The 57,671-nt window shown below is 55.8% G+C and carries 45 protein-coding genes and 1 pseudogene (2 of these 46 only partly in view); 5 read left to right on the top strand and 41 right to left on the bottom strand.

Annotated elements, in window-relative coordinates; translation table 11 throughout:
- The 6 genes from H7U36_RS05515 to H7U36_RS05490 all read right to left on the bottom strand — a co-directional run.
- Positions 1-567, bottom strand: the 5' portion of a protein-coding gene (locus H7U36_RS05515; protein ID WP_205147454.1) for a tRNA dihydrouridine synthase. 396 nt of this gene lie to the left of the window's left edge; 567 of the gene's 963 nt are visible here — the first part of the coding sequence; it begins with the start codon at positions 565-567; its stop codon lies beyond the left edge, outside the window.
- 89 nt (positions 568-656) lie between these two features.
- A complete protein-coding gene (locus H7U36_RS05510) occupies positions 657-2,807 on the bottom strand; it encodes a sensor histidine kinase (protein WP_408610350.1) in 2,151 nt (716 codons plus the stop codon).
- Complete coding sequence (locus H7U36_RS05505) at positions 2,776-3,474, bottom strand: response regulator transcription factor (RefSeq protein WP_138303452.1); 699 nt, start codon at positions 3,472-3,474, stop codon at positions 2,776-2,778. The genes H7U36_RS05510 and H7U36_RS05505 overlap by 32 nt, the downstream gene beginning before the upstream one ends.
- A complete protein-coding gene (locus tag H7U36_RS05500) occupies positions 3,440-4,072 on the bottom strand; it encodes a DUF374 domain-containing protein (protein WP_243426701.1) in 633 nt (210 codons plus the stop codon). The genes H7U36_RS05505 and H7U36_RS05500 overlap by 35 nt, the downstream gene beginning before the upstream one ends.
- Before the next feature lie 13 nt (positions 4,073-4,085).
- Positions 4,086-5,399 (bottom strand): glycosyltransferase, encoded by a 1,314-nt coding sequence (locus H7U36_RS05495; RefSeq protein WP_138303454.1) that lies wholly within the window; start codon positions 5,397-5,399, stop codon positions 4,086-4,088.
- 15 nt (positions 5,400-5,414) lie between these two features.
- Entirely contained in the window at positions 5,415-5,924 is a 510-nt protein-coding gene (locus tag H7U36_RS05490; protein ID WP_138303456.1) for a DedA family protein, read from the bottom strand.
- 260 nt (positions 5,925-6,184) lie between these two features.
- Between H7U36_RS05490 and H7U36_RS05485 the strand changes: the two genes are divergently transcribed.
- Together H7U36_RS05485 and H7U36_RS05480 are read left to right on the top strand one after the other, a co-directional pair.
- Complete coding sequence (locus H7U36_RS05485; protein ID WP_138303458.1) at positions 6,185-6,571, top strand: Hsp20 family protein; 387 nt, start codon at positions 6,185-6,187, stop codon at positions 6,569-6,571.
- A gap of 174 nt (positions 6,572-6,745) precedes the next feature.
- Positions 6,746-8,080 carry an MATE family efflux transporter gene (locus H7U36_RS05480; RefSeq protein WP_138303460.1) on the top strand — a complete coding sequence of 445 codons (1,335 nt, stop codon included), beginning with the start codon at positions 6,746-6,748 and terminating at the stop codon, positions 8,078-8,080.
- A gap of 63 nt (positions 8,081-8,143) precedes the next feature.
- Here H7U36_RS05480 and H7U36_RS15135 read toward each other — a convergent pair.
- The 10 genes and pseudogenes from H7U36_RS15135 to H7U36_RS05435 all read right to left on the bottom strand — a co-directional run.
- A pseudogene (locus tag H7U36_RS15135) lies at positions 8,144-8,608 on the bottom strand (type III toxin-antitoxin system ToxN/AbiQ family toxin); the annotation flags it as partial.
- Between the two features lie 240 nt (positions 8,609-8,848).
- Positions 8,849-10,528, bottom strand: a complete 1,680-nt coding sequence (locus H7U36_RS05475; protein WP_191493547.1) for a glycoside hydrolase family 13 protein — start codon at positions 10,526-10,528, stop codon at positions 8,849-8,851.
- Between the two features lie 6 nt (positions 10,529-10,534).
- The gene (locus H7U36_RS05470; protein WP_205155783.1) at positions 10,535-12,322 is read right to left on the bottom strand and encodes a glycoside hydrolase family 13 protein; all 1,788 of its coding nucleotides are present in this window, start codon (positions 12,320-12,322) and stop codon (positions 10,535-10,537) included.
- 3 nt (positions 12,323-12,325) lie between these two features.
- Entirely contained in the window at positions 12,326-13,801 is a 1,476-nt protein-coding gene (gene malQ / locus H7U36_RS05465) for a 4-alpha-glucanotransferase (protein ID WP_138303468.1), read from the bottom strand.
- Positions 13,802-13,823: 22 nt separating this feature from the next.
- On the bottom strand, positions 13,824-16,085 hold the full coding sequence (locus tag H7U36_RS05460; protein ID WP_205155782.1) for a glycogen/starch/alpha-glucan phosphorylase: 2,262 nt from the start codon (positions 16,083-16,085) through the stop codon (positions 13,824-13,826).
- 167 nt (positions 16,086-16,252) lie between these two features.
- The gene (locus H7U36_RS05455; protein WP_205155781.1) at positions 16,253-18,190 is read right to left on the bottom strand and encodes an amylo-alpha-1,6-glucosidase; all 1,938 of its coding nucleotides are present in this window, start codon (positions 18,188-18,190) and stop codon (positions 16,253-16,255) included.
- A 3-nt stretch (positions 18,191-18,193) separates the two neighbouring features.
- Positions 18,194-20,149, bottom strand: coding sequence for a type I pullulanase (pulA, locus tag H7U36_RS05450; protein ID WP_191493972.1), 1,956 nt, complete (start codon positions 20,147-20,149; stop codon positions 18,194-18,196).
- A 54-nt stretch (positions 20,150-20,203) separates the two neighbouring features.
- Positions 20,204-21,076, bottom strand: coding sequence for a sugar ABC transporter permease (locus tag H7U36_RS05445; RefSeq protein WP_191493971.1), 873 nt, complete (start codon positions 21,074-21,076; stop codon positions 20,204-20,206).
- 3 nt (positions 21,077-21,079) lie between these two features.
- The gene (locus tag H7U36_RS05440; protein ID WP_191493970.1) at positions 21,080-22,459 is read right to left on the bottom strand and encodes a carbohydrate ABC transporter permease; all 1,380 of its coding nucleotides are present in this window, start codon (positions 22,457-22,459) and stop codon (positions 21,080-21,082) included.
- A gap of 23 nt (positions 22,460-22,482) precedes the next feature.
- Positions 22,483-23,715, bottom strand: a complete 1,233-nt coding sequence (locus H7U36_RS05435) for an extracellular solute-binding protein (protein WP_408610351.1) — start codon at positions 23,713-23,715, stop codon at positions 22,483-22,485.
- 286 nt (positions 23,716-24,001) lie between these two features.
- On the opposite strand from H7U36_RS05435, the gene H7U36_RS05430 reads away from it, so the two are divergent.
- A complete protein-coding gene (locus H7U36_RS05430; protein ID WP_191428098.1) occupies positions 24,002-25,012 on the top strand; it encodes a LacI family DNA-binding transcriptional regulator in 1,011 nt (336 codons plus the stop codon).
- A 64-nt stretch (positions 25,013-25,076) separates the two neighbouring features.
- Here the strand turns inward: H7U36_RS05430 and H7U36_RS05425 are convergent, their stop codons facing one another.
- Genes H7U36_RS05425 through H7U36_RS05410 form a run of 4 tightly spaced genes read right to left on the bottom strand, consistent with a single transcriptional unit; the run spans position 25,077 to position 29,649 of the window.
- Positions 25,077-26,204 (bottom strand): toxic anion resistance protein, encoded by a 1,128-nt coding sequence (locus H7U36_RS05425; protein WP_205155780.1) that lies wholly within the window; start codon positions 26,202-26,204, stop codon positions 25,077-25,079.
- A gap of 36 nt (positions 26,205-26,240) precedes the next feature.
- On the bottom strand, positions 26,241-27,329 hold the full coding sequence (locus H7U36_RS05420) for a substrate-binding domain-containing protein (RefSeq protein WP_205155779.1): 1,089 nt from the start codon (positions 27,327-27,329) through the stop codon (positions 26,241-26,243).
- A 3-nt stretch (positions 27,330-27,332) separates the two neighbouring features.
- On the bottom strand, positions 27,333-28,019 hold the full coding sequence (locus H7U36_RS05415; protein ID WP_033124441.1) for a 5-bromo-4-chloroindolyl phosphate hydrolysis family protein: 687 nt from the start codon (positions 28,017-28,019) through the stop codon (positions 27,333-27,335).
- A gap of 4 nt (positions 28,020-28,023) precedes the next feature.
- Positions 28,024-29,649 carry a VWA domain-containing protein gene (locus H7U36_RS05410; protein WP_205155778.1) on the bottom strand — a complete coding sequence of 542 codons (1,626 nt, stop codon included), beginning with the start codon at positions 29,647-29,649 and terminating at the stop codon, positions 28,024-28,026.
- A 274-nt stretch (positions 29,650-29,923) separates the two neighbouring features.
- On the opposite strand from H7U36_RS05410, the gene H7U36_RS05405 reads away from it, so the two are divergent.
- On the top strand, positions 29,924-33,649 hold the full coding sequence (locus H7U36_RS05405; RefSeq protein WP_243426700.1) for a choice-of-anchor I family protein: 3,726 nt from the start codon (positions 29,924-29,926) through the stop codon (positions 33,647-33,649).
- Between the two features lie 89 nt (positions 33,650-33,738).
- Here H7U36_RS05405 and H7U36_RS05400 read toward each other — a convergent pair whose 3' ends face one another.
- From H7U36_RS05400 to H7U36_RS05340, 13 genes are all read right to left on the bottom strand, one after another.
- Positions 33,739-34,749 carry an asparaginase gene (locus tag H7U36_RS05400; RefSeq protein ID WP_191428103.1) on the bottom strand — a complete coding sequence of 337 codons (1,011 nt, stop codon included), beginning with the start codon at positions 34,747-34,749 and terminating at the stop codon, positions 33,739-33,741.
- Between the two features lie 18 nt (positions 34,750-34,767).
- Positions 34,768-35,628 carry a YitT family protein gene (locus H7U36_RS05395; RefSeq protein ID WP_087172784.1) on the bottom strand — a complete coding sequence of 287 codons (861 nt, stop codon included), beginning with the start codon at positions 35,626-35,628 and terminating at the stop codon, positions 34,768-34,770.
- A 28-nt stretch (positions 35,629-35,656) separates the two neighbouring features.
- A complete protein-coding gene (locus tag H7U36_RS05390; RefSeq protein ID WP_191428104.1) occupies positions 35,657-36,970 on the bottom strand; it encodes a M18 family aminopeptidase in 1,314 nt (437 codons plus the stop codon).
- A gap of 2 nt (positions 36,971-36,972) precedes the next feature.
- On the bottom strand, positions 36,973-38,199 hold the full coding sequence (pepT, locus tag H7U36_RS05385; protein ID WP_191428117.1) for a peptidase T: 1,227 nt from the start codon (positions 38,197-38,199) through the stop codon (positions 36,973-36,975).
- Between the two features lie 74 nt (positions 38,200-38,273).
- Positions 38,274-39,668, bottom strand: a complete 1,395-nt coding sequence (locus H7U36_RS05380) for a peptide MFS transporter (RefSeq protein ID WP_205155777.1) — start codon at positions 39,666-39,668, stop codon at positions 38,274-38,276.
- Between the two features lie 155 nt (positions 39,669-39,823).
- Positions 39,824-40,693, bottom strand: coding sequence for a YitT family protein (locus H7U36_RS05375; protein WP_191428106.1), 870 nt, complete (start codon positions 40,691-40,693; stop codon positions 39,824-39,826).
- A 165-nt stretch (positions 40,694-40,858) separates the two neighbouring features.
- Entirely contained in the window at positions 40,859-41,731 is an 873-nt protein-coding gene (locus H7U36_RS05370) for a LysR family transcriptional regulator (RefSeq protein WP_087172779.1), read from the bottom strand.
- 32 nt (positions 41,732-41,763) lie between these two features.
- Positions 41,764-42,405 carry a hypothetical protein gene (locus H7U36_RS05365; protein WP_191428107.1) on the bottom strand — a complete coding sequence of 214 codons (642 nt, stop codon included), beginning with the start codon at positions 42,403-42,405 and terminating at the stop codon, positions 41,764-41,766.
- Positions 42,406-42,507: 102 nt separating this feature from the next.
- The gene (locus H7U36_RS05360; protein ID WP_205155776.1) at positions 42,508-45,114 is read right to left on the bottom strand and encodes an FtsX-like permease family protein; all 2,607 of its coding nucleotides are present in this window, start codon (positions 45,112-45,114) and stop codon (positions 42,508-42,510) included.
- Positions 45,107-45,862: an ABC transporter ATP-binding protein gene (locus H7U36_RS05355; RefSeq protein WP_191428108.1), complete on the bottom strand. Its 756-nt coding sequence runs from the start codon at positions 45,860-45,862 to the stop codon at positions 45,107-45,109. Before H7U36_RS05355 ends, H7U36_RS05360 begins: the two co-directional genes overlap by 8 nt.
- A 173-nt stretch (positions 45,863-46,035) precedes the next feature.
- Complete coding sequence (locus tag H7U36_RS05350) at positions 46,036-46,890, bottom strand: sensor histidine kinase (RefSeq protein ID WP_191428109.1); 855 nt, start codon at positions 46,888-46,890, stop codon at positions 46,036-46,038.
- Positions 46,887-47,573, bottom strand: coding sequence for a response regulator transcription factor (locus tag H7U36_RS05345; protein WP_191428110.1), 687 nt, complete (start codon positions 47,571-47,573; stop codon positions 46,887-46,889). The genes H7U36_RS05350 and H7U36_RS05345 overlap by 4 nt, the downstream gene beginning before the upstream one ends.
- 30 nt (positions 47,574-47,603) lie before the next feature.
- Positions 47,604-50,354: a DEAD/DEAH box helicase family protein gene (locus H7U36_RS05340; RefSeq protein WP_191428111.1), complete on the bottom strand. Its 2,751-nt coding sequence runs from the start codon at positions 50,352-50,354 to the stop codon at positions 47,604-47,606.
- 195 nt (positions 50,355-50,549) lie between these two features.
- Between H7U36_RS05340 and H7U36_RS05335 the strand changes: the two genes are divergently transcribed.
- On the top strand, positions 50,550-51,146 hold the full coding sequence (locus H7U36_RS05335) for a P-loop nucleotide/nucleoside kinase family protein (protein ID WP_033124449.1): 597 nt from the start codon (positions 50,550-50,552) through the stop codon (positions 51,144-51,146).
- A 265-nt stretch (positions 51,147-51,411) separates the two neighbouring features.
- Here H7U36_RS05335 and H7U36_RS05330 read toward each other — a convergent pair whose 3' ends face one another.
- From H7U36_RS05330 to H7U36_RS05295, 8 genes are all read right to left on the bottom strand, one after another.
- On the bottom strand, positions 51,412-51,750 hold the full coding sequence (locus H7U36_RS05330) for a nucleotidyltransferase domain-containing protein (RefSeq protein ID WP_191428112.1): 339 nt from the start codon (positions 51,748-51,750) through the stop codon (positions 51,412-51,414).
- Between the two features lie 166 nt (positions 51,751-51,916).
- The gene (gene tsf / locus H7U36_RS05325; RefSeq protein ID WP_033124451.1) at positions 51,917-52,837 is read right to left on the bottom strand and encodes a translation elongation factor Ts; all 921 of its coding nucleotides are present in this window, start codon (positions 52,835-52,837) and stop codon (positions 51,917-51,919) included.
- A gap of 62 nt (positions 52,838-52,899) precedes the next feature.
- A complete protein-coding gene (gene rpsB / locus H7U36_RS05320) occupies positions 52,900-53,661 on the bottom strand; it encodes a 30S ribosomal protein S2 (RefSeq protein WP_033124471.1) in 762 nt (253 codons plus the stop codon).
- 228 nt (positions 53,662-53,889) lie between these two features.
- Positions 53,890-54,609, bottom strand: coding sequence for an ABC transporter permease (locus H7U36_RS05315; protein WP_191493482.1), 720 nt, complete (start codon positions 54,607-54,609; stop codon positions 53,890-53,892).
- A gap of 2 nt (positions 54,610-54,611) precedes the next feature.
- Positions 54,612-55,445, bottom strand: coding sequence for an ABC transporter ATP-binding protein (locus H7U36_RS05310; RefSeq protein ID WP_033124453.1), 834 nt, complete (start codon positions 55,443-55,445; stop codon positions 54,612-54,614).
- A gap of 149 nt (positions 55,446-55,594) precedes the next feature.
- On the bottom strand, positions 55,595-56,320 hold the full coding sequence (locus tag H7U36_RS05305; protein WP_033124454.1) for a hypothetical protein: 726 nt from the start codon (positions 56,318-56,320) through the stop codon (positions 55,595-55,597).
- 27 nt (positions 56,321-56,347) lie between these two features.
- Entirely contained in the window at positions 56,348-57,223 is an 876-nt protein-coding gene (locus H7U36_RS05300; protein WP_191493483.1) for a LytTR family transcriptional regulator DNA-binding domain-containing protein, read from the bottom strand.
- A gap of 184 nt (positions 57,224-57,407) precedes the next feature.
- A protein-coding gene (locus tag H7U36_RS05295; RefSeq protein WP_052083767.1) for a C40 family peptidase crosses the window boundary here: on the bottom strand, positions 57,408-57,671 show its 3' end. It continues 861 nt past the right edge of the window; only the last 264 of its 1,125 coding nucleotides appear in the window; its start codon lies off the right edge, out of view — the gene reads right to left on this strand; the stop codon is at positions 57,408-57,410.

The following is a 57,671-nucleotide window of genomic DNA, read 5'->3' as shown; positions in this document are numbered from 1 at the left end:
GGCAAAAAAATCCATGTGGACGGAGCCGCTGTAGAAATCCCGCTGGGTTCTGGGGTGGATGATGAGCTCCTTCAGGGGATACCGGTTGTAGATGTCAAGGAGCCGGAAGAACTCCTCCGGCTCCTCCACCCCCAGCCTTGTCTTCACCGAGATTTCCATATCCCCCAGAGGTCCCTCTCCCCCTCTTTTGCAGGCAGAGAAGACCTCCTCGAAAAACCGGTCCAGCTCCCTTGGTTTCGCCAGAAAGCCGGAGCCCCTGTACTTGGTCACGACAGTCCTGGAGGGGCATCCCAGGTTCAGATTGATTTCCCTGTAGCCCAGCTCCCCCAGCTTCGCCGCTGTGGTGATGAAATCCCGCGGATTGTTTGTGAGAAGCTGAGGCACCGTGCAAATGCCCTGGTTATGGGCAGGGAGTATGTCATTTTTCTCTCTGGCGCTGAACTTTCCCTTCTGTCCCGGTGCGATGAATGCTGTAAAATATTTGGATATGCCGGGAAACAGGCTGTGGTGCACGTTCCTGTGTATGTAGCCGGTAATTCCCTCCATGGGTGCAAAATAGTATTCCATCTTCTGTCCTCTTTCACGTCACTTTGTCCTACTACTCTAGCACGGTTTTGGGAAAAAGTCTACGCCGGCTTTGGCTATGACGGCTTTGACTACGGCTTTGGAAAGCGGATTTCCACCCGGAAGAGATCCGCCTCTGTAGACACCTGGAGGGTGCCGTGCATCAGCTCCGTAAAGCTCCTGGCTATGGCAAGGCCCAGGCCGGATCCCTCTGTATTTCTGGAGGCGTCTCCTCTCACAAAGCGATCCGTGATCTCCTCGGTGTCAAATGTAAGCTCCGCCGCCGACACATTTTTCATGCGGACCACCGCCTCCCTGTCCGTCTCCTCCACATCAATGAAGACTCTCGTGTGGGGGAGGGCGTATTTTGTGATGTTGACGATCAGGTTTTCAAAGACACGGTAGGCCTTCTGGCTGTCCAATCTTAGGACCACCTTCTCTCCCGGCAGGCTCCAGCGGATATCCAGGCCCGCGGCTTTGATGTCCCTGTCGTACTCCAGCTCCACCTGCTTTAAAAGCCCGATGATGTCCAGATCCATAAAGTGTAAAGTGACATTTTTGCTGGTGGCCTTGCTGATCTCAAAGAGGTCCTCGATCAGCACCTTCAGTCTCTGGGACTTCCGCTCCAGTATGCCGATGTACTCCCGCCTCTTCTCTTCGTCCTCCTCGTTCTTCAGGAGGTCCACATAGGTGATGATGGCGGTCAGGGGCGTCTTCAGGTCGTGGGACACGTTGGTGATCAGGTCTGTCTTCATCCGCTCGCTCTTCACTTCCCTCTCCACCGCCTTCCGGAAGCCGGCCTGTATCTTCACCAGCTCCTCCTGCACCGGCGTGAAAATGCCCGCGTCCCCCTCAATGGGGACGTCCAGCCTTCCCTCCGCCAGGGTGCTGGTGATCTTTAAGATCTGCCTGTACTGCCTCTGCACCCGGTTCAGATACCTGCGCAGGAACAGGAACAGGACTATGGAGTAGATGACCAGCGCCCACACATCATAGTACCACAGGAAGCTGATGAGCAGGATGGCGATAAAATTCAGGAGCACGATCTTCAGTATGAGCCGGTTCGTCCTGTCCCGGAAATCCAGGTGGAGAAGGGCGTCGTACTGGCTCCTCACCGTCTTTTTCATTGTCCGGCCGGCTCCCCTGGCCCTCTCCCTCACTGTGTCCGTCACGCCCCTGCCGCTGTCAAAGAGCCTGTATACCCCCCGCACCAGGAGACTGCGCTCCCGCAGGCAGGCTGCCGGCGACCGCAGGAAATCCCACAGGCATCCGCCGATCCAGAACAGGATGGAAAAGATCAGGAGCCACACAAGGAAGTTGACCCCAAAGTTCAGAGCCCGGTCCGCATCGGAGGAGCCGGACGCTGCCAGCAGCCTTCCGGTGCATGTCTTCCAGATCATGATAGCCGGCCAGATCATGGCGCAGGCCAGCAGGATGGCCGCCCCGGCCACCAGCTCAAGGGGCGCCCGGAAGATGGCCTCCTCCTTCTCCCTCTCCAATATCCTGTACAGGATGCCCGCCCCGCCGGACAGCACGGTCAGGAACAGCATGACCCATATGAAAGCAGAGCTGTCCAGGATCCAGCAGGCGTACAAATAGGTGCCCCCGTAGGCATCCGCCGCCATGGAGGCGGACAGGCAGGACTTTACATCATCCATGGTCATGCCGTACACTGCCGTCACATCCGCCGGGAGGGACATGGGCCATCTCTCCTGCATCTGCCACTCCCGCTCCAGAGCCTCCCATCCTGAGAGGAGGGACTCCTCTATCTGGTACTGCACGTCCCTGTCCAGATAGCTGCTGCCCACCTGGACATTTCCAAGACCCCCTTCACTGTCAAAGGAAAAGCTGACCCGGATGGCGTATCCGCCGCTCCCGGAGGCGTCCAGCTTTTCGGAAGCCCCCGCGCTGCTCTCAAGGAGAGCCTCACCGCCGTCGTCACAGAGGCAGTAGTCCATGTATTTTTCCAGCCTTCTAAAATCAGACGTGTCCATCTCCTCCCGCAGCTGGGACTCATCCATGTTCTTTGCGATCTCATTGTAGAGCACATAGTTGCCCTGCAAGAGGGGCGACAGCATATCGGAAAGATTAGCCGGTCCCTCGTACAGATCCTCCGTGGCCTTCTGCCCCGCCTCCTCAAAGGCGGGATAGAACAGCAGCATTGCAGCCGCGCACAGGCAGAGCACGGCCCCGGCCAGCGCCCGGAGTATCTTAGTCCTGTTTTTCGATCTTATATCCAACACCCCACACCACCTTTAAATATTTCGGATTTTTCGGGTCCAGCTCAATCTTCTCCCGGATATTACGCACGTGGACCATGACCGTGTCCGTGTTTATGGCCCTCTCCTGCCACACCCTCTCGTAAATTTCGTCCGCCGAGAAGACCCGGCCCGGATTTTTGGCCAGGAGGAGCAGGATTTTATACTCCAGGGGCGTCAGCTTCACGGGACTTTCGTCCACCGACACCTCCACTGTATCCTCGTTGATCTCCAGCCCGCCGATGACGTGGACGTTCCCCTTCACCTCCAGCTTCTCCAGGAACTTCCGGTATCGCCGCAGCTGGGAGTTGACCCTGGCCATCAGCTCCATGGGTGTGAAGGGCTTTGTCACGTAGTCGTCGGCCCCCAGGTTCAGGCCGGTGATCTTGTCCACCTCCTCGGACTTGGCCGAGAGCATGATGACAGGGAAATCATATTTCTCCCGCAGCTTCAGAGTCATCTGGATGCCGTCCATCCTCGGCATCATGATGTCCACAATGGCCAGATGGATCTCCTCCCTGTCCAGGATCTCCAGCCCTTCCACCCCGTCCCGGGCCTGGAATACCTTATATCCCTGACTTTTCAGGTAGATCTCCACCCCCTCACGGATTTCCTTGTCATCTTCCACGATCAAGATATGATTGATTTCCATAATTTCCTCCTGCTGTCTGTATCTTTTGCTTTTCTCCTCCAAGTATACTACTTCCCTCACCGGACAGAAAGTCCGGATTTTTGTCCCGCGGCGCCGCCGGGAGGGCAGGCATGTTCTTTCTTGTGACCCTGCCGTAGCCGTGGGCCCGCACAGTCACCTTTGAGAAGGGCAGAGGGATGGCGTACTTGTCCCATCGCCTCCAGAGCCGGATACAGGCGGAGTAGCGGAGGGTAAAGCCCGTAAACTCCGCCCCCAAAAGCTCCGCGAAGTAAAACGCCAGCCCTTTCGGCTCATGGCGGGGGCCCAGCGGGCCGTCCAGAGCCACGGCCAGGGAGGTGTCCCTCCCCCGAAGCTCCTCCAGTATCTCCTTCAGCTTTCCAAAGGAGGCCCGGCCGTCGGCCACCCGCAGGGCATGGCCGCCGCAGCTCTCCACCATCCTTTCAATGTAGTCTCCTCTCGTGTCCGCTGTGACAATGACGTGGACCGGCTTTGTCCTCCCGGCCACCTGCTCCAGCACCAGGTTCATACAGAAGCTGTCCTCATGCCAGAACCCGAAGATCTGGCGTCCGGGGCCAACCTGGTCCTCCACCCACTCCATCCGCAGGGTTCTCCTAAGTACTCTTAAATAGGTGAGGAAAAGAGACTGGAGAAGACTCCTCCCCATGTTCATACGCATATCTGTCCGCACAGCCTGCCGCCTCCTTTCGCCTCTTCTCCAGGCATCCTTCGTACATCCGCTCCGCCCGCATGGCCAGAAGGACGCTTCTGCAGCCCCGGACGCTGGCCCGGGCCCGGGCGCGCATTTCCTTCACAGCCGGCCCCTCCAGCGCCTTCCACACCTTCAGGCACCAGGCGTCCACATCCTCCGGCGCCAGATAGCCGTTCCTTCCGTCCTCCACCGCGTCCTCCACCCCGGTAGCCCTCACAGCCACCACCGGGCATCCGCAGGCCAAAGCCTCCTGGATGACGATGCCCTGGGTCTCCGACCTGGAGGCAAAGAGGAACAGGTCGCTGGCAGCCAGGTAGTGCTTCAGCTCCTGGTTGGGGATATTTCCGGTAAATGTGACCTCATCCTCCAGCCCCATTTTCCGGGCGAGCTCCTCAAGGGAAGCCCTCTGGGTCCCCTTCCCTATGACCAGGAGACGGAAGGGCTCCATGTCCTCCTCCTTCAGCCTGCGCATCCCCTCCAGGAGAAAGGGAATGTTCTTCTCTCTTTCCAGTCTGGACACGGTACAGAACAGATACCTCCTGCCCTGCAGGTATTTCTCCCTGATCTTCTCTGCCCGCCTTTCGTCTGTCTCAAAAAATTCCTCCCCAAGGCCGGTGGGGAGCACCTCCACAGGGGTTCTCACGCCCGTCTCCAAAATCTGTCTTTTCATCCCTTCGGATGGCGCCAGCACCAGGTCGCATTTCCCCGTGAACCACCGCATGTAGGCCGGCAGGATCAGATCCCTCCCCGCCCGGATCAGAAGCCGCCTTATGGGGCCCGCCTGCTCCTCCCGCCGGAACAGGGGAAAATAGTGGAGGTAATCCTGGTACTTGGTATGCCAGGTGTAGACCACAGGCACCTGGTACCTTCTCTTCAGCCAGAGGGCTGTATTTCCCATGAAAACAGGCTGGTGGACGTGAACACAGTCAAAGGACTCCCTCTCAAAGGCTTCCCTTACCTGGCGGGCCGCCACCTTCGGGTAGACCATGCCGTTTTTCATCCTCCTCTTAAAGCAGCCGCACCGGATCACATGCTCTTCCTGAGCTTCCAGCGCATCCCCCGGATCCTCTGTCTCCCCTTTTTCTTCCCCGTAGTCCGGAGCAAACACAGTCACCTCATGGCCCAGGGCGCGGAGGGCTCCCGCCTGTCTTTCCACGGAGACAGGCACACCTCCCACAAAGGGCCGGTAGTTGTTTGTCAGCATCGCGATCTTCATGTCTCATTTCCTCCTCTAGCTCAGTATGTGGATAGCGGCCTCCCCGAAGAAGTAGCCCGCTCCCACAAAGAGGAGGTTCCACAGAAAGATTCCAAGGACAGAGCTGACCGTGTATTTCACAAAATTCATCTTCACCATTCCTGCCGGGATGGAAATCAGGGTCCGCACCATGGGCAAAAGCTTGCTGACGAAGACGCCCACGCACCCCTTTTCCCGCAGGAACCGCATCTTTTCCTCTATGACAGGCTTCTGCTTTGGAAATTTCCTGAAATACCAGCCCAGCAGCCGGGTTCCACCTGTCCTCCCCAGAAGATAGAGAGCCCAGCTTCCCGCCAGCCCCGCAGCCACGGACAGAACCATCACCATGGGGAAGCTGATCTCCCCCTGGGAGGCCCAGATCCCCGCCAGCGGCATGATCACGCCGGCCGGGAAGCCGGGCAGGTTCAGGTATTCCAGAAAAACGATCAGAAATATGAAAAATGCGCCGTACTCAAGAAAATAGTTTGTAAGCGTCTGGATATCCATAGAACACATCCTCCTTTGTATGTATTTAGGATACCCACAATTTCTTAAGGAGCATGTGCTAAGAAACGAAAGATTTTCTAAAGAATATCCGTATTATAAATTTTCACAATTTGCCGTGCCTGAAAAAAGGAAATTATTGAATAATCACGATTTTGTCCTGGATATATTGACACTTCCACTGAATGGTGATATTTTTAGTTTGTCTAAAAAATAACAATCTAATTCAGGCAGATGTATGCTGCTGAAAGGAGACAACAATTATGAAAATAGTAAACATGGAAACAACAGATACATTTGACAGCAGTATGGGATTTCTTCACGACAGCTATGAGAGCGGTTCGCCTCTTAAATACGGAAAATACGGTATGGACTTGATCATGAAGGGAGATACCCGCGTAACAGACAATTCCCGCGAAATGGACCTGAAAATACCCGGATTTGACAAAGACGAGATTCATACAAGGGTTGAAAACGGCTACGTAACAGTCAGCGCCAAAAAAGAGGACGCAAAGGGCGAGAAATACTCCTGTCCCAAGCACTACGCGGGCTCCGTATCCCGCAGCTTCTATGTAGGAGAGGACGTCACAGAGAAGGACGTCACCTCCACTTTTGTAAACGGTACTTTGACACTGTCTATCGCCTGTTGACACAACCCCTTTCCTGTGCTACAGTTATAAAGCTGATATGCGGCAAATAACATAGCGCTAAAATTCTGATGTGGATTTTTCTGGCTCAGCCACTTTTCGCCACACACCTGCCTCTGGCAGATGTGTGGTTTTTTTGCTGCCGCCGGACCTCCGGGAAAGAAAGGAATAAAAAATATGAACGAGACATTTATGAAAGAGAAACCCATCCTGCCCCTCATCGCGTCCATGGCCCTGCCCATGGTCATCTCCATGCTGGTCAACTCCCTTTACAACATCGTGGACAGCTTTTTCGTGGCCCGCATCAGCGAGGACGCTATGACGGCCCTCTCCCTTGTCTACCCCCTGCAGAACCTGATCAACGCAGTGGCCATCGGCTTTGGCGTGGGCATCAACGCCCAGATCGCCTTCCACCTGGGAGCGGGAAATAAGGACCGGGCCGGCACTGCCGCCACCCACGGCATCCTTCTGTCCGCCATCCACGGCATCATCCTGTCCCTGGCCTGCATCGGGGCTATCCGCTGGTTCCTTGGCATGTTCACCTCTGACCAGCAGGTCATAGACCTGGGCGTGCGCTACAGTGTGATCGCCTTCTCCTTTTCCATCGTCATCTCCGTGGGGCTTGCATTTGAGAAGATATTCCAGGCTGTCGGCCGGATGAAGCTGACCATGCTGAGCATGCTCTCCGGCTGCATCGCCAACATCATCCTGGACCCGGTCCTCATCTTCGGCCTGGGGCCCTTCCCGGAGCTTGGCATAGAGGGGGCCGCCATCGCCACCGGCGCGGGGCAGGTGCTGACGCTGGCTGTCTACCTCATCGTCTACAGCAGATTTCCCCTTCCCCTGAAGATCAGCCGCCGCTATCTGGCCGCTGACAGGCAGATGGACGCAAAGCTCTACTCGGTGGGCATCCCCGCCACTTTAAACCTGGCTCTCCCCTCGGTCATGATATCCGCACTCAACACCATCCTGGCAGCCTGGTCCCAGAGCTATATCGTCATCCTGGGCGTCTACTACAAGCTGCAGACCTTCCTCTATCTCCCCGCCAGCGGCATCGTCCAAGGGATGCGCCCTGTCATCGGCTACAACTACGGCGCCGGGGAGCGGGAGCGGGTGAGAAAGATTTACAGGGTCACCCTGGCCATGTGCGCCGTCATCATGGTGGCGGGCACCCTAGTCTGCCTGACAGTGCCCCACCTCCTGATCGGACTTTTCACGGAAAATCCGGAGACCATCCAGGCGGGAGCTGCTGCCCTCCGCATCATCAGCGCCGGCTTTATCGTGTCCTCTGTGTCTGTTACATCCTCAGGGGCCCTGGAGGGCATTGGCAAGGGCTTCCCCTCCCTCATCATCTCCCTGTGCCGGTACATTGTGGTCATCCTCCCGGCCGCCTTTATCCTGAGCAGGCTCATAGGGCCCTCCGGCGTGTGGCACGCCTTCTGGGCAACGGAGCTGATCACGGCTGTGGTCGCCTTTGCCGTGTACCGGAGGGCGGCCGTCCTTTCGGACTGACGCCGGGCTCACGCTGCCCTGACTGAGTTTCTCTGTGCTGGCGCCGGGCCGGTACCGGCGGCACAGCTCCTCCAGCTTTTGGAAATCGCTGCACCTTGCCGCCACAGCGGACTTCTCTCCTCCCACCTTTTTCCGGTACAGGAGCAGGGCGCTGCGGCGGATCTTTTCCTGTATCTTTTTGATGTATCTGTACTCTGCCCGCAGCAAATCTCTGTACTTTTCATCCTCCACCCGGGCAATATCCACATACTCGTATTGCCCCTCCGGGACAGGAAACATATTGTTCAGGTTGATGACCGCATAGCTTTTCACTTTGATAAAATCCAGACTGTCTCTCATCTGCGCGTGCTTTGCCTTGAAGGATGAGAGGGGCGCAAAATAATCCATGCAGCCTATGCGCAGCACGATGCCGATATATTTGCGCTCCTGCCGTCCTCCCTCCCGCCGATTGCAAAAAAGATGGGGCGCGCAGGGGAGAAGATAGTCCACATAGTCTTCTTTGATGTGGTAAAACTTGATATGACTCATTCCGCCTCCTTGTCAGAACGCACTTCCAGACTTTAGAATTCTCATGACTTTTGGAAACTTTGAAGATCTTCACGAATAAAAAGATAACACCGGAGGCAGCCTGGGCTGCCTCCTCTGTGTCTCATCCGCCAGGAAAGGCGGACACTCTTAATTTTCTCACTTGGGGCTGAGATACACCCTCTTCGAATACATCCAGTATAGCTTAGCCTGCGCAAAAAAGCAAGCGCTTTATGTCTCTTATTAGCCTTTGCCGGACAGCACCATCAGCGCCTCGTAGGGCTGCAGTCTCCCCTGCTTCCAGCCGCTTCGCCCGCCTGCCTCTTTGTCTTCCCCGGCGCAGCTGTGGATCAGCACCTGGCCCTCTGCCCACTCCTTCGGCAGGTCACAGACGGCGTCCTCCCCCGAGAAGTTGGCAAGGACGAGAAGCCGGGTATCTCCGCTTGTCCTTGTGTAGGCAAAGATCTTTTCATCCTCCGGGAAGAGGAGCTCAAATCTTCCGTCCACAAAAACCGGGTACTCCTTTCGCAGAGCAACCAGCTTCTGATAAAACCGGAACACGGAGTCCGGATCCGCCATCTGCGCGGCGGCGTTGATCTCCCGGTAATTCGGGTTCACCTCGATCCAGGGCTCTCCCGCCGTAAAGCCGGCGCACCTGCTGTCGTCCCACTGCATGGGCGTGCGGGCGTTGTCCCGGCTCTTGGCGTAGATGGAGGCCATCACGTCGTCCCTATCGTAGCCTGCTTCCACCCTCTCCTCATAGAGGTGCAGCGTCTCGATATCCCTGTAGTGGCTGATATCCTGGAAGCGGACATTGGTCATGCCCAGCTCCTCCCCCTGGAAAATGTAGGGCGTGCCCTGCATGCCGTGAAGGACACAGGCCAGCATCTTGGCGGATCTTGTCCGGTACTTCCCGTCGTCTCCCCACCTGGAGACGATCCTTGGCAGGTCGTGGTTGTCCCAGAAGAGACTGTTCCAGCCCTTGCCGCCAAGCTCCACCTGCCATTTTGCCAGCGTCTCTTTCAGCTTCACCAGGCTTAAAGGAGCCAGATCCCACTTTGTCTTCCCCTCCTGCTGGTCCAGGCCGATGTGCTCGAACTGGAACACCATGGAGAACTCACTGCCGTCCGGATTGCTGTAGAGCTTCGCTCTCTCCGGGTCTGCTCCCCAGGCCTCCCCCACAGTGATGAGGTCCCCCTTCTGGAAGGTCTCCCGGCTCATCTCCCGGATAAACTCGTGGAGTCTGGGGCCGTTGGCTGTGATCCTCCGGTCCGGCTCCTTGGCGATCTGGTCAATGACATCCAGGCGGAAGCCGCCCACGCCCTTGTCCATCCACCAAAGGATCATGTCGTAGATCTCCCGGCGCACCTTCTCATTTTCCCAGTTAAGATCGGGCTGCTTCACGGAGAACTGGTGGAAATAATACTGCTGGAGCTCCGGAACCCACTCCCAGGCCGGCCCGCCAAAGGCCGCCTCCATGTCATTGGGAAGCTCTCCTTCCACCCCGTCACGCCAGACATAGTAGTCGTGGTACGGGTTGTCCCTGCTCTTTTTCGCCTCCTGGAACCAGCGGTGCTCGTCGGAGGTGTGGTTCAGCACCAGATCCATGATGATGCGGATCCCCCGCTCCTTTGCCTCCGCAATGAGCTCCTCCATGTCGGACAGGCTGCCGAACATGGGGTCAATGTCCTGGTAGTCCGATATGTCGTAGCCGTTGTCGTCCTGGGGAGACCTGTACACAGGCGAGAGCCAGATGGCGTCAATACCAAGCTCTTTTAAATAGTCCAGCCGGCTGATGATGCCCTGGATATCCCCGATACCATCCCCGTTGCTGTCCTGGAAGCTGCGGGGGTAAATCTGATAGACCACCGCCTGCTGCCACCATTTTCTATCCGGTTTTCTCTCTGTCGTTCTGCCACTCATGCGCTTTCATCTCCTTTCCTTCCGCCGGATCAGCGTTCCCTTGCTTTCCAGCACTCCGTCTTCAAATCTTCTGGCGAAGAGGATCTCACCCTCCGGCCTGACCTCCATATCCTCGTCCGAACAGTTCAAGAGCACCTCGATCTCATTTTGCTGGCCGTCCAGCTTGATGTACTCCACGCAGCGGTCATTTTCATATTCGCGGGGAAAGTGAAAATAGAGACTCCGGCAGGCGTCCTCCTGCCTCCTCATGCGAATGAGGGAGCGCATGGCCGCGATCCTCTCCCGGTTCTGTGCTCTGTCCAGCTCATCCCAGGGCATACACCTTCTGCAGTCCGGGTCGTGGCCGCCCTCCATGGCGATCTCTGTCCCATAGTAGATGCAGGGGCTTCCCGGCATAGTAAAGAGGACCGCAAGCTGCTGGTAAAAAATATCCAGGTCATGGAACCGGTTCATAAGCCGCTCCGTGTCGTGGGAGTCCAGAAGGTTGAACATGACGTTGTTGTTCTGCTGCATGTACATGGTGTAGCAGCGGTTGATCATGTACTCGAACTCCTCTTTCTTCATGCTCTTGTCCAGGAAAAAATCATGGATGCCGCTCATAAGGGGGTAGTTCATGACTGAGTCGTACTCATCCCCCATGAGCCACTGGCTGGCGTCATGCCAGATTTCTCCCAGGAGGTAGATATCCTCCCTGCACTTCTTCAGATGCTCCCGCATCTTCTTCAGGAAACGGTGGGACACCTCATTTCCCACGTCAAAGCGGATGCCATCGATATCAAAATCCCGGATCCACCCCTCGCACACGCCGCAGAAGTAATCGATGACCTCATCGTTGTTGGTGTTGATCTTTGGCATCCAGTCCGCAAAGGCAAAGGAGTAGAACCTTCCGTCCCTTGTGTCCTCATGCTTATCCGGCAGGGGCCACTGGTGGACCATGAACCAGTCCGCGTAGGGGGAATCCTGCCCGTTCTTCAGCACATCCTGCCAGGGGGCGAACCTGCGCCCGCAGTGGTTGAACACCGCGTCCACCATGACCCGGATCCCCAGGGCGTGGGCCTCCTTCACCAGTCTGGCAAAGGTCTCCCCGTCCCCGAAATGAGGATCGATCCTCGTGTAATCTGTGGTGTCATACTTGTGGTTGGACTCCGCCTCCATGATAGGGTTGAGGTAGATCCCGGTGATCCCCAGGTCTGCCAGGTAAGGAAGTTTCTGTCGGATCCCCTCCAGGTTTCCCCCGAAGCGCTCCTCGTTGGTGACAGGCCCCTTCCGCCAGGGAACGATATCTCCCTCCGGGGCAGCGCTGTCCCGGGCAGCTCCTTCCGCGCCGGAAACTCCCCGGCAGAAGCGGTCCGGGAAGATCTGGTACCAGACCGTGTCGTTGACCCAGTCGGGGGTCCGGTTTACATCCGCCGGGTTCATCCAGGGCACAGTAAAGCACTGGATCATCCTTCCCTCCATATCCATCTGCTCCTGGGTCAGGAAACCGTCCTCGCAGTAGTACCAGACTTCTCTGTCCGTGTGCAGTTCAAAGTAATATTTACATCTCTTGTAAGGTGGAACCAGAGTGGTGGTCCACCAGATCTGATGGCGGAGCCTCTTTTTGTAGACGATCTCCTCCCTCTTCCCGGTCCACTTCTCTTTCCCGCCAAGGATGCCCGCCTCGAAGGGGTCTCCGTGATGGATGAACACCCGCTTCACGTCGTAGCCGGTCTTTAAGTTGACCACCAGCTCGTCTTCATTTAAAGGATAGCTCATCTGCTCTGAAGTTTTGTGGTAAACGCCTGTAAATTCCATCTTTTATACCTCTTTCCGGGCCTGGATCTGTTTTCTGTATCCTGCAAGTTCCCGTCCGGCTCTGTCAAAGTCCGGCATATGCCACTCCCAGTTGGGGGAGCCCACTGTTCCCGGTGTGTTCATATGGCCCTCCCGGCCAAGTCCCAGAATGTCCTGCATGGGGATGATGGCGTACTGGGCCGGGCTGTGCAGCAGGTAGGTGATCAGCCTGTCCTTCACGGACCCTGCCCTGCACCCTTCCTTTTTAAGGAAGCGGCGCACCTTCCGCCTGGCGGCGGGGCTTAAATTCCCGTACCATTCCATAAGTGTGTCATTGTCATGGGTGCCGGTGTATATGATCATGTTTTCTGTGTCTTCCGAGATATCACGGGCGTACTTTCCGCCTGTCTCAATGGAGAAGACAAGGATCTTCATGCCCTTTAAATGGTAGTGCTCTTTCAGCGTCAGAACCTCCGGACGCAGATCTCCCAGATCTTCCGCCACCAGCTCCACGTCGGGCAGCTTCTCCGTCAGCAGATCCAGCACCTCGTACCCGGGCGCCTCGATCCAGTCTCCCTCCACGGCTGTGGGGCAGGAGGCCGGGATCTTCCAGTAGGTGTCAAAAGCGCGGAAATGGTCGATGCGCACAATGTCAAAAAGCTTTCCGCTGTAGCCGATCCGGTCCAGCCAGAACTGATAGTTCTGCTCCTTCATGTAGTCCCAGTCGTAGATGGGATTGCCCCATCTCTGCCCTGTCTCACTGAAATAGTCCGGCGGAACGCCTGCTATGAAGATGGGACGTCCGTCCGTGTCCAGAAGGAAATTGTCCTTTCCTCCCCACACGTCCACAGAGTCCACGCCCACGTAGAAGGGCACGTCCCCCATGATGCGGATACCGTTTTCGTTGGCCGCTTTTTTCACCTTCATCCACTGGCAGAAGAACATATACTGGAGGAACACCTGGAAATCCGCCTCTTCCTTTTCCGGGGCAGTCAGCTCCCGCCGGGTCTTGGTCCAGTTTTTATCCTCCTCTTTCCACTCGTTCCAGCATGTGCCGCCGTTGCTTATCTTAAGGGCGCGGAACACGCCGTACTCCCAGGCCCACTCCTGCCGGGCGAAGGTCCGGAACTCTTCCTTCTGATCCAGCCCCTGCTCCCGGAATGCCTGCCAGGCCTCCTTAAGATAGGGAAGCTTGAAAGCGCGCACCGCATCGTAATCCACCCGGACTGCCTTTTCCCGGAACACCTCCGGCTGCTCTTTCAGAAGCCCTTCCTGGAAAAGCACATCCAGACTGATATACAGCTCGTCTCCTGCGTAGGATGAGTAGGGCTGATAAGGCGAATTGCCGTAGCCCACAGGGTTCAGGGGAAGGATCTGCCAGATCCCTGCCCCGCTTTCCTTCATCATCTCGATCCATCTGTATGCCGCCGGGCCCAGCTCCCCGATCCCCGTCCGGGAGGGGAGGGAGGACACGGGCATCAGTATGCCTGTCTGTCTCATGGTAATACCTCTCTTATCTATTTTACAGATGCCAAATGTCTCTGTTGTACTCCGCAATGGTGCGGTCTGAGGAGAAGAAGCCTGCCTTTGCAATGTTCACCAGCATCTTCTTCGCCCATGCCTTCTCGTCCTCGTAGTCTGCGAGCATCTGCTCTTTTGTGCGGATGTAGTCCTTCACATCCAGAAGGGTCATGAACCAGTCTTTGCCCACGATCTCCTTGTAGAGTCTTCCTAAGTTCACCGGATCGCCGATCATGATCATCTCCTTGCTGATGATAAAGTCCACCAGCTCCTCGATCTGCGGATCGCTCTCGTAGATGGCTCTGGAATTGTAGGCGCTGTCAGCGTAGAGCTGGATGACCTTCTCGGACTTCTCGCCGAAGATATAGATGTTGTCGTCCCCCACAAGCTGGTGGATCTCCACATTTGCCCCGTCCTCGGTTCCCAGGGTCACGGCTCCGTTCAGCATGAACTTCATATTTCCGGTTCCGGAGGCCTCTTTGGACGCCAGGGAGATCTGCTCGGAAATGTCGCAGGCCGGGATCAGCTTCTCAGCCTTTGTCACATTGTAGTTTTCCACCATGACGATGCGCATGTACTTGTTGACATCCGGATCGTTGTTCACAAGCTGCTGCAGACAGAGGATCAGATGGATGATGTCCTTTGCGATGGTGTAGGCCGGAGCAGCCTTGGCGCCGAAGATCATGGTGATGGGTCTTGCCGGCAGGTTGCCCTTCTTGATCTCCTTGTATTTGTAGATGGCGTAGAGGGCGTTCATCTGCTGTCTCTTGTACTCGTGGAGACGCTTGATCTGGATATCAAATATAGAATTCTCGTCCACGTCTACATCCTGGGTCATCTTCAGATAGTTCTTCAGCTCCACCTTGGCGTCTTTCTTGATCTCTCTGAGACGCTGGAGCACTTTCTCGTCATCCTTGTATGCCAGCAGTTTTTCAAGCTGGGAAGCGTCCTCCACATACTCTTCTCCGATAAGCTCCTTCAGATAATCCGCAAGCTCATGGTTGCAGTGGAGAAGCCAGCGGCGGAAAGTGATGCCGTTTGTCTTGTTGTTGAACTTCTCCGGGTAAATATCATAGAAAGGCTTCAGCTCGGACTCTTTGAGTATCTCTGTGTGGAGGGCAGCCACACCGTTCACCGCATAGCCGTAGTGGATGTCGATGTGGGCCATGTGTACCCGGTCCATCTTGTCGATGATGTACACTCTCTCGTCATGGAAGTCCCTTCTCACCCTTGCGTCCAGCTCGCGGATGATGGGCATAAGCTGGGGAACCACCTTCTCCAGGTAGGCGATGGGCCACTTCTCCAGAGCCTCTGCCAGAATGGTGTGGTTCGTGTAGGCGCATGTCTTTCTCACCACGTCGATGGCTGTGTCCATATTGAAGCCCTTCTGGGTTGTCAGGATACGGATCAGCTCCGGGATCACCATAGTAGGATGGGTGTCGTTGATCTGGATGCACACATGCTCGTGGAGGTGATACAGGTCCACGCCTCTCTCCTGTGCCTCTTTCAGAATGAGCTGGGCCGCGTTGCTGACCATGAAATACTGCTGGTAGATGCGCAGCAGCTGTCCCGCCTCATCGCTGTCGTCAGGGTAGAGGAACAGGGTCAGGTTCTTCTGGATATCGCTCTTATCAAACTGGATGCCGTCGTGGATGATGCTCTCGTCCACAGAGTCCAGGTCAAAGAGGTGGAGCTTGTTGCACCCGCTCTTGTACCCCGGCACATCGATGTCGTACATGGTGGAAGTAAGTGTAAAGTCCTTAAATGGCACTTCAAAATGGCAGTCTGTCTTTGTAAGCCATGTATTGTCTGTGATCCAGGGGTTTTTGTCCTCCCACTGCTTGTTGTCCGCAAACTTCTGGAGGAACAGTCCGTCGTGGTAGTTAAGTCCCACGCCGTCCCCGGCAAGTCCCAGTGTAGCGATGGAGTCAAGGAAGCAGGCCGCCAGACGTCCAAGGCCTCCGTTTCCAAGGGACGGCTCCAGCTCCACCTCCTCGATCTGTGTCAGATCGTGGCCGTATTTTTTCAGCACTTCCCTTGTCTCCTCAAAAACTCCCAGGTTGATCAGATTGTTGGACAGAAGCTTTCCGATGAGAAATTCCGCGGAAATGTAATATAATTTCCTGTCTCCTGTGTTGGCCTTCATGCCCTGCATTTTTTCCTTTGTCACAAAGAGAAGGGCTGTGTAGATCTCCTCCTTTGTGGCGTCTTTGATATCTTTCTGAAATTTCTCCTGCAATACACGCTGTAATGCCTGTTCCATAATGAATACTCTCCTTTTCACATCTGATATTTCATAAACACTACGGTATTATTATACCATGGCCGCACAGCGGCCATGGGCCTCTGGCAGATGCGCGGCGGATTTCTGCGGTTCCGCAGAAACCGCTCTATGCGCAGGTATAATAACCACGCTGTGGTTATTATACCCTATTTTTCCAGTTTTTCATAGACCCGAAGCAGTTCTCCCACACTCCAGGCCTGGGCGAAGCACCCTCTGGAGACCGTGGGGAACGCCCCGTCATAGATCTCCGGAAGCTGTCCTGCGCATCCCTCCCTGAGGGCGCTCTCCAGTCCTTCCATCTGCTCTCTCACCTTTTCTTTCGCAGCCCGGGAATAACCGTGGACTTTCAGATAAGCCAGGTAGTAGGCTCCCAGGGGGAAGGGCCAGACCGTCCCCTGGTGGTAGGCCATGTCCCGCTCCATCATCTCTCCGCCGTAGGAGGGGTGGAACTGGGGATCGTCCCTCTCCAGGGTTCTCAGTCCGCAGGGGGTCCACAGCTTTTCAAAGACGGTCTCCACCACCCTTTTCTCCTTCTCCTCATCCAGCATGGTAAAGGGGAAGGATACGGCCCAGATCTGGTTGCACCGGATCTGAACGTCCGCGCCGGTTCCGGACACCAGGTCCTTAAGGCACCCCTTTTCCTCCATCCAGAACTGCTCTGTGAAGGAACGCTTCACCTGCTCTGCCAGCCTGGCGTATTCCCCCGGCTCTTTTCCCGGCAGGGGGGCCAGCCGCTCCATGATCCGCAGGGCGTTGTACCAGTACGCGTTGATCTCCACCGGTTTCCCGTGGCGGGGCGTGGGAAGGATATCCCCGATGCGCACGTCCATCCACGTCACCTGGTCCAGCCCCCGTCCCGCCATGATAAGGCCGTCCCCGTCCATATGGATGCCGTAGTCCGTGCCTGTCCTGTAGGCCTCGATGATCCGCTCCATGACCGGGTACATCTCCCGGACAAAGTCCCCATCTTCCGTCTTTTCATAATAAAGCCAGACGCAGTTGATAAAGAGAAGGGCCGCGTCCACCGTATTGTATAAGGGCTCATTTTCCCCTTCCGGGAAGAGGTTGGGCATAAGACCATGCTTCTCATAGGCCGCAAATGTGCGGAGAATGTCCTTTGCCGTGTCGTACTGTCCTGTGGACAGGCTGACGCCAGGCAGCGCGATCATGGTGTCCCGCCCCCAGTCCTCAAAGAAGGGGAAGCCGGCCAGGATGGTCTTTCCCCCTGTGGAGGCCCTCTCTGACACAAACTGGGCCGCGCTCTTTACAAGCACATCCGCAATTTCGTCTTGAAAACCAGCCTTCCGGGACAGTTCCTGCCGGAACTGCTTCGCCCGCTCTATGACTTCCCGGGCCCCGGGAAAGACGAAAGTCTCCCCCGGCGCCTCCAGGTGCCAGACCACCTCCAGGACTCTCTCCTCCCCCGGGGGAACCGTCATTCCCATCTGATGGAGAGCCACGGCGGATCCGCACTCTCTTCTGCCGTCGCAGGCGTCATAGCGGTAATAGTATGTCTCTTTTTCCGGCCTTATCTGCCTGTCATGGCCGTTTGTCCGGTAAACCAGCGTCCCTGCCTCCCCGGCAATTTTTCCGTCCACGAAGGCAGGCTCCCTGCCCGGATCCAGATCCTCCCCCTTGGGGGTGAACTGATAGAAGGGAGTAACCAGAAAGGTTCTGGCCTCCCGGCTTCTGTTGGCAATCTCATAGCGCAGGGCAATGGTGTTCTCCCCCTGCTCCATGGCCGCCTCCTTGCGGATCTCCACACCATCCGCCTGGAACTGCCAGACGGGAGTGTCCTCCCATGTAAAGGAGGAAAGATACCGGTATCCCGCCTCCCCCGAGCCGTCTGCCATCTCCTGGGTGGAGAGGACCGTGTCCCCCACCTGCTCCCGGAGACGGTGGATGATGTTGTACCTGCTGTTGGGGGATTTCACACAGGCCATGAAAAACGCGTGATCGTTTCTGGCCGCCGCCCCGGCTGCTGTAAGAGACGAGAAACCTCCCAGGCCGTTTGTCATCAGATAGCAGGTCTCCTCGCTTCTTTCTACTGTCTTAAACTCCTGTCTGCCGTATATCCACTTCATCTCTTACTTCTCCTGTTCCCTTCTTCCAAGTATGACCATGCTCACCGGCTCCACAGCGATCTCTCCCCGGGCCGGCTCCGGCTTCTCCCACCGGAAGCTGTCCTGTCCGTCAGCCAGCACTTCCCAGTCTCCCGCGGGCAGCTGGCAGTCCTCCCGCTCCTTCCGGCTGTTGTAGATCACCTGGACGGTGTCCCAGGCAGCCCTCTGGCGTCCTGAGTCCGGCTGGTTGTCCACGAAAAAGCCTACCACGCCGTCCCTGGTCCACTGGCCGTATATGCGTCTCCAGGCCTCCCGGCTCTTGTCGCACAGTCCGGGCAGCCGTTTCCTAAGGGCGATCAGTCCCCTGTAGTAGTCCACAAGCTCCCGCTCCCGCCAGGCCTTTCTCCAATCCAGACGGTTGATCTCTATGGGGGCGTTGTAGCTGTCCTCCATACCGTCCTTGGACCGGGCAAACTCCTCGCCGGACAGAAGGAAAAGCCTTCCCTGGCAGGTCATGTAGATCCCTGCAGCCAGCCGGTACTCCCGCTTCCTCAGCTCCTCGTCCGTGGTGGTCTCGGAAAGTTTGTCCCAGAGCGTCTGGTTGTCGTGGGAGGACACGTAGGTGATGATCTGGGAGGGCGCCTTGGCGCCGGAGGGTCCGTCCCCGCCGCACCAGGCCCGGACGCTGTTTAAGATGTCCGTCTCCATGCCCGGAGCTCCGTTTACAAACCCGGGTTCTTTCAGCTCCAGAGCCGATCCCTTGATGGCGTCCCTTGTATTGTCGCAGAACATCCCTGTGTTTTTGTCCAGATTGTGAATGTTCTGCTTTAATGCCTGCTCCTTTTCCTGCTCCATGGCTGTGCGGTCCGCCGCCCAGGGCTCCCCGAAGAGGATTTTCTCCCCCTTCCCGTACTTATCATCCAGAGCGGCGCGGATCCGGTTCATAAGATCCACATCCAAAAGCCCCATCAGGTCAAACCGGAACCCGTCCATATGGTACTCCTGCGCCCAGTAGAGGACGGACTCCAGAATATATTTGGCGCACATCTCCCGCTCGCTGGCCACATCGTTGCCGCAGGCGGAGCCGTTGGATGCGGTGCCGTCCTCGTTTACCCGGTAGAAATACCAGGGCACGGTCCGCTGGAACCAGGAGTCCAGAGAGTAGGTGTGGTTGTACACCACATCCATGATGACCCGGAAGCCCTGGGCGTGGAGGGACCGGATCATCTCCTTCAGCTCCCGGATGCGCACTTCCCCCCGGGAGGGGTCTGTGGAGTAAGATCCCTCCGGCACATTGTAGTTCACCGGGTCATAGCCCCAGTTGAAATCCGCCCCCTTGCCGGTCTCATCCACAGAACCGTAATCGTAGACCGGCATCAGCTGGATGTAATTCACCCCCAGCTCCTTCAGATAGGAAATACCGGTGGGATGCACGCCGTCCCCGTCCAGGGTTGTGTCCGTGTGGAGAAACGCCGTGTATTTCCCCCTGGTCTCTTCCGGAAATCCGCCGGATCTGTCCCAGGAAAACTCCTTCACATGGAGCTCGTAGATGACCGTCTCCTGCTCCAGGGCAGGCGGCCGGTCCTCCTGCCAGCCCTCCGGGTCCGTCTTCTCAAGGTCCACAACCATGCTGCGCTGCCCGTTGACCCCGCAGGCCCTTGCATAGGGATCAGCAGAAAAAACCGTACGCCCCTCCATCTGCAGAGTAAAATCATAATAAATCCCGTGTAGATTTCGCTTCGTACGGTATTCCCACACTCCCTTTTCGCACTTTTCCATAGAGTGTCTCTCAAAAGCCTCTGTCCCGCTCCCTTCCCGGTACAGGTTCAGGATTACCTGATCCGCAAAAGGGCTCCACAGGCGGAAGGCTGTTCCTTCTCTTGTGATGAGTGCGCCCAGAGACGCGCCCTCACACACATATTTTTCTTTAAATTCCTGTGTTGAATAAATGTCTTTCCACTGCCTTGCTGTCTTTCTCATCCTGCCACACCTCATACTGTAGTTTATATTTATCCTTTATGCCACACAGCTCTCTTAGCCTTTCACCGCTCCGGAAAGTCCGTCCACGTAGTATCTCTGCATGAACAGGAAGAGAGCGGCGATCGGTATGGAGATCAGCACCGCGCCTGCGGCAAAGCTTGTATACCAGCTGTCGATGTACTCCTTCTGCAGCATCTGCCACAGTCCGATGGCGATGGTGTACTGGTCCGAGTTGGCCCGGCAGATGACTTTCGCAAAAATGAAGTCCAGCCAGGGGGCCATGAAGGATGTCAGTACTGTGTAGATGATGATGGGCTTGCTCAGGGGCAGCGTGATCTTTGTGAAGATCTGCCATCTCGTACATCCGTCCAGAAGCGCCGCCTCATCCACCGCAATGGGGATGGTGTCGAAAAATCCTTTGGCAATCTGGAAGGAAAGGCCGGCTCCTCCGGAGTACACAAGGATCAGCGCAACCCGGATCAGATTGCCCTCCGTCATTCCCATGGCCTTCAGTATAAAGTACACGGCGATCATGGACATGAAGCCAGGGAACAGTCCCAGGATCATGGCCATATTCATGTACGGCTTTCTCAGCTTAAATTTCAGCCTGGACAGGCAGTAGGAAACCGCCAGCACATAGAAAGTCGAAAGGATACAGGAAAAGATGGCGATGATCAGCGTATTCATGAACATCTGCGGGAAGTTCAGAATGGATGTATCCGTAAAAAGCTTCACATAGTTATCCAGCGTAAAGGACTGGGGGAAGAAGGTGGACACGTAGGACCCCTTCTCTGCCCGGAAGCTGGTGAGGATGACCCAGATAATAGGGAACACCCAGATGACAGCCAGCACACCCAGCACCACATGGACGATGGAGTTGTTGATAAAACGTCTTCTCTTTGCAGAATGCATTTTCTGTCCTGCCATTTTCTAGAACCCTCCTTCTTCTTTGTATGATCTGCTGTTCCGGTATGTGAGCAGAGCTCCCACAGCCAGGATGATGAACGTCAGGATACCGATGACAGCGCCGATATTGTAGTACTGCTTGTCAATGGTCAGCTTGTACAGCCAGGTTACAAGCAGGTCCGTGCTTCCTGCCGTGGACGCCAGATCCGTCACCGGGTCTCCTCCCGACAGCAGGTAGATGACATTAAAGTTGTTGACGTTTCCTGTAAATGTAACGATAAGGTACGGTGTCGTCACGTACAGCATGTAGGGCAGCGTGATCTTTGTGAAAGTCTGGAACGCGTTGGCTCCGTCCACCTTTGCCGCCTCGTAGAGCTCCGCCGGAATATTCTGGAGCACACCGGTAAGCTGCAGCAGGGTGTAGGGAACACCTACCCAGATATTGACCACGATGACCGTCACACGAGCCCATGTTGGATCCGTGAAGAATGGAAGGCTGGCATCCTGGGCAATGAGGCCCAGATTTCTCAGCAGCACGTTGATGGCTCCCTCGGGCTGCAGCATAGTCCGCATGATCAGAAGGGATACGAACATAGGCACCGCACAGGAGAGCACAAAGCAGAACCTCCAGAAGCCTTTGGCCCTTGTCCCCTTCCGGTTGATCAGAAGAGACACGATCATACCGAAGATATAGTTGCTGAATGTGGCAAAGAATGCCCACACAAGAGTCCATACCAGCACAGGCCAGAATGTGCTTCCGATGATACTGCCGGAGTCAAAGAGGGCCGCGAAGTTTTCAAGCCCCACCCAGTCAAACAGCATCAGATGGTTGTCGATCTTGCTGTAGTTCGTGAACGCCATGCAGATCATAAAGATCAGCGGCAGCACGGTAAAGGCAAAGATAAATACCACCGGCGGCGTCATGAGAAGCCTGTGCAGGTTCTCGTGGAGCAGGGATTTCAGATCCTCTCTGAAATTGTTGACATGGCGCCCCTCTTTTGCCAGGCACTCCGCCTTGTAGGCGCTCCTCAAGGCTCCCCGCCATGCGCAGACCATAAGCAGCGTCAGGAGCACGGTAGCCACGCCGTACAGAAGGATCAGCACCGACTGGTCGCCCTCTGTGTATGTGTAGATCTGGTTTGCCTCATCCCACACTTCCTTCTGGGGTACGGAACCCAGGGAGGGGAGCATGGCCAGAAAGCCGGCCCCGTTTACCACCATAAACACAATGTATGCCACTTCCACGGCCAGATAGATCAGTCCTTTTATGATCTGTCCGTGCATAATATTTCCAAATCCCATGAGGACCATGGAGAGCTTTGTCTCCATACCGCCCTCTCTGATGGCTCTCGTACATGTATAGGGAGTCGGAAAATCATTTACTTTCTTTTTTATAATTCCCATCCTCGTCACCTCATTGCCTTCTGTTATGAAATTCCATCACTATTCATTGCATCGTTCATCTCTTCGGTCTGCTCCGCTGCATTGTCGTGGGTAATGTTTCCGTTTCGGATACCCTTGCCCATGTTCTCCACAGGCGTCCAGCAGTTGTTCATCTTAGACACAAAAGGCTGAAGGATGGACGTGTTTTCAAATGTATTGTTCTGGGCAGCCACAAGCTCGTCCCCGGCAAAATCCGGCTGCTCCAGCAGTTCCGTGTGGCAGGGGATGACGCTGCACATCTCGTAGTGTGCCTGCTGCGCCTCCTCAGATCCAAGGAACACAGCCAGCTCGATGGCCGCCACCATGTTGTCGCAGTTGGGATTGACACCGATGGCCTTGGATCCGGCGTAAGCCATCATCTGCACTTCTTTCCCGTTCAGTGTGTAGGTGGGAAGGGAGGCAACTCCCATATTGTCCCCCAGCGCTTCCTTCACCGCGTTGGCGTCCCATGAGCCGGAGAACATGGCGTTGATGCTGCCGTCGCGGAGCCCCGCGATACCGGAACCGTCGGCATCGATCCGGAAATTCGGATGGCTCTCCAGATCGATCAGATAATCCGTCACTTCCTGTGCTTTCTCACCGCCAAAATCCACCCCTGCGTCCTCGTCTGTTCCGTCCCCGAACAGGGTACAGCCGTTGCCGATATAGAAGGCCGGCAGATACCAGGAGTTTGTGAAGGGGAAGGATACTACTCCCTTCTCCAGCATGGTGTCAAGGTTCTTGATATCCTCCTCGGAAAATACCGATTTGTCGTAGTACATGAACCATGTGTTGGTGGTGAAAGGCACGCCGTAGAGGTTGGCGTCCATGGTAAGGGAAGCGATAACCTCCTCCGAGTTGTTTGACTCGATCTCATCTCTGTACTTTCCGCCGAATTTCGCCAGTGCATTGGCGTCCGTCATGGTGGTCAACGTGTCGTTGGCGAACATGAACACATCCGCGCTGGCCTCCGGGTCCTGTGACACCTGCCCGGCAGCGCTGGCCTCGTCGGCCACACCGTAGACAAATGTAATGTCCCACTCAGGATGCTCATCGGCAAACCTCTCGCACATTGTCTGAAGCCATTCTCCGCTGTCCTTTGACTGGTCGTTGGACGGAGACCATACCATAAGCCGGACCTTCTCCGCGCCATCGGAAGCATCCTCTCCCGAGGCGGCGCATCCGGTCAGTCCTGCCAGCAGCCCTGCTGTGAGCAGCAGAGCCAACCCTCTTTTCATCATCACTTCATCTCCATTTCTTTAAAAGTTTCGTATTGTTTCGTTCTTTTAACAGCATACTCTGTTTGGCTCACCTCGTCAACAAAAATATTGTGTGTTTTCTTTGAATTGTATGTTTTTCATAGATTGCGTTCCAGATTTTTATGCATTTTCACAATATGTCTTATCCTCTCTTTTCTAAACTTACCGAAACTTGTTGTATTTTTACGCAATATCACATTGATTTCCCCAAAACTTTCCTCTATAATAAATATATCTATTTCCACATAAGAGGGGGGCCGGAAAAATGGCTACAATACAGGATATTGCCGACAGGCTGGGGATTTCCAAGGGAACAGTGTCCAAAGCTCTCAACGGTGCATCCGACATCAGCGAAACTTTACAAAAAAGTGTACTGGAGACAGCGGTGGAGATGGGATACTCCAAACTGCGCCGCCCCGGCGGCGTCCGGAAGCTCTGCATCCTTATAGAGAATATGGAATACCAGGAACCCCACCAGTTCGGCTACGAGATCATCCTGGGCTTCCGGCAGATGGCAGAGCCGGCAGGCTACACAGTAGATATCGTCCCGGTGACAGAAAAGCTGCAGAAAAGCTCCTCCTACGACGCCTTCATGCTGAAGAACGATTACCTGGGCTCTTTTGTTCTGGGATTTTCCTTAAGTGATCCCTGGATGAAGGACTTCCACACAAGCCACACCTCCACTGTCCTCTACGACAACTACGTCATGGCCAATCCCCACATCGCCTATGTGGGAATTGACAACAACGAGGGCATGGAGCTGGCAGTGGCCCATCTGAAGAAGCTGGGACACAAGAAGATCGGATACTTAAGCCACGCTCTGGGCTCCCACATCATGCAGGTGCGTCACAAGGCCTTCTTCGCAGCCCTCCGCCAGAACGGTCTGAAGACGGATCCCACCTGCGCCGGGGCTTCCTACTACACCTCCCAGTGCATGGAGAAACATCTACCCCGCCTTTTGAAGATGGGCGTCACAGCCGTCATCTGCAGCCACGATCAGATCGCCAACGCGGCTCTTGTGCAGTGCCAGCAGATGGGCCTTAAGGTTCCCGCCGATGTGAGCATCATCGGCTTTGACGACCTTCCCATCTGTGCCTACACCTCCCCGCCCCTCACCACCGTGCGCCAGGAGCGGGTACAGCTTGGGAAAAGCGGCTACTACGCCCTGGAGAGCCTGATGAACCATGTGGCTATCGGCACTCTGCTGCTCCACGCCCGCCTGGTGGTGAGGAGCTCAACAGACACAGCCAGAAAAAAGACGAATCCCGCCGAGTAGGATCCGCCTTTTTTCATTATGATTACACTATTTTTCACTATTTTTCAGAGTGTCTTCTCTTACATCAGCTCCGGGATGTTCCAAGAAGCGAAGCCCGTATGTCGCGCTCCAGCTTCTCCAGCTCGGCCTCCGCCTCCTGCCGTTTCCTGCGGCCCTCCTGCTGGATGCGGACCGCCTCGCTCATGGTGCTGATCAGGTTCTCGTTCGCCTTCTTCAGCGTCGCGATATCCACGATGCTCCGCTCCGACTCCCTCGCCACGTCCAGGGTATTCTGCCTGAGCTTCTCCGAGTTCTGCAAAAGGAGCTGGTTCGTCGTGTCCGTGATATTCCGCTGCAGCTTCAGGGCCTCCTGCTGCCGGTACAGCCCCAGCGCCATGACCATCTGGCTCTTCCACAAAGGGATAGTCTCCTGGATCGCCGTCTGGATCTTGTCAGCCAGAAGCTTGTCATTGTTCTGCACGAGCCGGAGCTGGGGAGCCGTCTGGATGGCGATGGTACGGCTCGTCTTCAGATCGTGGATCTTCTTCTCAAACTGGTTCACCGTGTCCTCAAAGTCCCGGACGATCTGGGCGTTCATGGGATCGCCGCTCCTCTCGGCCTCGGCCCGCAGGGAGGGGAGCGTCTGTTCCCGCAGCTCCTGCAGCTTCTCCTCTCCGGCCGCAATGTAGAGCTGAAGCTGCCGGAAGTAGGACAGGTTTTTCTCATACATGGCGTCCAGCATGCCAATGTCTTTGAGCATCTCCATCCGGGCCTCCTCCAGTTTGCCCTCGATCCTGTCCACCTGGACTTCCAGCTTCTCGTACTGCATGAGGAATTTCTTCACTTTGGACTCCGCCTTCTTAAAAAGGCCCATGATCCCGCCCTCTTTCTCCAGGGAGTCAAAGTCCAGTCCCTCCACATTGGCGATAAGCCCGGTCATCAGCTCTCCCACATATCCTGTGTCCTTTGCGCGGACGTTATTCAGGATATTCTCGGAGAAATCCGCGATGTTCTGCTTCGCCCCGGCGCCGTACTGCATCAGCATCTGGGAGTCCGTCAAGTCGATCTGCTCCTTCAGCTCCTCCACCTTGCGCCTCTCCTCCGGCGTGAGCGAAGTGATCTGCTCCTTCAGGGCGGCCGGCGTCTCCTCCGCCGGTGCATCCTCCGCCTGTCCTCTCTGCTTTCTCAACATATCCAGGGTTATCTCTGCCATAGCCATTCTTTCCTTTCTGTTATTTTCGCAGGCCCTTTACCGGAGCCCGTCTATGATCCGGCGCATCACATCGTAGGAGGGCACCTGCGCCACCTGAGTGATATTGTCAGCGATGCCCGGCACGCCGAGCTCCTTGTCCGATATCTCATAGTTTCCCGTGCGGAAACCGTGCTTTTCCCACGCCAGCTTCTGCACCTCTTCATCCTGCAGTCCCCGGATCAGGGTCTTCCCCGCATCGTCCAGAGCGATCAGCACATGGGCGGACCACACGGTAGGAGCCGGGTAGAGCACGACGATGTCGTCCCGGACCGCCTCGTACTCGTCCGGGTGCAGCATGGCGTACTCGATGATCTGGCTCTCGTACCCCGCCGCGATGGGGGTGGCTCCCACGCCCATCCGCAGGAACTGGTCAAACAGGTCCGAGGAGGACGTCTCCATGTAGCCAAGCTTTCCGAAGATCGCCTGGAGCTGGGGCAGGATCTCGTCCACCTTCTCCGGGCTCAGCGTCTGTCCCCCGTTCAGCACATCCGCCAGAAGGGCCGCGAACATATTGCCCGAGTTGGAGCGGGCCGGATCCGTGGTATCCACCGAGACCGTACCGTACAGCTCCGGCACGCCGATGTCCGCCCAGGCCGTATCATTCTGGATCAGCTCCACCAGCTTCGCCATATCGACATAGTTTACGTCCCCGTCCTTCGTGATCAGCCCCTGGCTGTCAAAGGCGTCCAGCACGATCTTATGGGTGTAGAGGACAATGGGCGTGTTGAGGAGGATCTCGCTCTGGACCGGGCTGCCGTGGAGCTCCTCATAGTACTCCAGTGCGATGCTGCTGGACGGGAAGAGATAATTTCTCCCCTCCAGGTCCGCTGTCATCATGTCGAGGGAGCCCGCCTTGGAGTAGTCCACCTCCAGTCCGTATTTCTCTCCCAGGATGGACAGCACCTCCTCATCTTCCAGGAACCCGATCTTCTCGCCCCCCACATAGCCGGATACCGCTGTCTTTGGCTTTGTCTTCCCTGTTTCCTTCTCTTTGCCGTCCCCCGAACCGCCCGTCAGGAGGTAGATGCCTCCCACAGCCGCCATCACGCAGATCAGCAAAACAAGTCCTATGATCTTCTTCCTCATGTACTACACTCCTGTCTCCTTTTCGTTTCCCTGGCCGTCCCTTCCCTTATCACGGCCCTCCTCCTGCCGCACCTCGTACCCCTCCGAGCGGAGCGTCTGCCTGAGCAGGTTCAGGTCAGCCTCCATATCCATCAGTTCGTTCTGCATCAGTTTCTGGAACTGCATCCGGAAGGCGTCCTTGAGCGTCAGGACCGCCTCCGCTGTGTTCTGAAAGATCTTCTCCGACTCGTCAGTGAGGAGCCTGGTGTCCTGGAGCTCCACATAGTTCTCCAGCACGTTGGCCGCCGTCTCCTGGTAGTAGTCGATGTAGCGTCTGGCGGACGGGATCTTCCTCGGGTTGTCGGTCAGGAATTTCAGGATGTTTCCCGCAATGTCGATCAGTTCGGACGCGGACTGGCGCAGGCCCGGCGCCTGGATCCTGTCCGCCGCCTCCCGCATCCGCCGGTAATCGCGCCCCGCCTCCTGCAGCCTTTCATGGAGTACCTCCCCGTTGCCCAGCTTCTCGATATCGATCCGCCCGATCCGCCTCACCGGGCGCAGCACCAGGAGGAACCCGGCGTAGGACACAAGGGAGAGCCCCATACACAGAAGCATGTTCCACCCAAGCCCCACAAGAAGTGCGGCGAAAAGCAGAAGCGCCAGGACGGCAGAGACAGCGATGCTTACGATTTCTTTCCATTTATCTTTCATATTGCTAATTATATCCTTTCACACTGCGGAAGGCCTCTGTCAGATCCTGCGTCCCATCAAAGACCCGGCCTCCCGTTGCTTCTGCCAGTTCCTCCAGCTGCGTGGGATCCGCCGTCCCGAAGGTGATGGAGAACACCGGTACATCGATCCCCAGGGTATCCCAGGCCTCCTGGAACGTCTGGTAATTGTAGTCCGACACGCCGTCCGTCATCAGGATGATGGCAGGCGTATACTTTTCCAGGTCGTAGGACGACGCCTCAGCCAGAGCCTGCGCCGCCGCGTTGTAGATATCCGTGCCGCCTGCGATCTGGAAGTCCGCCACCTTCTGGTAGAGCTGCGCCAGAGCCTCGTCGGAGTCGTCCGCCGCCCGCTCTATATCCAGGATCGTGTTGTCAAAGAAGATCACCTCGTTGACCTCCCCCGCATTCGCCTGCAGGAAATTCCTGCTGGCATTTTCCTGCAGCAGAATCTGGGACATGGCGTCTTTGAGCTGAGCCTCCCCGGTCCCCTCCATGCTGCCGGAGAAATCCAGGCAGTAGATGTTGAGGGAGGGCTTCTTAAAGCTTGTCTGGTACAGGTTCAGCGCCTCCATCAGCACGTCTGCGTCCGGCATCTGGATGGGCGAGAGGATCCGCTCCGTGTCAACGCCCCACTCTTCGTTAAAAACATCCTTATTCTCATCCGAGACGCCGTTCGCGCTGATGCGCCGGCCGGTCGCCTCGATCTCACTCTGGGCCTCCTTCGACAGCAGATACTGCTGCACAGCCTGGAACGCCTCCTCCTTCTGGCTGTCCCCGTGATCCACATACCCGAGGGGCGAGTCCGCGATGGACAGGCCGTCGTAGGGGTAGACGATATAGAGCGGCTCTTTTCCCTCGCTCTCCAACTGCCGGTTGGCGTCAATGATCAGGCACTCGTAGTTGACCATGGCGTCGTAGTCCTCCTTGAGGAACAGGTCCTTCAGCCAGTCGGAGCTGCCGGAGCTGCGCTCCACGCCGCCAAGAAGTTCCGTGATGTCAGCCCGTAGCTGCTCCCCCTGAAGGTCTTCCGCCGTCATGCCCTCCTGCTTGCCCAGAAGCGCGTACAGGAAACCTATGTAGGCGCTGGCCCCGGAGTTGGACTGGGTGGCGCTCGTCATACAGAAGCTCATCTTTCCACCCTGTATGGCGGCCAGGATGTCTTTCACAGAGACGTCTTTCCCCTTAAATCCCAGCTCCTCCGCCAGGCTATCCCGGATGCCGAAGACCACCGGCGTCATGGAGATGGACTGACTGTGCTTCACCAGGTGGTCCACATCCCCCATGGACAGCCAGATACTGCTGGCCGGCCAGACGGCGTCATACTCTTCTGCGCCGTTCTCCAGAGCCCGCATGATATCTACAGAGCCCTTGTAGTCCATCTCGATCTCCACGCCAGTTGCCTGGCTGCACTCGTCTATCACCGCCTCCAGCTCCTCGTTCTCCGATCCGGACAGGATGCGGATCGTCCCGTCCGCCTTCATGATCTCAGCGGACGCATCCCGCTCCTTCTCTTCCGTCTTCGCCTCACCCGGCGAGCCCGCGCATCCTGTGAGCAGGAGAGCAAAAGCCAGGAATAAGGTCAGAGCTGTTCCAAATTTTCTTTTCCTCATAAGACAATTCCTTTCTTCGACCTGCGCGGCACATGCCGCTGTTTGATCCTTCTGTCTCTATTTTCCTTCATTTTGCGCATTTGCTCTATCAACTCCGGGTAAAATCTACGTAAATTCCCTGTTAAGAGCGCGGCTCCTCATGTAGGATTTCTACATCCGCGCATGGATTTACCTGGAGTTTACGCATTTTTTCGCAAACTCTCATCCCGACTTAATATTCGTCCTGTATAGTAACTCTGGAAATTTTGTATCCGAAAAAGGAGGAAAGAATCCTATGAGAAGAAAATGGCACAAAGGCGCCGCCATCACGCTGGCAGCCGCCATGCTCTGCGCGCAGGGCGCTCCGGTATCCGTCCTGGCCGAGGACAATGTCCAGGCAGACGAGACCGTCACCCCGGACGCGGGGACCGCCAAGACAGATGCGGAGGCAGCGGAAAACGGCAGCACCGCACAGGACGCGGCGGAAACCGAAGGCATGGATGCGGAAACATCCGAAGCAGACGAGACCGTTCCTGAAGAAAGAACAGAACGTACACAGGAGACTACAGCCTCTCCAGCCACAGACGCAAATACACTCCAGACACCGGCCGCAAATAGCGGCAACACGGTAGAATACCTGACGCTCCAGCCGGGGGAGACCAGCACTTCCGTGAACCTGAACTGGTACGCGCCGGATGGGACAGAAAAGGCACAGGTAAAATTCGGTGATAAAACTGTTGAAGCCACTGTTCGCGAGCTTACAGCGCCCACAAAGCTGGATACAGGCAAGTACACCGACACCGGAAAGATGGTCTGTGAGGCTACGGTCACAGGGCTGTCCGCAGGCACGGAATATACGTATCAGATCTCGTATGACAATGGTCAGACCTGGTCTGAGACACACACCTACACTACACCGGCGGCCGACAGCTTCAAATTCGGCTTCACCAGTGACCCGCAGATCAAAGAAGACCAGTCTCATGATGATCAGGGCTGGAACTCTTCGGATGGCACAAACCAGACCGGCTGGGCGACCATGATGGAGAAACTGGCGTCAGAGGGCGTCAGCCTTGTAGTATCCGCCGGGGACCAGGTGGAGGATCAGAGCTGGGGCAAATCCAGCGAGTACGCCGCCTTCTTCGCCCCGGAGGAGATGTCATCCATCGCTTATGCGCCGGCAGTGGGCAACCACGACCGCCACTACATGTTCGAGGACCACTTCAACCTGCCCAACGAGATGTCTGTGGAAGGCGTGGATGAGAACGGCGCGCTCACCCAGGTAAAGACCACCTTCCGGGGACAGAACAACGGCACAAGCCAGAGCCACGGCAACTATATCCAGGCGACAGCGGATGAGATCGCAAACGGCTCCGGGTCCAACGGCGTAACCCCAAATGCAGAGGGGCAGTATGACTTTGCGGAGCGCCGGGAGATGGAGACAAAGGGCAACTACTATTATCTCTATGACAATGTGCTCTTCGTCACCCTGAACACAGGCGCTTATCCGGGAGGGAACGATGAGGAGAATGCAGGAAACGCCAGTGTGCCCAGCGCAGCCAAAGATAACTCCGAGGCTAAGGCCATGGTGGACAACTTCCGCACCACCATGAACGCAGCCGTCAGCGAATACGCGGGCCAGTATCAGTGGCTGATCGTGACCCACCACAAATCCACCCAGACCGTGGCCAAGCATGCGGCGGACTCTGACATTGAGAACTACGTGGACGCGGGCTTCGAGAAGGTGATGGACGAGTTTGACGTAGATTTTGTCCTGGGCGGACACGACCACGTCTACTCCAGAAGCTACGTGCTCAAGGACGGCCAGCGGAATGCGGAGCGCCTGGACAGCTATCACGATCCGGACGGCACCATCTACCTGACCGGCAACTGCTGCTCCGACATGCAGTACTACACTCCCTTCGCTTCCGTCGACAAAGCGAACAATGCGGACTATCCGGTCCTTGCGGACGGAACGACAGGTTCCCAGGAATATCTGAAGGGCAAGCTCCCCATCGGCAACCAGGAGTGGAACCAGGAGTACAGCCCCAGCTACGCTGTATTCGATGTGACAGGGAATGAGATTTCCGTCCATGTATACAATCTTGCCGGAGACAGCGCCTCTCCGGACAGCGAGCTCATCGACTCCTTCAGCGTGACGAAGAACGCAGACGGCGGAGCAAAAACGGCAGGCGCCGAGAACGGAAAGACTTCCGCATCCCTGAACCTGACACAGGAAGGCCGCTACGATGCGGGCATGACAAACGCAGACGGCGGTGTCATGGAGATCGTGGACTACAATACGGCAACCGGATGGGCCTACGCCATCAACGGACAGACCGGCAACCTGACCGCCATCCCCATGAAGACGCTGGCAGCGGGCGAGACCGTGGATCTGCTGGATGGCAATGATATCGATGTGAAATCCATGATCGAAGCGGAGTGCGAGGGCTTTACATACGGCGACATGACCTCCGTGGTGGTCTCAGCGGACGGCACGAAACTTGCAGCGGCTATCCAGGCCGAAGGATATGCGGACAGCGGCCGCGTGGCGCTCTTCACCTGCAATGAGGACGGAACCCTTACATTTGAAAAAGCCTATGAGACAGGCGCGCAGCCGGATATGGTGACATTCACGCCGGACGACAGCCGGATCCTGACGGCGAACGAAGGCGAACCAAGAGAGGGATACGCAGAAGGAGCGACCGACCCGGCGGGAACCGTGACGGTGATCTCTCTTGCAGACGGCAAGGCAGTGAATGTCGGCTTCGAGGCATATGACAGTGCGGAGGCAAGACAGGCTCTCACAGATGCGGGGATCGTTCTGAAAAAGGGAGCTGTTCCGTCCAAAGACCTGGAGCCGGAATATATCGCAGCGGGAAATAGCACGGCATACGTGACGCTGCAGGAGGCCAACGCCATCGCGGCCATCGACCTGAACAGCCTTAAAGTGACAGGCATCTACTCCGCAGGCTATGAAGACTACAGCACTGTACCGGTCGATATTGACAAAAAGGATGAGGCTTATGATCCAAAAACCTACGACTCCCTGCGCGGCATCCGCATGCCGGACAGCATCGCGCTCTACTCTGTGGGCGGCACAGACTATGTTGTAACGGCAAACGAGGGGGACTCCAGAGAGTGGGGCGACTATCTCAACGAAGTGGAGAGAAACTTCAAGGATGGCGAGACCTCCCCGACAGGAAAGATCACGGCGGACAACAGCGGACTGACAGGGAAAGTGGTATTCTTCGACAGCAGCGATTACGACGGGCTGGATGCGAACCTGGACTACCTCTTCGGCGGGCGCTCCTTCACGGTATACAAAGCGGACGGAAACGGCCTGACCGAGGTGTTTGACAGCGGTAGCGACTTCGAGGCAAAGACAGCGGTCTATGTGCCGGAGAACTTCAACTGCTCCAACGACGATAAGTCGATCGATGACCGCTCCGGAAAGAAGGGACCCGAGTCCGAGAGCGTGACACTCGGGACTGTCGGAGAGAAAACCTATGCGTTCGTGGGACTTGAGAGAGTCGGCGGCGTGATGGTCTACGACATCACAGACCCGGCACACATCAGCTTTGCAAACTACATCAATTCCAGAGACTACAGCGAGGATATCGCAGGCGACAACTCGCCGGAGGGGCTGTGCTTCATCCCGGCAGGCGAGAGCTGGGACGGAAACGCTTATCTGGTGGCTGCATGCGAGGTGTCCGGCACAGTCGCCGTCTACAGCGCTGCCGCCAACACAGCCTATGATCCCGGCACAGGAAACCCGGATGACGGGCAAAAGCCCGGAGACGGCGAGGATGAGAACCCTGATGACGGGCAGAAGCCAGGAACAGGCGGCGAGGATCAAAAGCCCGGCACAGCCGATAGCCAGGCAGGCGGGCAGAACACTTCCGGAAAGAAAGCGGCAAGGACCGGAGACAGCAGCAATTACACACTTTATCTGCTGCTGGCACTGGCAGCGGCAGGTTCTGCCACTGCTGTCATCGTGATCCGCCGCAGAAAAGCACAGTAAAAAGCAAACGCCCTCCCGGAGGACAGAACAGACAAAGTCAAAGCGTGGGCTGGCACGGATAGAAACCCGTGCCAGCCCACGCTTTTTCACTATTTTCTCTTTGTGAACAGCACATCGTGGTTGATCTCGGTGTAGAACTCCCGCTTCACCCGCGCATAGCCGGGCACGCCCCGCCCCATCAGCCACATCATCTTGGTGATCACCGCTTCCAGGGTCATGTCGTAGGCCTCCAGGAGCTCAAAATCCTGCTTGACCTGTTTCCCAACCTCGTAGACCGTCATGTTGCTTCCCTCCTTGGCCACCTGGGTAGCCATGACCACGTACTTGCCCCTGTCCTTCCACTTCTCCATCTCCTCGTAGAAGACAGGCAGGAGGGTCTGGGGGATGCCGCCTACGCCGAAGCTCTCGATGACGACGCAGTCATAGTGCTCGAACAGCCAGGGCAGGATGTCTCCCCGCAGCCCCGGGACCAGCTTCAGCACACAGACGCTGTCCTTCAGGTCATAGAAGAACTCCGGCACGCCGGCGCAGGGCTCCTCCCTGATGTAGCGCACCAGAAGACCGTCCTGGATCACCGCCAGGTAGGGGAAGTTGATACTGGAGAAGGCGTCATAGCTCTTGGCCCTTTCCTTCTTGGCCCGTGTACCGGCGATGACCTTCCCGTCGAAGACGATGCTCACATTCCGGGAACCATCGTCCGCCGCATAGATGAAGCTGTCCAGCAGGTTGGTCCTGGCGTCCGTCACATCCATGCAGATGGGCTTCTGGGCCCCGGTGATGACGATGGGCTTCTCCGAGTTGCGTATCATGTACGAGAGAGCCGCCGCCGTGTAGGCCAGGGTGTCGGTGCCGTGGCAGATCACAAATCCGTCAAACCTCTCATAGTTTTCCTCCACGGTGCGCGCCAGCAGCTTCCAGTGCTCCGGCGTCACGTTGGTGCTGTCCAGGCTGCACACCTGGATGGCCTCCACCTGGCAGATGTCCCGCACCGCCGGTATATAGCGGAGGATATCTTCCGTCCCCAGCCCCGGGCGCAGGCCCTGCTCTGTATGAGTGGAGGCGATGGTCCCTCCGGTTCCGATCATCAGGATCTTTTTCATCGATATGGCTCCTGTCTGTTACTCGTTGGGTTTAAAGTAAAACCGCCCGGACACCTGCTCCGTCCGCAGCACATTGGTGAAGGCATGGGGGTCTGCCTCCCGGATAGCCCGCACCACGTCTTTTTGCTCTGCGCTGGATACCACGGAGTAGACCACCTTCCTCTCCCGGTGCTCGTATGACCCCTCCCCCTCCAGGACCGTGGCCCCGTGGTTGCTTGTCCGGGATATCGCTTCGTACACATTCTTCGCATGGTTCGTGACGACCAGCAGGGTCTGCTGCTGGTATTTCTTATAGAGGATGTGCAGCACCTGTGTGGACGCATACTGGAAGATAATGGAGTACAGCGCCTTGTCCCAGCCGAACAGGACGCCCGCCGACACAAGGATCACTGCGTTGATCCCCAGCACGATATTGAAGGAGTCCACCCCCTTCTTCTCAGACAGATAGATAGCGATAAAGTCCGTCCCTCCCGTGGTGGCGTTGGCCGCCAGGCACATGCTGATGACAAGGCCGTTGATCATGCCGCCGAACACGGAGATGAGAAGCGTGTCAGAGGTGAGCGCATACCCCGGGAGGATATCAGTCAGCACGCTGGTCAGCACAATGGAGAGGCCGGAAAACAGGGTGAACTTCTTCCCTATGAACCGGAACCCGATGTACACCGGCACAGCGTTGATAGCCACGTTCAGCACTGTGTACGGGATCTCCACGCGGAAGAACATCTCACCCGCCCGCTGGAACAACAGGGTCAGTCCCGTAGCCCCGCCCGGGAAGAGTCCTCCCGTGCGCACGAAGGTCTTGATGTTCAGCGCCATGAGAAAAGACGCAATGACTATGACAATGATCCTCTTTATATCCTTTTGTGGTTCAAATTTCATAACTCTTTAGAAGCCTCTCCTTTTGTCCCTATCGGCCGAGGGTGTATTCACAGATCCCGCTGTCGAAGAATGCCTTGACGGCCCGGATCATATATTCGCTGTCCCGCACGCCCGCTGTCTCGTAGGACGAGTGCATGGCAAGCTGCGCAAGTCCGATGTCCACGGCGTTCATAGACACCTGGGACATGGCGATATTGCCCAGGGTACTGCCGCCCCGCATATCGGATCGATTGGCAAAAAACTGGACCGGCACGCCCGCCCTTTCACAGACGCCTCTCCACACGGCAATACTGAAGGCATCGCTGGTATACTGCTGTCCCGCGTGGGACTTGATAACGATCCCCTCGTTCATGTAGACGCAGTTGCTCTGATCTGTCTTCTCCGGATGATTCGGGTGTACAGCGTGGGCGTTGTCGCAGCTGACCAGGAAGCTGGAGGCCAGCGCGCGGCGCAGTTCCTCCCGCGTCTTTCCAAGTCCTTCGTTGATCCTCTCCAGAACGTCCTTAAGGAAGGTGGAGCCGGCCCCCTGCTTTGTGTTGGATCCTACTTCCTCGTTGTCAAAGCAGGCGAAGACATTCACAGCCCTGTCGTCGGCACCTCTCAGGAAGCCGGCGAAGGAGGTGTAGGCGCACTGCAGGTCGTCCAGGCGCGGTGCTGACAAGAACTCCCCATCCTTTCCCCAGACGGATGGCTGCATGCGGTTGTAGAGATAGAGATCCATGCCAAAAATCTCCTCCTCCCTGACCCCAAGCTCCTCCGCCGCAATCCTCCTCACAGCTCCCTGCACATCATCCGCGCCTCCCGCAAACAGGGGGAGCATATCCACCTGCTTGTTGAAGGCGCTCTTCTCATTCACATTCCGGTCCATGTGGATCGCCACACTGGGAATCAGCACCATATCCCTGTCGATCCGGACCAGCCGCTCCCTGAATCCGCCGTCCTCCCTGACAATGGCCCTGCCCGCCACAGAGAGGGGCCGGTCCATCCAGGTGGAGCAAAGGATGCTGCCGTATCCTTCTGTGTTGAGCTGCGTGTAATGGCCCCGCACCTCCAGCTCCGCTTTCTCCTTCAGCTTGAAGGTGGGAGAGTCGCTGTGGGACGCCGCCACTTTAAAACTATAATCCCCCAGTGTGGAGCCAACCTGGAAGGCGGCGATGCTGGATCCATTCCGCACCGTATAGTAGTTTCCGCCCGGCCGGATATCCCAGTGCTCCCGCTCCGGGAGCTCCCGGTACCCGCTCTCCTCCAGCAACCGGGCAAAGCCCTCCACTGCGTGGAAGGCAGTGGGGCTGTCCGCCAGGAAGCGGACCAGCCCTCTTACATCCTCCTCATAACATTCCATCTCTATCTCTCCTCATACACAGCATAGCTCTTCAGGATATCCTTCACGATGCCGACGACAAGATCCATGCCCTCCACGGTAATGTGCTCGTAGGGGCCGTGGAAAGCGGAACCGCCTGTCCCAAGATTGGGGCAGGGCAGGCCCTTGAAGCTGAGCCTTGCCCCGTCCGTGCCGCCACGCACCGGAGATACATCCGGCGTCAGCCCCGCGTCTGTGATAGCCTTCTTCGCAGTCTCCACAAGATGCATGCAGGGCTCTATCTTCTCCCGCATGTTGTAGTAGGACTCTGCGATCTCAAGCTCCACGGTACCCTCACCGTACTTGTCGTTCATAGCCTTCTGGATACGGCGCAGCGTCTCGTGCCTCTCCGCAAATTTCTCCTTGCTGTGGTCCCGGACAAAATAGCGCATCTGGGTCTTCTCTGTATTGCCGTTAAAGGCCATCAGGTGGAAGAAGCCCTCGTACCCTTCCGTCGTCTCCGGCCGCTCGTCCGGCAGCATGGACTGGATCTCCATGCCGATGAGCTGGGAGTTCACCAGGATGCCCTTGGCGCTGCCCGTATGCACGTTCACACCGTGGATCCTAAAGCAGGCTGTAGAGGCGTTGAAGTTCTCGAACTGGATCTCGCCCTCGATATCCCCGTCCAGGGTGTAGGCATAGTCCGCGCCAAAGCGCTCCACGTCAAAGTTCTTCGCACCCCGCGCGATCTCCTCGTCCGGGGTAAAGCCGATGCAGATCTTCCCGTGGGGCATGCCTTCCTTCAGGATCTCGTCCACAACGGTCAGTATCTCGGCGATGCCGGCCTTGTCGTCCGCCCCCAGGAGCGTTGTACCGTCTGTCGTGATGAGGGTGCGCCCCTTCATGTCCTTCAGGTGGGGGAACTCTTTGACGGAGAGCACTCTTCCGCTCTCGCCCAGCTTCACATCCTCACCGTCATAGTTCTCAATGATCTGGGGATGGATGTCATACCCCGGAAAGTCCATCGCCGTGTCCATGTGGGCGACAAGGCCGATGGCCGGCTTCTCCTCACAGCCCGGAGTGGCCGGGATCTCCGCATAGAGGTAACACATATCGTTGAGTTCCACCTTCTCAACTCCCATGTCCTTCAGCTCCTGCGCAAGGAGCCTGCCCAGGTCAAACTGTCTCTTGGTGGACGGCACAGTCTCGCTCGTCTCGTCGCTTGTCGTCCAGACGCTCACATACTTTAAAAATCTCTCATAAGCCTTCATCATTTTTTACCTCCTATTCTTGAAATGCCAGGAACCTGCATCTCTGCGGGTCCCTGACATTTATGCTCATCTTATCAGTCTTCATCCTCCACCAGCTTGTTCAGCTTCTTGTCTGTTGCGAACATAAATGCCGAGCAGAGAAGAAGGAGAATAAAGATCGCCACGAGAACCGGGAAGATGTTCATGTTCTCGATGATCACCTGCACATACGGGCTCAGCTTGGATGCGCAGAAGGTGGCGACCGTGATCACGCCCATGAGCAGTGACAGGTATTTCTTCGGCGCATACTTGCTGACAAAGGCGTTGCGCAGCGGTGAGAAGCACATCTCGCCGATGGTGAGGAGGAATACGAATCCTACCATCCAGAGAACGCTTACCTTGTTGTCCCCTGAAGAGCCGACACCGCGGGTGAACTCTGCCAGCACGATAACACCGAAGGCACATCCCAGGAAGAGGAAGCTAAGGCCGATCTTCTGGAACATGTTCAGGTCACCCTGGGGTCTCTCAGAGAGCTTTCTCCACACAGCCGCCATCACGCCGCCAAGAGCCACACACAGAAGGCCGTTGAGGGATGTATTGATCCAGCCAGGTGCGATCTCGATGCCTAAGAGGTGCATGTCCACATACTCGGTCATGTAGATCGTAAGGGCCAGCTCGTTCTGGTAGTAGAACAGCCAGAAGATGACGGAGAAGGCGGACACAAGGATGATGGCCCACATACGTCTCTTCTCAGCGCGGGTCAGAGGCTCGGTGGATTTCTCGTTCTTCTTGTCCTTCTTGCTGTCCTCACCGATGATGTTGCCCTGGGTGTCTGTTAAGTACTTGAAGGGCTTTTTACCCTGGCCCTGCAGGGACTTCCAGTTGGCCACGAACCACACAGCGGAGATCAGGCAGAACACGGCGCTTAAGAAGAAACACTGCCTGAAGCCCAGCACGTCGCCGTTTTTAAAAGTATTCAGATACAGATAGCCGGTCGCCACGGACCCCACAAAGGAGCCGATGTTTACAAAGGAATACTGGATCGAGAAGGCAGAGTCCAGCATGCTCTTGTCATCGTACATACGCCCCTGGATGGCGGACAGGTTGCCCTTGAAAAATCCGGTCCCGATAGAGATGACGATCACCATCAGGTTCACCATGGCGGCGCTTGTGGCCTTCCAGCCAATGAGGTAGCCGACGGCCATGATCACGCTTCCTAAGGGAATGGCGTATCTGGCTCCCAGCCAGCGGTCGCTGATGTAGCCGCCGATGATCGGCGCCAGGTAGGTGTAGGCCGTCAGGTTGGCCGCAATAACCGTCGCCTGCGCATTGTCAATCCCCAGTCCGCCCTCTCCCAGAGCTGTGATGAGGAAGAGCAGCAGGATCGGTTTTGCCCCGTAGTAGGCCAGTCTCTCAAACGTGAATGTCAGATTGCAGACATAGAAGCCCCAGGGGTGTTTCTTCTTTACTGTTGTTGTACTTTCTCCCATTTTTTTGTTTCCTCCAAATCAGTCTTGTTTCATCTGCACGGCGGTAAGCTGCATAAACCGGTCCGTGCGCCTGGCAAAATATCTTATGATTAAAATTGTATAGCGTCAGAAGGCCGAAGACAAACGAGAAAAACAAATGCACTGATAAGGAAAAGTTATGCCTTTCTGTAGCGGCGCTCCAGCGTAAAGCCCCGCCCCCGGACCTCATTGATCTTGGAGATGGTGATAAAGGCCCCCGGGTCCGTCCCCTGGATCAGCTCCTTAGCCTGGAAGAGCTTCCGGTCCGGCACGATGCACAGGACACCCCTGCTCTGGGTCTTTCCGTATCCGTTCTCGATGTGTACCATGGTCACGCCTGCATCCAGGCTTCCGATGAGCTTCTGGCGTATCTCCTCGTAGGCCTCTGATATGACAAAGAGCTGCATCTGCGACGCCCCCATGACCATTACCCGGTTGAGCACCAGCGTCTCTGTCACCAGGGTGAGGATACCGTAGAGCACCTGCTCCGTGTCGGAGAAGGAGAGCTGACAGCCCAGTACGGCAAAGTCCACCCCGTAGATGAGCACGGCCACCGGGATGTGGGTGCATTTATGGAGCACCAGAGCCAGGATATCCGTCCCTCCTGTGGAGGCCCCCACCCGGACGATGACGCCCACGCCGATCCCCAGCAGTGCGCCCCCGTACAGGGCCGCCAGCATCCGGTTGTCCGTCAGGGCGCCGATGGCCGGGATCCTCTGCACCACCGAGAGGATGGCCGGGTAAGCGAAAGTGCTGACAAGAGTGGTGAGAGCAAATTTCTTTCCCAGGGTCCCGGCTCCCAGAACAAAGAGGGCCAGGTTCACCGCCAGCACGATGACAGACAGGGGCAGGGGCACATAGTGACCGATAGTCAGCCCCACGCCGGTGGCGCCTCCCATGATGATGCCCTGGGGTACGATAAAGGCCGTGACCGTGAAGGCCAGGACCACATTCCCTGCCAGCACAGCCCCAACAGTGCCGGCAGCTTTCTTCAGATCATTCTCCATAGCAGCTTTCCCCTTTTTTCTCAGTATTTGTCGTCTGCTTTTATTTTATCCCTAATGGTCCGGGGGCAACAAACGAGAAATAATCGTGGAAGGATAAGAAAAAATTATGGCATGCCCCTCCCGGGACATGCCGTATCTTTGTCTCTTTGCTCTGCGCCTGTCTGTTCAGCTCTCCATCTTCTCTTTTAGCATCTTCATGAACCTGTGCACATTCTTCTTGTCACAGTTGGTGGGATAGTACATCCGTATCTCACAGTCCTTCTCATAGTCCGTGAGGCTCCGGATCTCGCCGTCGTTACAGTAGAAATAGCGGCTGTCCACAAAGGCGAAGGCATCGTTGAACTCCACCTTCAGCTTCATGGTCTCCACGTTCCTCACTTCGATGAAATCACAGTCTCCCTCCAGGCGCCTGCAGGCCTCCCTCTGCACGCTGCAGCTGTAGTGGGGAGCCGCATAGCACCTGTGTCCCTTGAGATCCTCCAGTCTGAGGGCCCCATATGGGATGGACGTGTTCTTTCCCACATACACGCCCAGTCTGGAGCTTGTCAAATACTGATTTTCTATGCCCGGCTCTCCAAGGAGCTCATTGTCGTCATACCCGATGAATATGTCCAGCTCACGCTTTTTCATCATCCTGGCCCCGATCTTGCTGTCAATCTTGTAGCACTCCATCTTCTCTCCGGCCCGGAGAAAGAAGGGGTCGTATATCTGCTCATAGGTCATCCACATCTTCTTGTTGATGGCGCTGTCGATTCCCACATAGGTGACCTCCCGGCTGCGGAGCTGCTCGATCTCCTTCATCATCATGTCCTCCACCGCCAGCATCTCCTTGGCTCTGCGGTACACGATCCTCCCCAGCTCAGTGGGCGTTATCTCCCCCTTGCCCCTGTTGACCAGCTTCCCGCCCGCCATCTTCTCCAGGGAGGAGATGTTCTGGCTGATGGCGGTCTGCGAGACATAGTTCATATTTCCGGCTTTTGTAAAGCTCTTGCTCTCGATCACATCCACAAAATATTTGTACTTCCATATGCTGCTCACCTGGCGGCCCTCCTACTTGCGTCGCGGGACATCTACCCCATCAGTTTTCCCACCTGACCTGCGATCTTCGTGTTGCAGCGGATCTGCTTCTGCACCCGCTCTCCCGTGCGCACAGACTCAAACACAAGGTAGGCCACCGTGTCCTTCTCCACCTGCTGCACTGTCGTCTTCAGGTCTGTGTGCCTGTGGGTCCCGCTCAGCGCCCCCACAAAAGCGCCGTCAAAGCCAGCGACGGCCCCGCCGATGATAGCGCCTGTCAGTTTTCCCTTGGGGCGGGTCGTGCCCGTCGTCGTTGTGAACGTCTCATAATGCGGGCCTCCCCATATAAAGCTGACCAGGGCCCAGCAGGCGGCGTTCTCCACAAATGCGTCCCCGAAGTAGTAGAGCCCGTTTCCTCCTCTTCTGAAGTTCAGGCCCCCGATGCGGTACTGGGTCTCCTGTTGTTTCAGCGCGCTGATCCTCTGCTTTTCCGCTATGCGCGCCTGCTTTTCCTGATATTTTGCCAGGTACTCCTCCGGGGACATCTTCTCGTTGGCGAGATAAAACTGTCTCTCCTCGTCCGTCAGGACGGCCGTGGTCCCGGCTTTCTGCATCTTATTATTAATCTGCACAATCCTTTTGCCGATGTCGAACCCCTCTTTGAGCTCATCTGCCATCTTCTTCCAAAAGCCCATTTCCCGCTCTCCTTTCTTCATCCTGCCAGAGTCTGCTGCACATTGTCTTTCTCTATCATAAAACTTTCGGAAAGATTTTTCAACACTTAAAAAAGATCCTGTCTACACCTCCCGGCTGATGACGCTGACCACACTCTCCTTCCTCTGGGGCAGATAGGCCAGGTAAGGCACCAGAATTCCCAGAAGGAGAAGGATCGGGAACACAGGCAGCATGGGCCACAGCACAAAGTGGTAGTCCATGAACCACATGCCATCCGCCAGTGCCCGCACCAGGGTCATGGAGAGAAGACTGCCTGCCGCCAGGGAGACGAGGATGGTAATACCGGCGTAATAGATCCCCTCCAGCATGAGCATCCGGACAAGCTGCCGCCTTGTCATGCCGATGGCCTCCATCATGGCCAGTTCCCGCTTCCTGGTGACAATGCCTGTGAGAATGGAGTTGACAAAGTTGAGGACGCCGATGACGCCTACCACCAGGGTCAGCACGCCGCCCACCAGAGTGAACAGCATGTTCAGACTGAGAAATTCACTTACCCACCTCTGCTTTGACTCGTAGTTCATAAGAGGCTCCTGGCTTGTGGTATAATTGTCCACAAACTCTTCAAAAGCCGCCTCCTTGTCATCCTCCACGTCAAAGAGATAACTCATAAGAAACTGAGGTGATGCCATCTCCTTAAATACATCCTCCGTAGTGTAAAAGGCAAAATTCGCTCCATTTCTGTTCGTCAGCCGGGTATTCTCCTTGATAAGGGACAGGATCTCGAACTGCCGCTCCTCCCCGTCTTCCATGACAAGGGTGATCTGATCCCCGGCGTGGTAGCGGATCCGATCTTTTAAAACCTTCCCGTTGTCGTCCACATCCACCTGGCCCAGCACATACTTTCCGGTAACCAGCTTTTCTTTGATAACAGCAGGATCCGTCTCCCCCTCCACAGGCTCCACCTTCTCAAGAGGATAGTCCTCCATACCATAAAAAGCAGTCAGATAATTTCCGTTTTCATCCTTCCAGTATGGTTCTTTGGTGCTGCCCCGCATATAGTAGAGGTCTCCGTTCTTATCTTCCAGCACATGTTCTGTGGGTTTATAACTCTCCGGGTCCAGGGCTATCTCACACGTCATGTAGATACGCCCGCCTTTCTCAAAGCCATCCTGCTCTTGGCAGGCCTCTATGAAGGACTCTGTAAGATTTTTCTCCTGGACTTCCTCTGCCATGCCATAGTATTCATAGTTGAAATACCTGGCGTTCGCGATCAGGAAATCCGACACCACATACTTCTGCAGAAACTTATCCATGGAAAACGAACCCGAAATGTTAAAGACCGTATTAAGCAGCACCACCGACAGGGACAAGGAGGCTATGATGATCACTGTCTTTCCTTTGCTTCTCCCAAGGTTGGACAAAACCATCCGCCAGATCTTCCCGCCGTCTGTGGAACGTTTCTCTTTCTTTTTTCCTCCCGCTCCTTCCGTGTACCGCACAGCCTCCACCGGTGACACCCGTCCTGCGATCCTGGCCGGTTTCCTTGTGGAAATCCACACAGTGGCAAGGCTGAACAGGATGGCACCCAGGAAGATGAGAGGATTCAGGGACACTTCCACCTCTCCTCCTGCATAGGAGCTGCGGGCCAGCACCAGAGGCACGATCCATTTCCCGATGACAAACCCTAAGAGCAGGCCCAGAGGGATCCCCGCCGCTGCCAGGCGCCAGGCCTGCCGCCCCACGATCCTTTCCACCTGGGGGCCTGTGGTCCCTATGGTCTTTAAAAGACCATAATACCGTATATCCTTGATAACGGAAATCTGAAACACATTGTATATAATGAGATACCCGGTCAGAAGGATAATGAAAAGGCCTGCCCCCACAGCCGCCATGGCAACGGGATCACTCTCTGTCCCGTCAGAGATGTACGCCCAGTTGGCGTTGCTTGCCAGGTAATCGGGATCTCCCTCTGTCACAGAAAAGCCGCTCTCCGTGATAACCTGGTCCAGCTTCTTCTGTATACCCCAGGAGTTGGAAAAATTCACATCCATCTGGATATTTCCGGCGCCGCTTCCCATGACATTCCCGTTCTCATCCCGGGATCCTTTGAGCTCCTGGGCATATTCTGTAAGATAGTTCTCCGATGCGATAACAAATCCCACATTCAATGCCGGGTCGGACTGCAGAATACCTGTGACAGTAAAGGTACGCTCCACCACCTGGGGATCCACCTGCCCCAGCTGCAAAGAGAGGGTGATCTGCTGTCCTGTCTCCTCCGGCAGTCCCAGAAGCCGCAATGTCATATCATCCACCAGCACCTCGTCCGCCTTTACAGGCGCCGTTCCTTCCTTAATGGTAATAAACCGGTGGGGATAATGATACTCCGGCACATACCAGAGCTCCACGTGTCTCTTTAAAAATTCCGGATTCAGCACACCGTCCGAGAGGATCTCGCAGGCCGCGCTCTCCTTGATGAGGGAGTGGTCCTTAAGCTTCTCATACTGCTCCATGGTCACATCTTTTATAACGCCGTGGCTGTCGCCTCCGGACTGGCGCATGGTAGCCCGCTGGAAATTCTCCAGTGTCCCCAGTCCAATAGTAAAAAGAGCCGTAAAAAGCATGGCGGTCAGGGCTATAGCCAGCACAGCGATCATGTTCCGGGTGCGGCTGGCCTTAAAACTCTTGTCCGCCAGGTTGCGTATGACCTTTTTATTTTTCACCTTACGCATCTGCCTCACCGCCTTTTCTCCTTTCAGCCGCGCTCCTTTCCGTGCCGCCTGCCGCAGGCTGCCCTGCCCCGGACTGCCCGGCCGCGCTACGGATACGCCCGTCCTCAATGCGTACGATCCGGTCCGCCATCTGGGCGATCTCCTCGTTATGGGTGATCATCACCACCGTCTGCCCGAAGCGGCTGCTGGTGACCTTCAGAAGGCTTAAAACGTCCTGGCTTGTGACAGAGTCCAGATTGCCGGTAGGTTCGTCGGCCAAAAGGATGGCCGGCTTTGCCGCCAGTGCCCGGGCGATGGCCACCCTCTGCTGCTGGCCGCCGGAGAGCTGGGAAGGCAGGCTGAATTTCTTCGTCTCCAGCCCCAGTATGTCTATAATATCCTCCACATACTCCCGGTCTGCTGTGTTGCCGTCCAGTTCCACCGGCAGCACGATGTTTTCATACACATTCAGCACCGGGACCAGGTTGTAGCTCTGGAACACAAACCCGATCTTCCTGCGCCGGAAGATGGTGAGCTCCTCGTCCTTCAGCCTGGAGATATCCTTGCCGTCCACCCACACTTTCCCCGCCGTGGGCCGGTCCAGTCCTCCCAGCATGTGCAGCAGGGTGGATTTCCCGCTGCCGGAGGTGCCCACAATAGCCACAAACTCTCCCAGCTCCACAGACAGGTCCACCCCGTCCAGCGCCTTCACCAGGGTGTCCCCGCTGCCGTAATATTTTTTCAACTGACTGGTCTTCAATATACTCATATGCATTACCTCCTCGCTGACGGTCCTGCCGGGCCCTTTGCCTTCTGCGCTGCCAGCGGAATATCTGCAGACGCCCAATAAAGGAGTGGCCCTATAGAACCATTTTTCTATAAGACCACTATATAACATCAATCTTTCCACATTCTTTCCCAAATCTTACACAATTGACAGATTTAATCTTTCCGGGGAAGATAAAGTCCAAAAGAGCTTCCCTCCCCCTCCCGGGAACTGACCTTGATATAGCCGTCCTGCCGCTCCAGGATCTGTCTTGCCAGATAGAGGCCGATGCCAACGCCCTCCTCCTGCTGCACCTGTCCTCCCCGGCAGAACCTGCCAAAGATCCGGGCTCTCTCCTCCTCCGGAATGCCCGGTCCCTGGTCATCCACCTGGATGCAGACGTAGAATTCAAACTCCCGGACACTGATCTTCACCCGGGAACCGGCAGGGGCGTACTTGATGGCATTGTCCACCACATTGCCCAGCGCCTCTGCGGTCCACTTTCTGTCGTACCGGCACAGGACTTCCTCCGGAGGCAGGACGCACTCCAGGGTCATGTCCTTTCCCCCGGCCCTGGGTCCGAAAGTCTCCGCCACCCCTTCCAAAAGGGGCCTAAGGCTCTGCTTCCCGGGCTGGATCTCCAGGATGCCGGACTCAAGGCGAGACATTTTCACAAGAGCCTGGATGAGAAATTCCAGCTTCTTTGTCTGTCCCAGTATCTGCCGGGCCAGCCTGCGCTCCTCCTCATCCGCCGCCTTCTCCTCCAGCAGCTCCCCGTAGAGAAGGATGTTGGCAAGGGGCGTCTTTGTCTGGTGAGAAATGTCGGACACAAGGGCTTTCATGTCCTCCCGCTCCCGCTGCGTCTCCTCCAGAGCACGCCGAGTGGAGGCAACATACTGTTTCCACCTGGACTCAAGGCGGGACAGCTCCGTCTCATCGTAATGGTTCTCCTCAAATGTGCCGTCCATGGCGCCATCCAGCATCTCCTCCAGCCGCTCCATGGTCTGCCTGGCTCCGATCTGTATCCTCATACTCTCTTCTCCCACACATATCCCAGTCCGTACACTGTCTCAATGGGCCTGTACCCGGCCCGGCCTTCCAGCTTGCGGCGCAGGCGGTTCACCGCCACGCTGAGGGCATTTTCCTCCACATACGCGGCCTCCTCGCCCCAGAGGACGTCCATCAGCCGCTCCCTTGTAAGGGTCTGTCCCGGGTTCCGCACGAAAAACCGGAGGAGCTTCTGCTCGATCTTACTTAAGACGATCTCCTGCCCGTCCACATAGAAACGCATCTCCTCAAACTGAAAATGGTACCTGCTGTCCGCATAGTCGTCTTTTTTACTCTCCGGCTCACCGCCTGTGCGGAGCCGCATCCGGTCCACCCTGGCCCGCAGGGCCATAAGCCCGAAGGGCTTGGTGATATAGTCGTCCGCCCCCAGGGAAAAACCGGTGATCTCATCGCTCTCCAGGTCATTGGCCGTGATGAGGAGCACCGGGATCTTCGAGTGGCTGCGGATTTCTTGTAAAAGGTCGTACCCGCTGCCGTCCGGCAGGTTCACATCCAGCAGAGCCATGTCCACCTGCTCCCTCTCAAGTATCTCCCTGGCCTCACCGGCAGCATGAGCCTGCAAAAAAGCCGTGTCCTCCCTTTCAAGAGCCAGGGTGATGCCCTGGTTCAGTCCTCTGTCATCCTCCACGATCAGGATTTTATACATCTGTCCTCTCCTTGCATGATTTCTTACTGATCATTCGTATTTTCCCTTTGCCACTTTCCGTCCCTGCAGAGCGCTCTGATTTTTGTTTACAAAAGACCTGGTCCGGGCCCGAAGCAGGATCTTCCTGCCCTCTGGCGTACGGGTGTAGACAACCCGGTACCGTCCAAGCACCCTGCGCATATGTTTCTCAAAGACCAGGGCCCGCTCTTTCTGTCTGCCGAAAATTTCCGGGACGCTGTAATATTCTTCCCCCCGCCCCCTTCTCTTCTCCCGCATCAGCAGGTATCTGGGATTGTCGATGACGCCCCAGATCTCTTCCATGCAGGCCGCAAAGGTAGTTTTATCCCGCATGGTGCCGCCCTTGAGCCATGTCCCGATGAGCATGCCCTCCACAGACTCCACCTGGGCCCGGCAGTGCTGCGGGTCTTCCAGCTCTCCGGTCTCCGCCAGGGCGTCGGCCACCGCCTGGCTGAGCCGCCTCATCCGCCGCTCCGGCGTGCTGAAGCGGGCCAGCCTGATCCCGTACCTGGCCACCAGGACGCAGGCGGCCAGCATCAGAAGGCCAAGGGCCGCCGCCAGAGCGGATCTGGTTCCATAAGCCGCCTCCACAAACATGCGCCCCATCCCGGCCATCACCGCCAGGACCACGCTGAAAATCTCATACCACAGTGCATTGAAAAAGAGAAAGCCGGTCTTTTCTTCCTCCCTGGGGACCGTCTCCACCTGCTGGACTTCCATGCCGCCGTGGATCTCCCGCAGCGACTCCTGCCACCGGGCTCTCAGGCCATCCCTGTCCACCGCCCGCCGCAGCATCATCTGGTTGACTTTCTCCATCTTCTCCTTTGTGTCAAACTCCGGGATGGCAAGCCGCTCCATGCCGCTCTCTATCACATTGTCCTTCCAGGAGACGCCGAGAAATGACTCAAATCTTCTTTTGAGCATCTCGTAATCCCCGGAGAGGTCCGGGTGCTTTGTCTTCCCGGATTTCTGCGGAAAGATACAGGCAAGATGCCAGATATTGCCTGTCTTCTCCGGGTGATCCCGGTCCGTCCGGATGGTGCGGCCCCGCATCTGGTTGCTGAGCATGAAGGAGCCCACATAGGTAGCCAGGATAAGTGAGTTGATGCAGGGGGCGTCCCACCCCTCCCCCAGGAGGGATTTGGTCCCCACCAGTGTATTGATCTGCCCCTGCCGGAACAGCTCTGTGATGACCGCCACCACATGGGTATTTTTCCCCTTCACTTTAAGCTGGCCGTAGCCGGTGTCCCGGACAGGGGACAGAGTGCCCTGGCAGCCCTTCTCCTGCAAAAGGACCTCCAGCTTTTCTTTCGTGTCCACAGGGACCAGTATCACGCTGCCGCTCAGGCATCCCAGACGGATCCCTTCCCCGGCCTCTCTCCTCAGATATTCGAAAATCGGCACGGCTCCTATCTCGGCCGCCACTGTCTGGTCTGTCCCTACAAGGGGCAGCTTGTCCTTCTTGATATAGTCGCACAGAACCAGAAGGCGCAGCTCCTCTCCCAGAGAGCTGTACTCCGCGTCCACGATCCGACCGATGCTCTCCATCTTGCCCTGGCTCTTTGCCAGAAGCCTCTGCATGGCGTCCCTGTGGGTGAGAGACACCTTTTTCCGGTAAATACAGCCCGCCTCCTTCAGCTCCCGCAGCAGCTCCTCCCGGTCACTCTGAGTCACCTCGTAGGAGTCCGCGTCGTCATAGAGAAACCCCTGCAGGAGAACCTCCAGCCAGGAGCTGTCAAGCCTGGGCAGCCTTCCCTCCGCTCCGATCAGCTCTCTTAAGTACGCCGGAAAGGGGATCTGCTGTGCCTGGCAAAAGATGAGAAGGGCGGAAAAGTACTTCGGATTGTCCAGGAACCTCTCACTGTACTCCTCCGGGCTTCGCAGTCCCCTGTGGGTGGCGATCATGTCCGTAAATCTGCTCCCTGTAAGGAGCCGGTTCCTCACAGCCTCCTCCTTCTTCTGATAGTCCTCTATCTGGCGCAGCTCCTCCCTGGCAGGCCAGTTGAAAAAGATATAGTCCTCGTGGGGACACAGACTCCCCTCCTTCACCAGCTCCGGCGTGAAGATCTCCTCATCGATGGGGCCGCACAGGTCGATATAGCGCTTCCACTGTCCCGGCGTGCTGTCGTAGGGCGGCGTGGCTGTCAGGGCGATGACCGTCACCCCCTTCAGCTCCTTCATAAACTTTTCCAGCGCCTTCCACCACTCGCTCCTTAAGTGATGGGCCTCATCCAGGCAGATGGTCCGGATGCCAGCCGCCCGCACCGCCTCGAGGATATCAAAGTCCCGGAAGTCCACATCCTCGGACTCCCCCTCCGTGTGCTCTCCGTCTGTGGCCTCCGTCTTCTTGTCACCTGCTTCCTGCTCGTTATCCTCTGTCAGCTCACCTTCGCTGTCCGCCAGCCTGCCCTGATATCTCTTCATGGCGCTGTACAGAGCCTGGTAGGTGATGGCTGTGATGCTCTTCATGTTTTTCAGATCATTGGAGAGAAGCTCCTCCGGATCCCTGCCCGGGAGGAGAAATCCCTCCACAATGCGCTCCAGCCACTGCTGCCGGATGGTGATGCCAGGAGACAGGATCAGGCAGGGCGCGCCGAGGCGCCGGATCAGCTCAATCCCAAGAGTCGTCTTCCCGGACCCAGGCGCCGCCACGATATGCGCCTTCCCGTCCGCCAGGTATTTGTCCGCATTGGAGAGGGCCCTGTCCTGGTAATCCCTCCAGGTTCCCCTGAACTGCAGTGTATCCTCGTATATGTTTTTCATTCCTCACATTCCCCTTGTGCTGTCTTTGTCATGCTTCAAGTCCACTCTATATGGATTTTTGGAAAAAGTCAATGGCCCGAGAAAACGAAAGGGCTGTATCCCTTTTTCCCCTTGCCCTTATACACCGCACAGCAGTATACTGATATTGAAAAAAGAAAAAAGGAAAGGAGACGGCGAAACGCCGGAATTGACGCAATGAAAAAGATGATCTTAGTTACTTCCCCACCCGCCTGTGGGAAAACCTATATTTCCAAACAGCTTGCCGAAAATCTGAAGCATGTTGTCTATCTTGACAAGGACACTCTGATTCCCCTTTCCAACCGGGTATTCATAGCTGCCGGCCAGGAAATCAACAGGAGCTCTGACTTTTTCGAAGAGAATATAAGGGATTACGAGTACGAGGCCATTGTGGACATCGGCGTGGAGGCGCTGGCCTACGATGACATTGTCCTCATCAACGCTCCCTTTACCAAAGAGGTTCACAACGAGGAGACGCTGGAGCGCTTCCGCACCAAGCTGCGAAAAAAGGGCGCCAAGCTGGTAGTCATCTGGGTCGTGACTGATCCGGAGGTGTGTCACGAGAGAATGATCCAGAGAGCTTCAGACCGGGATACCTGGAAGCTGGAGCACTGGGATGAGTATATAAAGACCATCGATTTTTCTATCCCGGAGCCCCTGAAGCGCCTGGACGCGGGGCATGACCTGATCCTCTTCTACAATTCCTCCGACGCGGAGTTTGACCAGTCCATGAAGACAATTCTCCCCCTGCTGGAGGAGGACGGGGAGATATAAGGGTCTTCCAAAAAATTTCAAGAGCGGCAGAATTTTAATTTTCCGCCGCCCTTGATTTTTTCATTCAGCCTTGAGCAGGAGAGCTGTTTGCTCAAGGTCCTATTTCTTCCTTTAAATATTGTTCAACTAATGCTACTACTTCTTTTGCTGTCTCCAACTGTTCTTTTTCATCTTCAATTGATACAATGTAAAAATCATCGTAATCACTGACATGGCGAATTTCCTGTGCCAGGCCAGTTCTCTCGCCCCACCAATATCATCCAGGCTATGCTGCATACAATTCTACCCCTTCATTCTTAATATTGTTATAGAATGGATATGCTCTGATCCATTTATTAAAATGATCCGAATTCTTCACAATAGGCATGATTTCCAAATCATTATCAAAATTATAATCAAAAGTCAGGTCGGAAAGCGTATGCCCTTTACTTCGTATCTCATCGTCTGACAGATCCACCAAGATCATAATATCAATATCTGAATTCGGGCCAAAATCGCCTCTTGCATAAGAGCCGTATAATATCACAGACTTCAGCCTTTCTCCATAAATTTTATGCACGTCTTCCACATATTTTTTTAATATTTCATTCCAAACCAAAGACATATACTTCCTCCTTCCCACTCTTTTTCTAATTATAGTATATCTATTTTACAGAATGAAATCAATCATACTTTTATGTGCCACCATATGTTTTCTTCAAAAAAACCCTTACAAACAGCATATACCGCCATTTGTAAGGGTTTCCCTTTCAGAATATCAATGCATGAATTTACATTCCAGCCTGCGCTGCAACCTCTGCTGCGAAGTCGTCTACCTTCTTCTCGATTCCCTCGCCTGTCTCGAAACGTACAAACTTCTTCACTTCCATGTTTGCGCCGTTCTCCTTTGCAACCTTGGCAACGTACTTGGCAACTGTCAGGTCGCTGTCCTGTACGTACACCTGATCCAGCAGGCAGATCTCCTTCATCTCTTTGTTGAGACGACCGATGATCATCTTCTCAATGATGTTGTCCGGCTTATCCGGGTTCTCTGTCTTAGCCTGTGCAAGCAGGATCTCCTTCTCGTGATCCATAAACTCCTGAGAAACCTCATCCCTGGACACATACTTCGGAGACATAGCCGCAACCTGCATAGCCACGTTCTTCAGACATGTCTTGATCTCATCGTTGATCACGTCGGTAGCTGCCTCTACAAGGACGCCGATACGTCCGCCGCCGTGGATGTAAGCCACAACGCATCCGTCGGAAACGATCTTCTCAAATCTTCTGATGTTCAGCTTCTCGCCGATCACGGAAATCTTCTCTGTCAGGGCCTCCTGTACAGTCTTGGAGCTGTCCTCGATCCATGGCTCTGCCATGAAAGCGTCCATATCCTTTGCCTCTGTAGCCAGAGCCTGATCGGTAACTGCCTTTACAAAGCCCTGGAACTCAGCGTTCTTTGCAACAAAGTCTGTCTCGGAGTTTACCTCAACGATAGCTGCTGTCTTGTCTTCCTTAACCTCAGCCATAACAAGACCCTCTGCGGCAATTCTGCCGGCCTTCTTAACAGCCTTTGCCTCGCCGTTCTTTCTCAGGTACTCGATCGCTGCGTCCATATCTCCGTTTGTCTCGCTGAGGGCCTTCTTGCAGTCCATCATGCCTGCGCCTGTCATCTCTCTCAGCTCTTTTACCATACTAGCTGTTACTGCCATTTCTTTTTCCTCCATATATAATTGATCATATATAGTTCTTCAAGTCTGCTTCCGGGGTCAGATTAAGCCTCAACTGTCTCCTCTGCTGTCTCCTCGTAAGCCTCCTCGCCCTCTGCGTACTCTTCCTCATTGTACTCAGCAGCGCCCTGGTTAGCCTCAACAACAGCGTCAGCCATCTTGGAAACGATCAGCTTAACCGCACGGATAGCGTCGTCATTTCCAGGAATTACATAGTCGAGCTCTTCCGGATCGCAGTTTGTATCAGCGATACCGATAAGCGGAATTCCAAGGGTATGAGCCTCCTGCACGCAGATTCTCTCCTTCTTCGGGTCAACAACGAAGATTGCGTCCGGCAGTCTCTTCATCTCTTTGATACCGCCAAGGTTCTTCTCCAGCTTCTCCCACTCTTTTTTCAGCTTGATAACTTCCTTCTTCGGCAGAACATCAAATGTTCCGTCCTCAGCCATAGCCTCGATCTCTTTCAGACGTGCCACACGGCTCTTGATGGTCTTGAAGTTTGTCAGCATACCGCCGAGCCATCTCTCATTTACATAGAACATACCGCAGCGCTCTGCCTCTGTCTTGATAGCGTCCTGAGCCTGTTTCTTTGTTCCAACGAACAGGATCGTGCCGCCCTCTGCCGCGATATCGGATACTGCCTGGTAAGCCTCATCTACTTTTCCAACGGATTTCTGCAGGTCGATGATGTAGATACCGTTTCTCTCTGTGTAGATGTAGGGAGCCATCTTAGGGTTCCATCTTCTTGTCTGATGTCCAAAGTGAACACCTGCTTCTAAAAGCTGTTTCATTGAAATAACACTCATGTTTCTTTCCTCCATTTGGTTTTCTTTCTTCCGCACATTTCATTTCCCGCATGACCGTCTTTTTGTGAAAAAAGCTTAGGCACCGGTGCGGGCAGACATATGCGTGTTTTTTTGCAACGGTCATATATTATCATAAAACCCGCCCTGTTGCAAGCATTTCTCCCGATTTTGTTCTCGTTTTGTCCTCCGCTTTTCCTGATTTTGTCCTTCTTCTTTTTGACGGATTGATCAGCAGTCAATGCCCTTTCTCTGATAGAAGAGGTTGAACAGGATGTACCCAGCCGCGATCCACAGGGCGCACACCCCCAGGGCGACGAGATTGCCCTTTGTGAACAGCTCCTGGCTTTGAGTCACGCCACTGTAAATTGTCTGAAATGAGGTGGTGGGCACAGCGATGGACACCTTCTCCAGCGTCTCACTGAGTCCTCCAAAAAGAGGCGGCAGCATGGTCAGCAGCATGAGGGGCGCGCCGATGGTTCCGGCCGACGCCTGATCCCTGGCTAAAAGTCCCGCCAGCGCCCCCAGGAAGCACAGCCCCGCCGAGGCCAGCAGCACGGCCCCTGTGTAAACCGGGAAATTCTTCACATCCCCCCCTGTGATGAAGAACACAGCCGCAGCGTCCAGAGCCGTCATCAGCAGGCACACGATCATCTTGGAGGCCAGGAACTCCTGCCCTCTCACCCGGGCCATCATGAGGGAGCGGAGAGTATACTTTTCCTTCTCCTCCGCGATCATCACAGGCAGGATGCTGGTGGGGCTGATAGCGATGGAAAACACAGCGCACATGCCAAGCACGTAATCTCCCATCTCATCCCCCAGGTCTTTGAAAACATTCTGGTAGATAAAGCAAAATACAATGGGAATAAGAAAGCTCACCAGAATATTCTTGTTGGTCAGGCATCCCTTCAGATCCTTTTTCAGTAAGGTAAAAATAATTTTTCCGCTCATGGCTATTGTTCCTCCTTTGTCAGTGTAAGAAATACGTCCCGCAGACTGGGCTCCTCAGAGTGGATCATAAGAACCTCCCCTGCCTGCTCCAAAGACTTCAGCAGTGCTTCTCTTTCCAGAGGCACCTCCTTCTTCCCCTCCCCCGTGGTGATGACCACCCTTTTCCGGGAGTATTTCAGCTTCAGCTCCTCCGGTGAACCGCTCTCCACAATGCTTCCTCTATTTAAAAGGGCTACCCTGTGACAGAGCTCATCCGCCTCCTCCATGTTGTGGGTGGTGAGAAAAACTGTGGCCCCCTCCCGGTTCAGCTTCCTGATAAGATCCCTTATCTCATCCGCCGTAGCCGGGTCCAGGTTGGCCGTGGGCTCGTCCAGAAAGAGGAGGCCCGGCTCGTGGATGATGGTCCTGGCAAAGACCAGTCTCTGCTTCATCCCCCGGGAGAGCTTCTCCACCTTCTTCCTGGCGGCATCAAGAAGCTCCACCGCCTCCAGCGTCCTTCGGATTTTTTTCTTCTTATCCTTAATCCCGTAAATATCCGCGAATATGTCCAGGTTTTCATAGACTGTCATCTTCTCGTACAGGCCGCTCATGTCGCTCATAATACCGATCTTCTTTTTTATATCCGGTGAAAACGGATCCTTCCCCAGCACAGTCACTTCCCCGCTGTCACTGTGAAGCTGCCCGGTGAGGAGCTTGATGGTAGTCGTCTTGCCTGCCCCGGAGGGTCCCAGGTATCCGAAGATCTCTCCTTTTTTGATTTCCAGATCACAGTGATCCAGCGCCTTTACCTTTCCAAAGGTCTTTGTCAGTTGATTTGCTTTTACGATGTTTGTCATGGCTTTCGTCCTCCTTACAACTCCTATCCTACCGATTCTGTAGATTTTCACCTTATTTTCCCGGTAAATGGAGCCTGCAAGGGGATGAACGGAGCAAAAAAAGGGGTGAAACCTGCAAGGCCTCACCCAAAAAGTCACTTTTTTATTTCTCATATGTGCTGTGTCCCGGTCTCAAGGGCAGGGAAAAAGGCTCTCTTTTTCCGGATCACAAGGAGGACAGCCAGCCCTGCCAGGAACCAGATCACACAGACAGCGCTGCCCCAGGCCAGGGACACATCCATAAAGCCCTCCATGGGCTGTATTTTTTTCAGGACCACTCCCAGGATACCGGTGGGCAGAAACTCCGCCACTCTTCCAAAGGCCACATTCCAGTAGGAAAAGACCGGCGCCACATAGACGGCCACCACGCTGATGGCTGCGTACACATTCACGCTGTTCTGGTCCTTTGCGTACACCCCGGTCAGGAAGCCCCAGGGCAGAAGGGCCGTCACGCCGGCCAGATGGATCAGCAGGTACTCCGGCAGGAGGGACATATCCGCCCCCGCGATGAGAAACACCACCACAGCCATGAGCTCTCCCACCACCAGGCAGGCCACGGCCTTAGCCGCCGCAAACTGAGCCAGCGTCACGCCGGACCGGGACAGAAGGGACAGGGTGTCCCTCTCTTTTTCCTCCACCAGCAGGAGGGGAAAATCTGTCAGCGGCACCAGCACGATATTAAAAAGTCCCGTGGTCAGAATCAGCATCCAGGGATCAAAGTACACCATCCGGAAGATCATGGCCAGAATGGCCGGGGTAAAGGCCATCAGCAGAATCGTTTTATCCGTAAAGGACGTCCAGATATCCTTCTTCAGCAGCGTCCACATTCTCTTCATTTTACTTTCCTCCTAAGGCTCACTGATTTAAAATTCATACATGCTTCGCAGCTCCTGGATCTTTCCCTTGGACAGGGGCACGTCTGTCTTCTCGTATCCCGACAGGCGCAGGGAGTAGGAATTTCTCGTCCACTTCACCAGCTCCACCACCTTCTGCATGTTCACAATGTAGGATCGATGGCACCGGAAAAAGCCGAACCTGGCCAGCTTTTCCTCCAGCTCTCCCATCCGGAAGGCACCCGTATACTGCTCCCGCTTTACGTACACAAAGACCTTCCCGTCATTCGCCTCCACGTAGTCGATCTCCTCCGGATTAAAGAGGAAATTCTTCTCATTGTAGGAGACGGAAATCTTGCTCACCTGGGGAAGCTCCGGGCTGTCCTGGGTGTTCTCCCCCTGGTCGATGCACCGCACCTCCCCCTGAATGATCTCATAGTGATCCCCGGGGCAGATGCAGGTGTCCCGGTGGGACAAGGACAGGGTCACAAGCCGCCCCTCCCGCTCATAAAAGCTCTCCATCCAGCCAAGGATGACCTTCTTTGACTCTTCCTCCTCAAAGGCAATAGGATTCAGGACAAAAAAGTCCTGCGCTCCCCTGACGATCTCCCGGGCGATCCGCACCCTCTTCTTCTGTCCCTCCGTACATGCGCCCAGCTTTTTTCTCATCAGCTCCGAAAGGTGCATCTGCTCCACCGCGGAGCGCACTCTCCCCGACCTGCCGGACAGCCCCGCAAAAAACTTCAGATAGCTTTTCACTGTCATCCTTTCATACAGGGCTCCCTCATCTTCCACATATCCCGCGTCCCGGCCCGCCGCCTCCATCAGAGGGGCTTCGTCCTTTTTGGTTCCCTCGAAATGGAGCATCCGGCTTCCGGATAAAACCTCCCTCAAAAGCTCTTCCATAATCTGTTCTCCTTTGGCTTCACCCTGCCATTTTCACGGCAGGCAAAATACTTCTCCATTGTACTGGATGGAGGCGTACATTTCAATATATATGGAAGAAGTATTCCCGGAGGTTCTCCCGAAAGAGGGGCGTAAAAAAGGACCTGCGCTGTAAAGCGCAGATCCTGTATCTGTCCGCCATATCCTAGAGAACTCTTCTCACGCAGCGGAGCTGCCGGTATGTACAGCTCGACCACTCCACAATGCCTACCTCAGGGGATGAGGCGTGGATGATGCCGCCCGTGCCATTGTAGATACCTACGTGTCCATAGTACACGAGGAGATCTCCCGCCTGTGCCTGGGAGAGAGGGATCTCCACTCCCGCCGTGGCCTGTGCTGTGTCAGTCCTTCCAAGGCTGACGCCAAAGGCCGCGTAGATCTGCTGGGTAAATCCGGAGCAGTCGATGCC

This window comes from Faecalicatena fissicatena (genome assembly GCF_016900595.1).
Classification (GTDB): Bacteria; Bacillota; Clostridia; order Lachnospirales; family Lachnospiraceae; genus Claveliimonas; species Claveliimonas intestinigallinarum.
Note: the sequence above shows the minus strand (reverse complement) of the source record. Positions and strands in the feature narration are given on the sequence as shown.

What these genes read in the sequence shown, in the direction of transcription:
- H7U36_RS05415 (WP_033124441.1), bottom strand. Translation starts at nt 28,019, where the DNA reads ATGAAAGATAAATGGAAAGAAATCGTAAGCATCGCTGTCTCTGCCGTC.
- H7U36_RS05480 (WP_138303460.1), top strand. Translation starts at nt 6,746, where the DNA reads ATGAACGAGACATTTATGAAAGAGAAACCCATCCTGCCCCTCATCGCG.
- H7U36_RS05440 (WP_191493970.1), bottom strand. Translation starts at nt 22,459, where the DNA reads ATGGGAATTATAAAAAAGAAAGTAAATGATTTTCCGACTCCCTATACA.
- H7U36_RS05435 (WP_408610351.1), bottom strand. Translation starts at nt 23,715, where the DNA reads ATGAAAAGAGGGTTGGCTCTGCTGCTCACAGCAGGGCTGCTGGCAGGA.
- malQ (WP_138303468.1), bottom strand. Translation starts at nt 13,801, where the DNA reads ATGAGACAGACAGGCATACTGATGCCCGTGTCCTCCCTCCCCTCCCGG.
- pulA (WP_191493972.1), bottom strand. Translation starts at nt 20,149, where the DNA reads ATGAGAAAGACAGCAAGGCAGTGGAAAGACATTTATTCAACACAGGAA.
- H7U36_RS05305 (WP_033124454.1), bottom strand. Translation starts at nt 56,320, where the DNA reads ATGAAGAGAATGTGGACGCTGCTGAAGAAGGATATCTGGACGTCCTTT.
- H7U36_RS05430 (WP_191428098.1), top strand. Translation starts at nt 24,002, where the DNA reads ATGGCTACAATACAGGATATTGCCGACAGGCTGGGGATTTCCAAGGGA.
- H7U36_RS05500 (WP_243426701.1), bottom strand. Translation starts at nt 4,072, where the DNA reads ATGGAGTGGGTGGAGGACCAGGTTGGCCCCGGACGCCAGATCTTCGGG.
- H7U36_RS05395 (WP_087172784.1), bottom strand. Translation starts at nt 35,628, where the DNA reads ATGAAATTTGAACCACAAAAGGATATAAAGAGGATCATTGTCATAGTC.
- H7U36_RS05335 (WP_033124449.1), top strand. Translation starts at nt 50,550, where the DNA reads ATGAAAAAGATGATCTTAGTTACTTCCCCACCCGCCTGTGGGAAAACC.
- tsf (WP_033124451.1), bottom strand. Translation starts at nt 52,837, where the DNA reads ATGGCAGTAACAGCTAGTATGGTAAAAGAGCTGAGAGAGATGACAGGC.
- H7U36_RS05300 (WP_191493483.1), bottom strand. Translation starts at nt 57,223, where the DNA reads ATGGAAGAGCTTTTGAGGGAGGTTTTATCCGGAAGCCGGATGCTCCAT.
- H7U36_RS05390 (WP_191428104.1), bottom strand. Translation starts at nt 36,970, where the DNA reads ATGGAATGTTATGAGGAGGATGTAAGAGGGCTGGTCCGCTTCCTGGCG.
- H7U36_RS05410 (WP_205155778.1), bottom strand. Translation starts at nt 29,649, where the DNA reads ATGAGGAAAAGAAAATTTGGAACAGCTCTGACCTTATTCCTGGCTTTT.
- H7U36_RS05455 (WP_205155781.1), bottom strand. Translation starts at nt 18,190, where the DNA reads ATGAAGTGGATATACGGCAGACAGGAGTTTAAGACAGTAGAAAGAAGC.
- H7U36_RS05350 (WP_191428109.1), bottom strand. Translation starts at nt 46,890, where the DNA reads ATGAGGATACAGATCGGAGCCAGGCAGACCATGGAGCGGCTGGAGGAG.
- H7U36_RS05360 (WP_205155776.1), bottom strand. Translation starts at nt 45,114, where the DNA reads ATGCGTAAGGTGAAAAATAAAAAGGTCATACGCAACCTGGCGGACAAG.
- H7U36_RS05315 (WP_191493482.1), bottom strand. Translation starts at nt 54,609, where the DNA reads ATGAGCGGAAAAATTATTTTTACCTTACTGAAAAAGGATCTGAAGGGA.
- H7U36_RS05375 (WP_191428106.1), bottom strand. Translation starts at nt 40,693, where the DNA reads ATGGAGAATGATCTGAAGAAAGCTGCCGGCACTGTTGGGGCTGTGCTG.
- H7U36_RS05445 (WP_191493971.1), bottom strand. Translation starts at nt 21,076, where the DNA reads ATGGCAGGACAGAAAATGCATTCTGCAAAGAGAAGACGTTTTATCAAC.
- H7U36_RS05475 (WP_191493547.1), bottom strand. Translation starts at nt 10,528, where the DNA reads ATGAGTGGCAGAACGACAGAGAGAAAACCGGATAGAAAATGGTGGCAG.
- H7U36_RS05505 (WP_138303452.1), bottom strand. Translation starts at nt 3,474, where the DNA reads ATGGAAATCAATCATATCTTGATCGTGGAAGATGACAAGGAAATCCGT.
- rpsB (WP_033124471.1), bottom strand. Translation starts at nt 53,661, where the DNA reads ATGAGTGTTATTTCAATGAAACAGCTTTTAGAAGCAGGTGTTCACTTT.
- H7U36_RS05405 (WP_243426700.1), top strand. Translation starts at nt 29,924, where the DNA reads ATGAGAAGAAAATGGCACAAAGGCGCCGCCATCACGCTGGCAGCCGCC.
- H7U36_RS05380 (WP_205155777.1), bottom strand. Translation starts at nt 39,668, where the DNA reads ATGGGAGAAAGTACAACAACAGTAAAGAAGAAACACCCCTGGGGCTTC.
- pepT (WP_191428117.1), bottom strand. Translation starts at nt 38,199, where the DNA reads ATGAAGGCTTATGAGAGATTTTTAAAGTATGTGAGCGTCTGGACGACA.
- H7U36_RS05365 (WP_191428107.1), bottom strand. Translation starts at nt 42,405, where the DNA reads ATGGGCTTTTGGAAGAAGATGGCAGATGAGCTCAAAGAGGGGTTCGAC.
- H7U36_RS05400 (WP_191428103.1), bottom strand. Translation starts at nt 34,749, where the DNA reads ATGAAAAAGATCCTGATGATCGGAACCGGAGGGACCATCGCCTCCACT.
- H7U36_RS05355 (WP_191428108.1), bottom strand. Translation starts at nt 45,862, where the DNA reads ATGAGTATATTGAAGACCAGTCAGTTGAAAAAATATTACGGCAGCGGG.
- H7U36_RS05425 (WP_205155780.1), bottom strand. Translation starts at nt 26,204, where the DNA reads ATGGCAGAGATAACCCTGGATATGTTGAGAAAGCAGAGAGGACAGGCG.
- H7U36_RS05340 (WP_191428111.1), bottom strand. Translation starts at nt 50,354, where the DNA reads ATGAAAAACATATACGAGGATACACTGCAGTTCAGGGGAACCTGGAGG.
- H7U36_RS05470 (WP_205155783.1), bottom strand. Translation starts at nt 12,322, where the DNA reads ATGGAATTTACAGGCGTTTACCACAAAACTTCAGAGCAGATGAGCTAT.
- H7U36_RS05460 (WP_205155782.1), bottom strand. Translation starts at nt 16,085, where the DNA reads ATGGAACAGGCATTACAGCGTGTATTGCAGGAGAAATTTCAGAAAGAT.
- H7U36_RS05490 (WP_138303456.1), bottom strand. Translation starts at nt 5,924, where the DNA reads ATGGATATCCAGACGCTTACAAACTATTTTCTTGAGTACGGCGCATTT.
- H7U36_RS05345 (WP_191428110.1), bottom strand. Translation starts at nt 47,573, where the DNA reads ATGTATAAAATCCTGATCGTGGAGGATGACAGAGGACTGAACCAGGGC.
- H7U36_RS05330 (WP_191428112.1), bottom strand. Translation starts at nt 51,750, where the DNA reads ATGTCTTTGGTTTGGAATGAAATATTAAAAAAATATGTGGAAGACGTG.
- H7U36_RS05485 (WP_138303458.1), top strand. Translation starts at nt 6,185, where the DNA reads ATGAAAATAGTAAACATGGAAACAACAGATACATTTGACAGCAGTATG.
- H7U36_RS05310 (WP_033124453.1), bottom strand. Translation starts at nt 55,445, where the DNA reads ATGACAAACATCGTAAAAGCAAATCAACTGACAAAGACCTTTGGAAAG.
- H7U36_RS05420 (WP_205155779.1), bottom strand. Translation starts at nt 27,329, where the DNA reads ATGAGGAAGAAGATCATAGGACTTGTTTTGCTGATCTGCGTGATGGCG.
- H7U36_RS05495 (WP_138303454.1), bottom strand. Translation starts at nt 5,399, where the DNA reads ATGAAGATCGCGATGCTGACAAACAACTACCGGCCCTTTGTGGGAGGT.